Raw genomic sequence first — 57226 nt, forward strand, 5'->3', positions numbered from 1 at the left:
CTTCGAAAGTCAAGCGATTGTTTTCGCTTTTCTTTCGGCGCCCACTTCGCAAGGAAGCTGGCTCATCAGGTTGGCGTATTCTGCCGTGCTGGTAGGGGCGCATTATAGGGAGCCGCGCCGCGATGACAAGGAGAATTTTGCAAAAATTGGCATTTTTTGGCTTTCAGCAGTTCAAACGCCTATTTATCCAACAAAAAGCCCCGCAACCGCGGCGCTCAGGCCATTCAGGACAATGGATTGCTATCTTTTTGACCAGAAATCCCGGGCAAAGCCGCGCACTTTTTCCCAATCAGTGAACTCGAGGTCCTTGCTGGTATCCGTGCTGCCACCGGTGATCTTCATGATCAGCTGGATGATGCGGGTCTGCCACCAGTTGTAGCGGGAGTATTGCAGCGCACCGGCAAACACCCCCAGGGTTTTCGGCTTCCAGGGGGAGAGGCGCAGAAACTTCTTCATATAGGCGTTGGTCTGCGGGGTCTGCCTCTCCGGCTTGCGGGCCGTCAGGTTGACGCAGAAGAAGGCGGCGTTGGCCACTTCCAGCTGTTCGTGATGAGCGTGGATGAAGCTGAACAGACTGGGATGGAAGTTGCCATAACGAATGGAGGCACCGATCAGCACCTTCTTGAACTTGCTGAGATTGCACTTCGGCAGGCTGTGCAGATCCTGCATCACCACCTCACAACCCTCGGTCTCTGCCAGCATGGCATCGACGATCTTTCGTGTTTGCCCGTCACGGGAAGAATAAAGCACCAGAATCTTGTCCATACCAACCTCAACTACGCCAGAATGCAGGGGTAAACAGTACCAGAAGAGTGAAGATTTCCAATCGGCCAAACAGCATGGCGACGACTAGTATCCATTGCGCCGTTGCCGAGATCTTGCCGAAGTTGGCCGACACCTCGCCCAGCCCAGGCCCCACGTTGGTGAACGCGGCCGCTACGGCGGAGAAGGCGGTCACCTCGTTCAAGCCGGTCATCAGCAGCAACAGCATAAAGATGAAGAACAGGATGATGTAGGTGGCAAAGTAGCCCCACACCGCCTCCACGATCCGCTCAGGCACGGCACGACGACCCAGCTTCAGGGTATAGATGGCGCGCGGGTGCACCAGCCGCTTCAGCTCGCGCATCCCCTGCAGGAACAGGATCATGAAGCGCATCACCTTGATGCCGCCCCCGGTACTGCCGGCGCAGCAGCCGATGAAGGCGGAGAACATCAGCAGCATGGGCAGAAAAGAGGGCCACTCCGCATAGCTGGTCGTGCTGTAGCCGGTGGTCGTGCCCAGCGATACCGCCTGGAACAGACCGTGGTTGAGCGCCTCCTGCCAGGTGGCGTAATGGCCGTGAAACAAGAGGGAAACGAAGCAGATCAGCACAAGCACGCACTGGATGCTCAGAAACACCTTCAGCTCGGAGTCGCGCAGATAGTTGCTCAGCCGCACCGGCTTGTGGGCAAACACCATGAAGTGCAGGGCAAAGTTAACGCTCGCCAGCAGCAGAAACACCACAGTAATCAGGTTGATGGCCGGGCTGTTGAAAAAGCCGATGCTGGCGTCGTGGGTCGAGAAGCCGCCCACCGACAGGGTGGAGAAGGAATGGCAGATGGCATCGAACAGGGTCATGCCCGCCATCCAGTACGCCAGGGCACAGAGGGAGGTGAGCAGCAGATAGATGAACCAGAGCGCCTTGGCCGTCTCGGCGATGCGCGGGGTGACCTTGTTGTCCTTGACCGGCCCCGGAATTTCGGCGCGATAGAGCTGCATCCCCCCGATGCCGAGCAGCGGCAGTATGGCCACCGCCAGCACTATGATCCCCATGCCCCCCAGCCACTGCAGCAACTGGCGATAGAACAGAAACGCCTTGGGCAGGTTGTCCAGCCCGGTGAGCACGGTCGCCCCGGTGGTGGTCAGGCCGGAAAACGACTCGAAGAAGGCCTCCGATACCGTCATGCCGGGCACCTCTCCCAGCAGGAACGGCAAGGCCCCCACGCTGCCCAGCACCACCCAGAACAGCACGACGATGAGGAAGCCTTCCTTGGATCTGAGATCTTTCTTCTGATGGCGATTGGGAAACCAGAGCGCGGCACCGAGCAACAGGGCGATGAAGAAGGAGTTGACGAACTCGGCACCACCGCCATCACGATAGCCAAAGGCGACCAGCGCGGGCAGCAACATGGTCGAACTGAACAGCGCGACCAGCAGGCCAACGATACGAATGATGCTCAGAATCTGCATTCCGGCTCCCTCTTCAGACTAAAAGAGCGATGGATTCTAGCCATCTAAGGGACGAAGGGATACCCGACCCTGGGTTCGGTCGGTCAATTCCTGTGCGATTCTGCTCCAAACAGCGGCTTCCCACGCCACCTGCAGGGTGACGCTGGCGCCATAGTCGGCCGCCAGCAACTGACCCTGATGCGCCTGGATCAGCGCCTCCACCGCCCCCATGTCGGTATAGTCGCACTGGATGAGGGAGGCAGTCTGCTGGCGCTTGATACGGGTTTCGAGCTGCTTGAGGGCGGCGCCCACGCCACCGCCATAGGCCTTGACCAGGCCGCCGGTGCCCAGCAGCACCCCACCGTAATAGCGCACCACCACAGCGGCAATCTCCCCGAGACCGGCCCCCATCAGCTGGGCCAGCATGGGCTTGCCGGCGGTGCCCGAGGGCTCGCCGTCATCGCTGAAACCGTACACCTGACTGTCCTGCGGGGCACCGGCGACAAAGGCCCAGCAGTGATGCCGGGCCCCGGGATGTTGCTGTTTTATCTCGCCGATCCAGGCTTTGGCAGCCTCTACGGTCGGCGTGTGGGCAATATAAGTGATGAAGCGGCTCTTCTTGATCTCCTCACTCACCTCCAGCGGTGCGGCCGGTATGGAATAGTCTGCCGCCATCAGAGCCCTGCTTGTCTGGTCAGGTTTTCCACCCCGTTGGCGTACAGCACCACGTTGTCTTCGATGCGGATGCCGCCATAGGGGCGCAGCGCCTCGACCTTGTTCCAGTTGACCCGTTTGCCCTGTTCACCGAGGCGCAGCGGCTCCAACAGGCTGTCAATGAAGTAGAGCCCCGGCTCGATGGTGAACACCTGGCCCACTTCCATCACCCGGGTGCAGCGCAGATAGGGGAACTGTTCGGGGGCCGACAAGTGGGTGCCGCGCTCATCTTGCATGAAGCCGCCGGCATCGTGTACCTGCAGGCCGAGGAAGTGGCCGAGACCGTGGGGGAAGAAGACGTTGGTCACCCCGGTATGGATCATCTCGTCCACCGACATGTCCACCAGCTCGGTGGCTTGCAGCAGGCGCGCCAGTCGGTGGTGCATCTGCAGATGCAGCTCGCTGTAACGGCGACCCGGCTTGATCTCCTCGATGATCTCCTGCTGCTGGGCATCCAGCGCCGCAATCAGATCGGCAAACTCACCGCGGCGCCAGGCCCAGGTCCGGGTGATGTCGGAGGCATAGCCGTGCACATCCACACCGGCATCGATGAGGAAGGAGTAGCGCTCCGCATCGGGCACCCGCTGAGCGGAGAGGTGGGTGTAGTGCAGGATGGCCGCATTGCGGTTGATGGCGACGATATTGCCGTAGGGCGCCTCATTGGTCCCCTGCCCGACCGCCTTCATGTAGGCCAGGTTGATCTCGAACTCGCTCGCCCCCGCCATGAAGGAGTCCTTGGCCGCAATGTGGCCGCGCACCCCGATGCGGTTGGCATCGCGCAGGCATTCCAGCTCGTAGGCCGTCTTGTAGGCGCGATGATAATGCAGATAGTTGAGGACCGCCTCCGGATTGGGCTGGCCCAGCCCCAGCAGCTCGGCCACCTCCAGGTGGCCGCCCAGATAGGCCCACTCCTGCTTGTTGGCCGGCAGGTGATCGGCAACCTGCTCCGGCCTCGTCAGGAAGCGGATATCGAAGAAGTCGACCCAGAAGGCGTTGGGCAGCTCCGCCACCTTGTGCCAAAAATCCACCGGCCGGTAGAACAGCAGCACCGGCTTGTTCACACCGTCCACCAGCAACCAGCAGTGGGGATTGTCCAGCACCGGCAACCAGGCCTTGAACTGGGGGTTCACCTTGAAGGGGTAATCCTGATCATCGAGGAAGATGCGGTGGGTCTGGCCGGAGTGGATGGCCAGACCGCTCAGTCCCTGCTGTTGCAGTATGTCGCGGGTGCGCTGCTGCAAGGTGTCGAGGTGCTGGGCAAAAAGTTGGCTGTAGCTGCTCATGGCGTCCTGCTCCGGGAGAAATGTGGTTTCAGCATAACATCAAGCGAATCAAGGCTCGAACCGTCAAGCAATCGCTTCGTGAGGTAACGCATACGTTACAAGGCTTTTGTTATGAAACAAAAACCAACCATTAACAAATAAAAAACAATTCAATACACTGCCGGTAGATACATGCAGTCAGGGACTACTCATGCACAACCTTTGCCTGTGGCAACCGGATCAGGAGCGGATTCAGCAATCCAACCTCCAGCACTTCATGGCCGAGGTCAACCGCTTCCACGGCCTGCAGCTGCACAGCTACGCCCAGCTCTACCAGTGGTCGGTGGAGAAGACAACCCGTTTCTGGCCGCTGGTGTGGCAGCACTGTGGCGTCAAGGGCGAGCTCGGCAACATAGTGGCGGAGAACCGCCAGGAGATGCAGCGTACCCGCTGGTTCCCCGACAGCCGACTCAACTTCGCCGAAAACCTGTTGCGCCGCCAGGATGACACGCCGGCCATCATCTCCCGCATCGAGGGTAGCCCCAGCCAGACCTTGAGCTGGCGCGCGCTGGCGGATCAGGTCGCCAGGCTGGCCCAGTGGCTGCGTGGCCAGGGCATCGGCCGGGGCGATGTGGTGGCGGCCTACCTGCCCAATATCCCGGAAACCGTGGTGGCCATGCTGGCGACCACCAGCCTGGGGGCGATCTGGACCTCCACCAGCCCCGATTTCGGCGAAGCCAGCGTGGTGGAGCGCTTCGGCCAGACCCGACCGCGAGTGCTGTTTGCGGTGGATGGCTATCGCTACAACGGCAAGCCCATCGACATTCAGGACAAAGTGGCGGGGGTCGTCAGCCAGATCGACAGCATACAGCAGACAGTCATCATCCCCTTGCTGGGCCATCCCCTGCAACTGGGCCACGACTGGCGCCAGATCCTGGCCAGCCAGCCGGACGCCAGCCTGCAGTTCGAGCCCATGGCCTTCAATGACCCGCTCTACATCCTCTATTCGTCCGGCACCACCGGCAAGCCCAAGTGCATCGTGCACGGCATCGGCGGCACCCTGCTGCAACATCTGAAAGAACACCAGCTGCACTGCGACATCAAGCCGGGGGAGCGTATCTTCTACTTCACCACCTGCGGCTGGATGATGTGGAACTGGCTGGTGAGCGCGCTCGCCTCCGGCGCCACCCTGGTGCTCTACGACGGCTCCCCCTTCTACCCGGACGGCAACGTGTTGTGGGATCTCGCCCACGACGAAGAGGTCGCCCTGTTCGGCACCTCGGCCAAATACCTGGATGCGCTGCACAAGCAGGGCTATGCCCCCATCAAGACCCACCAGTTGCCACAGTTGCGGCTGATCTGCAGCACCGGCTCCGTGCTGTCGCCGGAGGGGTTCGACTACGTCTATCAGCAGATCAAGCGGGATGTGCAGCTCAGCTCCATCTCAGGTGGCACCGACATCTGCTCCTGCTTCGTCATCGGCAACCCCATCAGCCCCGTCTACCGCGGCGAGAGCCAGGGACGCGGCCTCGGCCTCGCGGTGCAGGTGTTCAACGAAGCAGGCCAGCCGGTGCAGGGGGAAAAGGGCGAGCTGGTCTGTACCAAACCCTTCCCGGCCCAACCCATCGGTTTCTGGGGGGACGACAGCGGCGACAAGTACCACGCCGCCTATTTCGAACGGTTCGACAACATCTGGTGCCATGGCGACTGGATCGAGCTGACCCCGACCGGCGGCATCCTGTTCTACGGTCGCTCCGACGCCACCCTCAACCCGGGCGGCGTGCGCATCGGCACCAGCGAGATTTACCGCTACGTCGAGCAGTTGGAGGAAGTAGAAGAGAGCATCGTCATCGGCCAGCAGTGGCAACAGGACGAGCGGGTGGTGCTGTTCGTCAAGCTCAAGCCAGGCCTCATGCTGGACGAAGCGCTGCGCGAGCGTATCCGCCAGCAGGTGCGCCTGCACTGCACCGCCCGTCACGTGCCGGCCCGCATCCTGCAGGTGGACGCTATTCCGCGCACTAAGTCCGGCAAAATCGTGGAGCTGGCGGTGCGGGAAGTGGTGCACAACCGGCCCGTCAACAACACCCACGCCCTCGCCGATCCCGAGGTGCTGAGCCAGTATCGCGACCGGCCCGAGTTGGCCAGCTGAGGCCACACAAGGTTAATAAAGGCGTCATCAGACGCCTTTATTTTGGTTGTTAATCTGAGGCGAGCTTTTACTCGAGATCTGTTAAACGAATGTTTTAAATAGGTGTTGAAATTGTCTTCTTTTGGATCAATAGTGAGCCTCGCCCCCTGCTGGGGATAAAGGAGCACCACCCCCCACCATGTGGGAACAAGGAGACACTCTCATGATCTACCAAGGCGAAACCCTGACGGTCAGCTACCTCGAAGACGGCATTGCCGAGCTGAGGTTCGATGCTCCGGGTTCAGTCAACAAGCTGGATCGCGCTACCCTGCTCTCCCTGAGCGAAGCGATCGCCGCATTACAACAAGAACGTGAACTAAAAGGTCTGATCCTCACCTCCGGCAAAGACGCCTTCATCGTCGGCGCCGACATTACCGAATTCCTGGAACTGTTCGATCTGCCGCAGGCTGATCTGCTCGGCTGGCTGAAGAAGGCCAACGACATCTTCAGCGCCATCGAAGATCTGCCGGTGCCCACCCTCTGTGCCATCAAGGGCCACGCCCTGGGCGGCGGCTGCGAGACCATTCTCTCCACCGACTTCCGACTGGCTGACACCAGCGCCAAAATCGGCCTGCCCGAGACCAAACTCGGCATCATGCCCGGCTTTGGTGGCACCGTCCGTCTGCCGCGGGTGATCGGCGCCGACAACGCGCTGGAGTGGATCACCACCGGCAAGGATTACCGTGCCGATGACGCCCTCAAGGTGGGTGCCATCGACGCCGTGGTCGCGCCAGAGGCGCTGCAGAGCGCTGCGGTGCAGATGATCAAGGACGCGATCAAAGGCAAGCTGGACTGGCAGGGCCGCCGTGCCGCCAAGAAGGCCCCGCTGCGCCTCTCCAAACTGGAAGCCATGATGAGCTTCACCACCGCCGCCGGCATGGTTGCCGCCGTGGCGGGCAAACACTATCCGGCGCCGATGACCGCGGTGAAAACCGTCGAGGCCGCCGCAGGCATGAGCCGTGACGAGGCGCTGGCCGTCGAGGCACAAGGCTTCATCAAGCTGGCCAAGACCGATGTCGCCAAGGCGCTGGTCGGGATCTTCCTCAACGATCAACACATCAAGGCGCTGGCCAAGAAGGCGGCCAAGCAGGCAGCCAAGGCCACTAACCACGCCGCCGTACTGGGTGCCGGGATCATGGGGGGCGGCATCGCCTACCAGTCTGCCAGCAAGGGTATCCCGGCAGTGATGAAGGACATCAACGAGAAGGCGCTGGCGCTTGGCATGAATGAGGCCACCAAGCTGCTCAACGGCCAGCTCGAAAAGGGCCGCATCGACGGCATCAAGATGGGCCAGGTGCTCTCCGCCATTACCCCGACCCTCAGCTATGACAACGTCAAAGGCGTGGACGTAGTGGTCGAAGCCGTGGTCGAGAACCCGAAAGTGAAGGCCGCCGTACTGGGCGAAGTGGAAGGGATCATTGGCGAAGACGCCGTGCTCGCCAGCAACACCTCCACCATTCCCATCTCCCTGCTGGCCAAGGGTCTGAAGCGCCCGCAGAACTTCTGCGGCATGCACTTCTTCAACCCGGTGCACCGCATGCCACTGGTAGAGATCATCCGCGGCGAGCAGACCTCCGATGAAACCATCAATCGCGTGGTGGCCTACGCTGCCGCCATGGGCAAGTCGCCGGTGGTGGTCAACGACTGCCCAGGCTTCTTCGTCAACCGGGTGCTGTTCCCCTACTTCTTCGGCTTCAACAAGCTGGTCGCCGATGGCGCCGACTTCGCTGCCGTCGACAAGGTGATGGAGAAAGAGTTTGGCTGGCCCATGGGCCCTGCCTACCTGCTGGACGTGGTCGGCATCGACACCGGCCACCATGCCGGTGACGTGATGGCGCAGGGCTTCCCGGCACGTATGAGCAAGGAAGGCCGTACCGCCATCGACGTGATGTACGAAGTGAACCGCTTCGGTCAAAAGAACGGCAAGGGCTTCTACGCCTACGAGCAGGACAAGAAGGGCAAGCCGAAGAAGGTGGCCGACGCCGCCAGTTACGAGCTGCTGGCCCCCATCGCCAAGCCGAAACAGGATTTCGACAAGGACGCCATCATCGCCCGCATGATGATCCCGATGATCAACGAGGTGGTGCTCTGTCTGGAAGAGGGCATAGTCGCCACGCCAGCCGAAGCCGACATCGCGCTGGTCTACGGCCTGGGCTTCCCTCCCTTCCGCGGCGGCGTGTTCCGCTATCTGGACACTATCGGTCTGGATCGCTACGTGGCCATGGCCGACCAGTATGCCGACTTGGGCCCGCTCTACCGCGTCAGCGACAAGCTGCGTGAGATGGCCGCCCAGGGCAAAACCTTCTACTGATTGCGGAAAGGAGATCCATTCATGAAAGACGTAGTCATTGTCGACTGTATCCGGACCCCGATGGGCCGGTCCAAGGGCGGCGCCTTCCGCAACGTGCGTGCAGAAGACTTGTCCGCGCACCTGATGAAATCCATCCTGCTGCGCAACCCCAACCTCGACCCGAACGAGATCGAGGATATCTACTGGGGCTGCGTGCAGCAGACCCTGGAGCAGGGCTTCAACATCGCCCGCAACGCCGCGCTGCTGGCCGGCATTCCCAAGCAGGTGGGGGCGGTCACCGTCAACCGCCTGTGCGGCTCCAGCATGCAGGCGCTGCACGACGCCTCCCGCGCCATTGCGGTGGGTGATGGGGATATCTTCATCATCGGCGGCGTCGAGCACATGGGCCACGTGCCGATGAGCCACGGAGTGGACTTCCACCCCGGCATGGCCAAGTCGGTGGCGAAAGCCTCCGGCATGATGGGGCTGACCGCCGAGATGCTCGGCAAGCTGCATGGCATCAGTCGTCAGCAGCAGGACGAGTTTGCCGCTCGCTCCCATCGCCGCGCTCACGCCGCCACAGTGGAAGGGCGTTTCGCCAAGGAGATCGTCGGGCTGGAAGGCCATGACGCCAGCGGCGCCCGCTTCTTCTACGACTATGACGAGGTGATCCGCCCGGAGACCACGGTGGAAACCCTGAGCCAGCTGCGCCCGGTGTTCGACCCGGTCAACGGTACCGTCACCGCCGGCACCTCGTCGGCCCTGTCCGATGGCGCCGCCGCCATGCTGGTGATGAGTGCGGATCGCGCCAAGGCGCTCGGCCTCACCCCGCGCGCCAAGATACGTGCCATGGCCGTCGCCGGCTGCGATGCCGCCATCATGGGTTACGGCCCGGTACCGGCCACCCAGAAGGCGCTCAAGCGGGCCGGCCTGACCATCGGCGACATCGACCTGTTCGAGCTGAACGAGGCGTTTGCCGCCCAGTCCCTGCCTTGCGTGAAGGATCTGGGTCTGCAAGACGTGGTGGATGAGAAGGTGAACCTGAACGGCGGCGCCATCGCCCTGGGTCACCCGCTCGGCTGCTCCGGCGCCCGCATCTCCACCACCCTGCTCAACCTGATGGAAGAGAAGGACGCCACCCTGGGGGTTGCCACCATGTGCATCGGCCTGGGTCAGGGCATCGCCACCGTGTTCGAACGAGTGTAAGTATCCCCCTGGCCGGTTCGCCGGTCGGGGCTGGATTGATAGAGAGGAGCCCGTTCCTGCTTCCCGGCGAAGCGGGCTCCTGTCACCGGTTTTGGGGTCGGTCTGCCCGGCCCGTCATCGAGTCTGTGGAGTGCGCCACACGGGGTGCACTTCTGCCGTCGGAATCTGCGTATTGGCCGGCCCGTTTGGGTCGGCCTTTTTTATTTGCACGGCAGGATATGGGAGGATATTGCCCATAACCTCACATTAGATGGGGGGCTTGCTTGCTTTTTGCGCCCCTGACAGGTTCAATCTGCACAAAAAAATGGGTGGATGCACATACATATGTCAACGAGCAAACAACTGCTGATCGTCGACGACGACCAAGAGATCCGCGAGCTGCTCAACGAATACCTGACCAGGGCCGGCTTCGAGGTATTGACCGCAGCGGAGGGCAACGAGATGCGCAAGCAGCTCGCCCAGCACAACCCGGACCTCATCATTCTCGATATCATGATGCCGGGCGACGACGGCTTTACCCTCTGCCAGCAGATCCGTCGCGACTCCCAGGTGCCCATCATCATGCTGACCGCCGCCTCCGACGAAGCGGACCGGGTGATCGGCCTCGAGCTCGGTGCCGATGACTACATCGCCAAGCCGTTCAGCCCGCGCGAGCTGCAGGCCCGCATCAAGGCGCTGCTGCGACGCGCCGAATTCCGCCAGCCGGAGAAAGAGAAAGAGCCGAGTCGCCGGCTGCGCTTCGCCGAGTGGACTCTGGATACCCTGAGCCACCAGCTGACCCACGAGGACGGCAGCCTGCTGGATCTCTCCGGCAGCGATGCCCTGCTGCTCGGCATGTTCCTGCAACAGCCCGGCGTGGTGCTGGACCGGGATACCATCTCGGATGCCACCCGCGGTCGCGAGAGCCTGCCGATGGAACGCGGCATCGACGTGCAGATCAGCCGCTTGCGCCAGAAGCTGGGTGACAACGGCAAGAGTCCGCGCATCATCAAGACCATTCGCGGCAGTGGCTACATGCTGATCGCCGAGGTGCACGAGATCCCATGAAAGCCAGCAAGGTAGCGACGGCATGCTGATCGACACAAGGCGAGAGATCCCATGAATACCAGATGGTTCTGGCGGGCGCTGGTGCCCCGTTCCCTGCTGTCGCGGATGCTGCTGCTGTTGCTGCTGGCGATCCTGCTCTCCCAGACCATTCTCACCGGCATCTGGATGCAGCAGATCCAGAAGCGGGAGCTGGAAGGCATGCTCAGCACCACCCGCAACCTGGCGCTGTCGGCCGCCTCCACCGTCAACTTCTTCAAGTCCTTGCCGCTGCAGTATCGCCACATCGCACTGGACCAGCTGCGCAACATGGGCGGCAGCCGCTTCTTCGTGTCGCTGAACGAAGAGGAGATCCACATCAGCGCCATCCCCGACAGCGAGCGCAAGACGCTGGTGCTCAAAGAGGTACAGGGGGTGCTGACCCGCAAGCTCTCCGACGCCATGGCGATCAAGGTGGATTTCTCGCGGCCCGAAGAGCTTCACGTCTTCAACAACGACACCCTGCTGGCGGATCTGCCCTCCTCCTGGGCCCGCTACACCCTGTCGCTGGAGCCGATCAATCCACCTGTGCTGGTGACCCAGATCGAGATAGAACCGGGCGAGTGGCTCTATCTGGCGGCCCTGCTGCCGGCCCCCTACATGACCCTCGACGATACCGTCATGCCCAGCAACCAGGTGCGCTTCATCGCCCTGATGACGGTGTTCCTCTGCTTCTTCACCTTCCTGCTGGTGCGCTGGCAGACCCGGCCGCTACGCCGGCTGGCCAAGGCGGCGGTCAACCTCGGCAAAGACATCGACCAACCCTCCCTGAAAGAGGAGGGGGCTTCCGAGATCGTGGCGGCCACCCGCGCCTTCAACATCATGCAGCACCGCATCCGCCGCTATATCGACGATAGAGAGCGGCTGTTCAGCTCGATCTCCCACGACCTCAAGACCCCCATCACCCGGCTGCGGCTGCGGGTCGAACTGCTCGATGACGAGCAGCAGATCGCCAAGTTCAACAAGGACCTGGACGAGCTGGAGCTGATGGTGAAGGGGGCGCTGCAGACGGTGAAAGACACCGACATCCACGAGAACATCGAGCAGCTCGACATCGACGCCATGCTGGAGCAGATGGCGGAGGCCATGAACCTGCACGACGAGCGGCTGACCATCGAGGGCCACTGCAAGCAGCCCTACCGCGGCAAGCCGCTGGCCCTCAAGCGCTGCATCGGCAACCTGGTGGACAACGGCATCAAGTACGGCCAACGGGTGCGCATCATCATCATGGACGACGAGGAGATGCTGATCCTGTTCATCATGGACGAGGGGCCCGGCCTGCCGGAGGATCAGTTCGAACGCATCTTCGAGCCCTACTACCGGCTCAGCACGGATCTGGCCGGCACCGGTCTGGGTCTGGGCATTGCCCGCAACATAGCCCACGCCCACGGCGGCGATCTGGTGCTGGAAAATCGTCCGCAGGGCGGCCTGCAGGCTACCCTCTCCCTACCAAGGCAGTAACCTTATGAAGTGGTTGTCTTTTTCTGTCATCGCCCTGCTCTCCCTGCCTGTAGGCGCCTCCCAGGTGGAGGTACTGCACTGGTGGACGTCCGGCGGCGAGGCCAGGGCGGTGGAAGTGCTCAAGTCCGAGTGGACCGAGCAAGGCAACCAGTGGAACGACTTCGCGGTGCAGGGGGGCGGCGGCAAGAGCGCCATGACGGTGCTGAAAAGTCGGGCATTGGCGGCCAATCCGCCGGAGGCGGCCCACCTCAAGGGGTTCGAGTTGCGGGAGTGGGCCGGACTCGGCTTCCTGCGCGATCTCACCCCCATTGCCGAACACCTCGGCTGGTATCCCCAGCTGCCGCCCATGGTGCGGGAGACCCTCAGCCAGAACGGCGCCCTGATGGCGGTGCCGACCGGCATCCACCGGGTCAACTGGCTGTGGCTCAACCGCAAGATCTTCGAGCGCAACAAGCTGACGCCGCCCACCAGCTGGGCCCAGTTCGTGACCGTGGCCGAGCGGCTCAAGCAGCAAGGGATCACCCCGCTCGCCATCGGCAACGAGCCCTGGCAGCTGGCGGTACTGTTCGAAACGGTGGCACTCGGCGAAGGGGGCAAGGCGTTCTACCGCAAAGCCTTCGTGGAACAGGACAGCGCCACCCTGACCGGCCCCGACATGGTGCGGGTGCTGACCCGCTTTCAGCAGCTGCGCGGCTATGTACCGGAAAAATACGCCGGCCTGAAGTGGCACCAGGCCACCAACCTGCTGGAAAGCGGCGGCGCCGCCATGCAGATCATGGGAGACTGGGTGAAGGGCGAATTGAGCGCCGGCAACTACCGGCCCGGCGAAGATATCGAGTGCCTGCCGAGCCCTGGCAGTGCCAACCTGTTCAGCTACAACCTCGACTCCATCGCCATGTTCAAGCAGCGGGATCCCGCCCAGCTGCAGGCGCAGGGCGAGCTGGCCCAGCTGCTGATGACGCCGCGCTTCCAGCAAGAGTTCAACCGGGTGAAAGGCTCGATCCCGGCACTGACCAAGCCGGACATGAGCAAGTTCGACCGCTGCGCCATCCGCTCCTATCAGGATTTTCTGCTGGCGGAGCGGGAGGGCAACCTGCTGCCCAGCATGGCGGAGGGGATGGCGACGCCGACCAACATGCGCCAGGCGATCATGGATGTGCTGAGCAACTTCTTCAACGACCCCAGAGCCAACCCGCAGCAGACAGCGCTGCATCTGGAGCGGGCCATGCGCTCGACCCGCTGACGCTTTTCGCGGAGGCCAGAAACGACAAAGGCGGATGAAATATCCGCCTTTGTCGTTGTGAAAGTATTGGGGTCAGGATTGATCGTTTTCGTCCTCATCCTCGTCGTAGTAATCGCTGAGCTCGATCCAGAGCCCCAGTCCGATCATCACCATGGAACCGAACCAGGTACCGGTGTTACCGATCGGGCTGCCCATCACTATCATGGCGAAAGACAAGAACCCCATGCCTGCGTAGGCTTGTAATCTGCCGTAGGAGACCTGCATATTCACACCTCCTTGTTGAATATGGTTCAATTTTTATATTACTCATACGGCGGGGAGTGGGTAGGCCCAGATAACACTTTGGTTACATATGCTGCCAGTTGCCGGAGTGGTTTGATTATTTTTTCGCCGTGAGTATCATTGGCAGCTGATTTGGTTGAAGGTTGATTATTGATGAGTGCTTTATTCTGCGACGCAACTCACGAGTTGGACGCAATCGGGCTTCGTTGCCCCGAGCCAGTGATGATGGTTCGTAAAAAAGTGCGGTTGATGGCTGATGGGGAGACCCTGCTGGTCAGTGCCGACGACCCCTCAACCACCCGCGACATCCCCAGTTTCTGCCGCTTCATGGATCACACCCTGGTCGCCAGCGAGACAGAGCAGGCCCCTTACCGCTATCTGATCCGCAAGGGTCAGTGAGCCCCAACACCGGAGCAATCCATGCCAGCCATTACCCGAATCGGCACCACCCAGCGTTGGTCTGACGTGGTCATTCACAACGGCACCCTCTACGTGGTGGAAGTACCTGCCACCGATACCGCCGATATTCACCAGCAGACCCGCGAAGTGCTGGAAAGCCTGCAGCGTCTGCTGGAAGCCAACGGCTCCGGCGTCGACAAGATCCTGATGGCCAACATCTATCTCAAGGACATTGCGGACATCGCGGCCTTCAACGAGCAGTGGGATGCCTGGATCCCGGCGGGCACAGCGCCGGTCAGAGCCTGCGTACAAGCCCGCCTGGCCCACGAAGGCTACAAGGTCGAAGTGCAGCTGACCGCGGCAGTCTAAGAGGCAGTTATCCCCCTCATCCCCGGCCCTTCTCCCACAAGGGGAGAAGGGCGCAAAGAACAAGACGCCACTGCCCGCAACGCCGAATAACAAAAGGCCCCGCCATCGCTGGCGGGGCCTTTTTCATGGCTGCGAACCAGACCGCTTAGGCGGTCGGGGTCAGGGTGATGGTCACCCGACGGTTCTGGGCCTTGCCTTCGGCGGTGCTGTTGGTGGCAACCGGCTGATCCGGGCCCACGCCGCTGGTGGAGATACGGCTGCCGGTCACACCCTGGCCGATCAACTGGGCGGCGACGGCATCGGCGCGCTGGGCGGAGAGCTTCATGTTCAGCTCGCGGGAACCAGTGCTGTCGGTGTGACCGACCACGTTCAGGCGGGTCTTGTCGAACTCACCGACCACCATGGCCACGCCGGACAGGGTGTTGGCACCGGCCGCTTTCAGCTGGGCGCTGGAGCTGTCGAAGGTGACGTTGTTCGGCATGTTGAGGATCAGCTGGTCACCGTTGCGGGTCACGCTGACACCGGTGCCCTGCAGCTTCTCGCGCAGCTTGGCTTCCTGCACGTCCATGTAGTAGCCGATACCGCCACCCAGGGCGGCGCCGGCGGCCACGCCGGTCAGGATCCCTTTCTTGCGGTCACCCTTGCTGGAAGAGAGCGCACCCACGGCAGCGCCAGTGGCCGCGCCAGCCAGCGCGCCCCAGGCGCCCTTGGAGGTCTGGGATTCACCGGTATAGGGATTGGTGGTACAGCCGGTCAGGGCTACGAGCAGGGCAACGGCGGGAACAAGTGTCTTGAAATGCATGAAAAACCTCTAAAAAAACCGACTCAAATCCAAAGAGGGCGCATTCTACCCCAGAGGTGTGCCAAGGTGTGACATTATCAATATCACGCTCCTCTCCGCCCGCCCCCCCAGTATCCGCAGGCCGGCTGGATGCCACCTGAACCGGTAGCCGGATCAAGCTCACAACTGTGACCTATCTCCTTGTTCAACGGACCAAAATGCGCCCCTTTTGGCTACTATTGAATGCACTATCAACAGGAGTTCGAGGTCTCTCATGTCCGCACTGCTTCGCAACGTCTCGATCCGGCACCTGCTGCTGAGTGCCAGCCTCATCATTCTGATCACCATGGCGCTGGGCGGGCTCTGGCGCAGCAGCCTGACCGCCCGCCTCGGCGAGCTGCCCAACCAGCTCATCATCAGCGCCAACGAGCAGATCGCCCTGCAGGAGCTGCGTTATCACACCACCCAGGTCCAGCAGTTCCTGACCGATGCCGCCGTCTCCGGCGAAATGGACTCCATCGGCGAGGCCGAACAGCACGCCCAGGCGGCCCGCCAGTTGCTGGAGCGGCTGCCGCAGCTGAAAGCGCCGCTCACCCCGCTGCTGGCCCGCCAGCTGGAGATCGGCAAGCGGATGGTGGACATCTATCTCAAGGAGGGGCGCGAGGCCGGCAACCAGCTGATGAAGCAGCCGACCGAAGGGTTTGACGCCCTCACCGACAACATCGCCAGCCAGGTCGAAGCGGTGCTGGAACAGCAGCAACACCAGTTCCAGCAGCGGGAGCAGGATATCCGCGGCCAGAGCGAGGCCCTGCAGCATCAGGACATGCTGCAGCTGGCCGTCAGCCTGGCCATCATCCTGTTGATGCTGCTGCTCATCTACTTCAAGACCGTCGGCCCGCTGCAACATCTGATGGGTCAGCTGGTCGAACTGGCCAACCACAGCCACAACCTCACCTTCCGGCTGCACAGCCAGGGCAAGGACGAGTTCGCCTATCTGGCGGAGGTGTTCAACCGCTTCCTCGGCAATATCGACAGCCTGATCGGTACGGTGCAGCAGGTTTCGCGCAAAACCCACGACAAGATGGCACTGCTGATGTCGCACTCCGGCAGCACCCTCAGCAGCATGCAGCAGGCCCAGCAGAACACCGACATGCTGGCGACCGCCATCAACGAGATGACTGCCACCGTTCACAACATCGAGCACAACACCGAGCAGGCCAGCCAGGATACCCTGCTCACCCAGCAGCAGGCCCACGATGGCCAGCGGCAGGTGAGCCAGACCATCTCCCTGATCCGGCAGGTGGCCGATCACATCGAGCAATCCGCCGGGGAAGTGACCCAGCTGGATCAGGAGAGCACCCAGATCGGCAACATCCTGCAGGTGATCCGCACTATCTCGGAACAGACCAACCTGCTGGCGCTCAACGCCGCCATCGAGGCGGCCCGCGCCGGTGAGCAGGGCCGCGGCTTCGCGGTGGTGGCCGACGAGGTACGCCAGCTGGCGACCCGCACTCAGGCCGCCACCGTCGACATCCAGCAGCGTATCGAGGCGCTGCAGCACAACACCCGCCACGCGGTGACCACCATGCACACCACCCGCAACGTGAGCGAACAGGCGGTCAACCAGGCGGCGGGCACCGGCGAGACCCTGACCGCCATCGTCGAAGCCATCACCCGGGTCAACGACATGAACGGCCACATCGCCACCGCCGCCGGCCAGCAGGCCCAGGTCACCGAAGAGACCAACCGCAATGTGATGGAGGTCGCCAGCATCGCCCGCGAATGCCTGGAGCTGGCGCGCCAGAGCCGCAGCCACACCCGGGACATGAACCAGGCCAACGAGGAGATCGGCCTCATCAGCGATCAGTTCGACGTCAGCAAAGCTGGCTCTGCCGGCCAGGATCAGGAGCTGCTGCACTGGAACGAGGCCTTCATGGTGCAGGTGCCCAGCATGGACAGCCAGCATCTGGGTTTGTTCGAGGCGATGAACCGGCTCTACCAGGCGGTGCTCGACAAGAGCCCGGCCCAGCTGCGCAAACAGCGGCTCGACGAGCTGCTCAAGCTCGCCACCCAGCACTTCGCCGACGAGGAGCGCGTGATGGAGCAGGCGGGCTACCCCGAGCTGCGCCGCCACAAGCAGGAACACGCCCGGCTGCTGACCGAGCTCGACACCCTGATGCAGCGCAACGGCACGGACGACGAGGAGTTCAACATGGAGCTGCTGGTGTTTCTCAAGAACTGGCTGCTCAACCATATCTCCAAGGTCGACAAACAGTACTCAGGCACGCTGCGTCAGGCCGGGATCGCCTGACGGCCCCATGGCTGACGCCATGCTGATATGCAAAAGGGAGGCATCTGCCTCCCTTCTCTTTTATCTTGCGCCCGGTTTATTGGCGCGCAGGGCCCTGCTGGCACTCGGCGTGGCAGGGGCAGGTCACCAGATGATCGTTCACCATCCCCACCGCCTGCATGAAGGCGTAGCAGATGGTGCTGCCGACGAAGGTGAAGCCGCGCTTCTTGAGCGCCTTGGACATGGCATCCGACTCCGCTGAGGTCGCCGGAATGTCACCGTTGCCCTGGCGCTGGTTGACGATGGGGGCGCCGCCCACGAAGCCCCACAGATAATCGACAAAGTCGATGCCTTCCACCTCCAGCGCCAGATAGGCGCGGGCATTTTTGATGATCGACTGCACCTTGAGCCGGTTGCGGATGATGCCGGTGTCCTGCATCAGCCGCTCCACATCCTGCTCGTCGAACTGCGCGATGCGCACCGGATCAAAATCCGCATAGGCGCGATGGTAGCTCTCGGTGCGTTTCAAGATGGTGATCCACGACAGCCCCGCCTGCTGGCCGTCGAGGCAGAGCTTGGCAAACAGCTCGCGGGGGTCATAGACCGGCCTTCCCCACTGTTTGTCATGGTATTCGATGTATTCCGGGTCCTTGGTCACCCAGGCGCAACGCAACTCCATTCCCTCTCTCCTGTCATTTCATCCAATCCCCGGGGTCGATGCCAACCCGGGCGTGGGAGTGCCGACAACCCCTCCCGCCCAGGCCCGGCGCAGCGCCATCACATTAATCCGCTGTAATTTCGCCTATTATCCGACCATGCCAGACGGTATACTCCTTCGGTTCACATTCAGCAAATCTTGCTCTGATTTCATTTCGCGCGAAAAAAATTATGCAAAAATTCGATGTCAAAACCTTTCAGGGCCTGATCCTGCAGCTGCAGGACTATTGGTCCCGCCAGGGCTGTACCATCATTCAGCCGCTGGATATGGAAGTGGGTGCCGGTACTTCTCACCCCATGACCTGCCTGCGCGCCCTGGGCCCCGAGCCCATCGCCTGCGCCTACGTGCAACCGTCCCGCCGTCCGACTGACGGCCGCTACGGTGAAAACCCGAACCGCCTGCAGCACTATTACCAGTTCCAGGTGATCATCAAGCCTTCCCCCGACAACATTCAGGAACTCTATCTGGGCTCCCTGAAAGAGCTGGGCATGGATCCTGAAATCCACGACATCCGCTTCGTGGAAGACAACTGGGAAAACCCGACGCTGGGTGCCTGGGGTCTGGGTTGGGAAGTGTGGCTGAACGGCATGGAAGTGACCCAGTTCACCTACTTCCAGCAGGTTGGCGGCCTCGAGTGCAAGCCGGTCACCGGCGAGATCACCTACGGTCTCGAGCGTCTGGCCATGTACATTCAGGGCGTGGACAGCGTCTACGATCTGGTCTGGTCTGACGGCCCGCTGGGCAAGACCACCTATGGCGACGTGTTCCACCAGAACGAAGTGGAGCAATCCACCTACAACTTCGAACACGCCGATGTGGAGTTCCTGTTCCACTGCTTCGAGCAGTACGAGAAGGAAGCCCAGCACCTGCTGGCACTGGAAAAACCGCTGCCGCTGCCTGCCTACGAGCGCATCCTCAAGGCCGCTCACTCCTTCAACCTGCTGGATGCCCGCAAGGCCATCTCGGTCACCGAGCGTCAGCGCTACATCCTGCGCATTCGCACCCTGACCAAGGCCGTGGCCGAGGCATACTATGCCTCCCGCGAAGCGCTGGGCTTCCCGATGTGTCAGCGCAGTGAGAACAAGCAAGGTTAAGGAACGGACATGGCACAACATACATTTCTGGTAGAGATCGGTACTGCTGAGCTGCCGCCCAAAGCCCTGCGCTCCCTGGCCGAAGCCTTTGCCGACAACTTCAAAGCCGAACTGACCAAGGCCGATCTGGCCTTTGGCGACGTCGAGTGGTTTGCTTCACCGCGCCGTCTGGCGCTGAAGGTAAGCGAGCTGGCTGGCGAACAGCCAAGCAAGAGCGTCGAGAAGCGCGGCCCGGCCGTGGCTCAAGCGTTCGATGCCGAGGGCAAGCCGACCAAGGCTGCCGAAGGCTGGGCCCGTGGCAACGGCATCACCGTTGAGCAGGCCGAGCGTCTGGTCACCGACAAGGGCGAGTGGCTGGTTCACACCGCCAAGGTCGAAGGTCGTCCGGCCAAAGAATTGCTGGGCGAACTGGTTAGCCAAGCGCTGGCCAAGCTGCCGATCCCGAAAATGATGCGCTGGGGCGACAAGACCATCCAGTTCGTGCGTCCGGTCTTCACCGTGACCCTGCTGCTGGATGGCGAGCTGGTGCCCGCCCACATTCTGGGTATCGACTCTGCCCGCACCATCCGCGGTCACCGCTTTATGGGTGAGAGCGAGTTCACCATCGACAACGCCAGCCAGTACCCGCAGATCCTGCAGGAGCGCGGCATAGTGATTGCCGACTTCATGGCGCGCAAGGCCAAGATCAAGGCTGACGTCGAAGCGGCCGCTGCCGCCTTCGGTGGCGTAGCCGATCTGGACGACGCCCTGCTGGAAGAAGTGACTGCACTGGTCGAGTGGCCTGTGGTGCTGACCGCCAACTTCGAAGAGAAGTTCCTGGCCGTGCCGGCTGAAGCGCTGGTACACACCATGAAGGGTGACCAGAAGTACTTCCCGGTCTACGACAAGAACGGCAAGCTGCTGCCGAAGTTCATCTTCGTCACCAACATCGAGTCCAAAGACCCGAGCCAGATCATCAGCGGCAACGAGAAGGTGGTTCGCCCCCGTCTCTCTGACGCCGAGTTCTTCTTCAAGACCGACCTCAAGCAGACTCTGGCCTCCCGCCTGCCGCGCCTTGAAACCGTGCTGTTCCAGCAACAGCTGGGCACCGTCAAGGCCAAGGTCGAGCGTATCGAGACTGTCGCCGGCTTTATCGCCGAGCGTATCGGCGCCGACGTGGCTCAGGCCAAGCGTGCCGGCCTGCTCTCCAAGTGTGACCTGATGACCAACATGGTCGGCGAGTTCACCGACACCCAGGGTGTCATGGGGATGCACTACGCCCGTCACGATGGCGAAGACGAAGCGGTAGCCGTGGCCCTCAACGAGCAGTACATGCCGCGCTTTGCCGGTGATGCCCTGCCGTCCGGTCTGGTTGCCTGCGCCGTCGCGCTGGCCGACAAGTTCGACACCCTGGCCGGTATCTTCGGCATCGGCATGCTACCGAAGGGTGACAAGGACCCGTTCGCCCTGCGTCGCGCCGCCATCGGTGCCCTGCGCATCATGACCGAGAAGCAGCTGGATCTGGATCTGGTTGAACTGGTTGAAGAAGCGGTACGCGTCTACGGCGACAAGCTGACCAACAAAACCGTCGTCACCGACGTGGTCGACTTTATGCTGGGCCGCTTCCGCGCCGCCTATCAGGACGAAGGCATCGGTGCCGACGTGGTGCTGGCCGTACTGGCCCGCCGCCCGACCCGTCCGCTCGACTTCGATCGTCGCGTCAAGGCCGTCAGCCACTTCCGCACGCTGGATGCCGCACTGGCACTGGCTGCCGCCAACAAGCGCGTGAGCAACATTCTGGCCAAGGTCGAAGGCGAACTGCCGACTGCCGTCAAACCGGAACTGCTGGTCGATGCCGCCGAGAAGGCGCTGGCCACCCAGGTTGCTGAACTGCAAGCCGAACTGGCCCCGCTGTTCGCTGCCGGTGACTATCAGGCTGCCCTCACCCGTCTGGCCGCCCTGCGCGAGCCGGTCGACACCTTCTTCAACGAAGTGATGGTGATGGCCGACGACGAGGCCCTCAAGGCCAACCGTCTGGCGCTGCTGAACAACCTGCGCAACCTGTTCCTGCAAGTGGCGGATATCTCCCTGCTGCAGTGATCCTGGTTGGGTAAGTGAACGGTACGGCAACATTTGTTGCTTAACCAATTTTGAGCACACTAAATAAATGAGGGAGGCATAATGCCTCCCTCATTATTTTTTGTATCAATCAAAATTATTGAACAAAGAAAATAGGTATTTACTTAGTAACATCATTCAGTTTAATGAATACAAAATCAAAAACAACTTTAACTGATTGACTTTACCTTTACTAGCAAACTAATTATAATTTTTAGGTTTTTCTTATATGAAAAATACCGTAGTTAATTTAAATGCACAGGTGAATTAAAATGCCAAAAATAATTAAATTTGGAATTATCATTTTAGGTTTATTTCAGATAACCGCATGTGATTCAGTTCAGAAAATATCAAAATCGGCAGAAATTATCGACTCTCAGCAAACAACAATAAATGAACTTAAAAGTGAAGTTAATACGTTAAAAAAAGAGATTGATGATGTAAAACAAAAGCAAGCAAAACTAGAGTTAGCAAACTTTATTAAAGACTTTGAAAAAATAGCTTTTCTTAACCCTGGTGACGATGGTTACTCACCAATAAAATTTGATCTTGGCACACTAACGATCCAGCTTTCTGATGTGAAAGCATACGCAAATGGTTCTAAAATTAATTTGAAATTTGGAAACCCACTTTCATCATCAATAAATGGTCTAAAGACAACTGTCCAATGGGGTCAAGTCGATGAGAAAGGCATTGCTATAAATGAGACAGCAAAATCAAAAGAATTCACTTTCACCACAACATTGCGCCCCGGTGCTTGGACTACGATACCAGTAGTACTCGAAGGTGTTCCCCCAGAAAAACTAGGTTTTGTGAGGGTTCGTGATGTAACACATACTGGAATTGAGCTCAGCAGATGATTTGGATGTGAAAAGTTTAACTCCTTTCGTTAAAAGGCAGGGGTTTAGCATATTAGACACCCTGCTTTATCTATTTATATCACTACCTAAATATCTCATATGTTAGGGTTAAATTAGCCGATAGGTGTAATCGGACGTTCGCGTAAATGGATTCCCCCGCCATAACAGCCAGCCGAATATCCTCCTCCCTCTGGCGGCACCTGACTCACGGCAACAAAGCCCCTCGTTCGTCCGATTAGGCTGAGCTAATCGAACCTACAACGGCTTTGCCAACGCGGCGACAATCGCTTCCACGCTCTGGGTGACCGACAGGGTGGCGCTATCCAATACCAGACGCTCACTGTCCCAGGGTTGATAGTCGCGATTGATCACCGCCTGCCAATCCGGCAATGCCAGCCCCTCGATATCCACCGTCCGGTTCTCGACCCGCTCGCGGTGCAGCTTCGGATTGGAGCAGATCACCTCAACATCGAGACAGGGCACCCCGACCGAGCGGGCGATGTCGTGGTAAGCATCCCGAGTGAGCTGGATGGGGTTAACGGAATCCGTGATGACGATCGAGCCAAGAGCCAGGTTCTCTCTGGCCAGCTCATAGGCGACGAAATAACCGGCGGGCCCCATCTCGTTATCCGCATGTTCCGCAGCACGAATGGCCTGCTCTATGGTATCAATGCGCAGGTAGACGGCGCCCAGCCGCTGGGCCAGGGCTCGTGCGATGGTGCTTTTTCCACTGCCCGGCAAACCACTGAAGATGATCAGCATGTTCCATTCCCGTGATGAAAGAATAGCCGAGCCATAGGGTATCGGATTGTCATCGCGCCCACAGCATCTTGTTCAGGGCTGCACGGGATATGCCCGCCAGTGGCTTCTCTTGCTCGACAGTCGTCATCGAATATGCGCGAATATAAGCCTGTCTCTCTACCGATCATCCAAATTAATATGCAGGCTGGCTGATGGATAGCAATAACCACAAAAGATATTTTGTACGTCCATTTTTCTTGTTGTGCCTCATCAATGAAGCTGTTGTTTATGCCAAGACATACCTAAAAATAAACAACGCAGCATTAAAGTGGCGTTGTTTTATATATCCAACCATCTTTCATATCACCGTGATGATGAAAAATGGTGACATCCACATTCAAAAACAAACCTTTTAAAATCAATATCTTATTTTCAGTTAAAGATAGGAGGCCCAAACAATGCACTTGCAAAGCAATATATAAAATCAATATCAGACTTATCAGAATTAAATAGGCATGGCCTTTTCCACCTCTCCATTTTAATTTCCGCCATTCACCCAAAACACACAAATGGAGATGTGTAGAATGATAATGAAACAGAAGTTCGTTATGTTGGCCGCCTTGTCCACCCTGATGTTATCTACCAGTGCTTTGGCCACTTACCGGGTAGACGTGCAGTGTCTTGATCGGGTCATGTTGACCGATGTGCATGCCGGTTATATCAAATCGGCCAGTGGCGGCCCCGACGCGGGCAATGCGGTGGTCATTTCATGGGAAAAGAATTATGAGCAGGGCAGCACGAGCTTCCATGTCTTCAAGAACCTGAATGATTACCCCGGCAGGGGCATGTTCGAGATGGCCTTGCTGGCGCTGGAACGCGGCCTGCCGGTCAGTGCCTGGGGCAATGACTCCCAATGCTCCGGCGGTATTCATCAGTTGAAGATTACCCGTAGCTTCAACCCCTAATCCTGCCGGCGTACAGGCTGGCGCGATAAATTGAGTGAACACCAAGCCGGGCCAGTCAGCTGCGCCCGGCTTTTATCATTCTCCTGCCAGTCGCCCATGTATCCCGCCCACTGGTCCACCGACTGGCTGGCCACCGCCGCTTATATGCCCGATGACGCTGCGCAGATCGAACCTGCATGAAATACTGGCATGTGATGAATACCGCGCCGGCGTTATGGAAGCGACCGATGGGCCAGCAGGTAGTCGATCAGGGCGCGAACCCGGCCGGTCTTGGCGCTTTCCCGTCGGTAGTAGAGGTACAGGCCGGGATGGGTCACCCACCAGGGCTCCAGCACAGGTATCAGGGTGCCGGCGGCAAGATGGGGAGCGGCCACCGGTTCGATCATCTTGCCGATACCCAGCCCCTGTTTGGCGGCATCGATCATGGCGTCGGTGTCGTTGACGATAAGCGCCGTGCCCATCTCCGGGGCCGGCATATTGTCATCGAGAGCCAGCCGCAGTGCGGACAGGCGGTTGGAGGTGGTGAAGCGGTAGCGGATCAGCCGATGTTCACTGAGCTGCATCGGCGTCGTCGGCATACCGTGCCGGGCCAGATAGTCGGGCGAGGCGAACAGAGCCTCGCGCAGGGAGCCGCTCAATGGGCGCGCCACCATGCCCTCGTCGACCCGATCACCAGAACGAATGCCGAGGTCGATCCCCTCCCGCTGTATGTCGACCGTGGCATCAGAGAGGTGCAACTCCAGCTCTATCTCCGGGTATTGGTGGCAAAAACCGGCATAAAGCGGCTGCAAAAAGCTCTGGAACACGTAGCGAGGCAGGGTCATGCGCACCTTGCCGGCAGGGGCGCGACCATGTTGACCCACCAGCTCCAGTGCACCATCGAGGGTCGCCATGGCGTGACCGGTCTGGTCGTGCAGCTGTTGCCCCGCCTCGGTCAGCTCCATGCTTCGGGTGGTACGCCGAAACAGCGCTAGCCCCACGGTCTGCTCCAGCTGTTTGAGCGCCAGACTCACGGTCGGGGCCGACATCTCGAGCCGACGAGCAGCACCTCGGATCGACCCTTCCTGCACTATGCAGTGGAAGATCATCAGGCAGTGGAAGGTGGATCCTTTCATGGTGATGGCCACTTTTGTTAGTTAATAGCTAACAATCATTTTGCCCAATCCCGTCTAAAAATAAACAGTCCTCCCCCTTATAGTGGCGCCAATCCATCCAATACGGCTTTCACAGGAGAACATGCCATGAACAAGGTGCTGGTCATTTCCGGTCATCCCGACCTATCCCACTCTTTTACCAACCGGGTCATCCTCGGCGAGCTGGAGGAAGCCATCGACGGCATCCGGGTGCGGCGCCTCGATCAGCGCTACCCCGATGCCCGCATCGACGTGGCTGCCGAGCAGCAGGCCCTGCTGGAGGCCGACATTCTGGTACTGCAGTTCCCCTTTTACTGGTATTCGGTGCCGGCGCTGCTGAAAAAGTGGATCGACGAAGTGCTGACCTTCAACTTCGCCTACGGGCCGGAGGGGGACAAGCTCAAGGGCAAGCCACTGCTGATCTCCCTGACCGTGGGAGGACCGCAGGAGTCCTATCGCCCACTCGGTTACAACCACTTCACCATTCCCGAGCTGCTCAAACCCCTCGAGCAGCTGGCCTACCTGACCGGCATGTCCTATGAGCCGCCGATCTGGAGCCACGGCATGGTCTATATCCCCGAGGTCTACAACACCAGGGAGCTGGTCGAGGCTCGCGCTCGCGACCATGCCAGCCGACTGATCGCCGTCATCCGGGAGTTGCAGCAGGTAAACTGAACAGGGCAACGATCGCCCCTCACTGCGGTGGAAAAACGGCCCGGATAGGCAACCCGCCGATTTGGGCATATCTTGTCGGGGCGGCTCTGCCAGGGTGACAGGGCCCCTTCACGAGGTACAGCGATGAAACGAGCAATCCAGGCCGCCCTGCTGGCCGTCACCATGGCCGCCGGTGCGCAGGCCGCCGACAAGGTCACCACGGTTCCGGTGCAGTTTGCCAAGGGGGCCCACAGCGCCCAGCTCAAGGGTAGCTTCACCGGCTATGACACCATCCATTACACCCTGGTGGCCAAGGCGGGCCAGACCATGACGGTCAAGATCGGCGGCAGCAGCAACGCCAACTTCAATGTCTTCGCCCCCGGCGCCCAACCCGGCCAGGCCGAGGCGATCGGTCGCAACGATGGCGATGGTCAGTGGCAAGGCGCCCTGCCCACCTCCGGCAAGTACCTGATCCAGGTCTATCAGATGCGTGCCTCCGCCCGCCGCGGCGAGCAGGTGCCCCACACCCTGGCGGTCAGCATCCAGTAAACCACGCCTGCGCGATGCCCGTGCAACCACCGTCATGCCCCATTCCGGGGTGGGCATGACGGCGGCCTGCTGGTAGGGTGGTGCCATCAATTAATCAACGACCGAGACCGCCATGCAACGCAAAACCCTGGCCCTGCTGCTGGCCAGCCATCTGCTGGTGGGCGCCGCCGGCTTTGCGGCCGGCATCTATGCCCTGCCGATCCTGATCGCCCCACCCGCCCCCGCCAACGAGCAGGTTGCCGCCCGGCAGGCTCAGGCCAGCTTTCACGGCACCTTTCGCCGAGATCTGCAAGACAGCGACCGGCTGCACTGGGGCGAAGGGCTGGTCAGCATCGGGCCCGATGCCATCAGCCTGATGGGCAAGCTGGCGCCGGGGCCCGACTACCAGCTCTACCTGTCCCCCACCTTCATCGAGACCGAGGCCGACTTTGCCAGTCTGAAGGAGAAGATGGTGAAAATCGGGCCGGTGAAGACCTTCGACAACTTCATCGTCCCCCTCCCTGCCGATGTGAACCCGGCCGACTACGACAGCGTGATCATCTGGTGCGAGACCTTCGGCCAGTTCATCACCGCCGCCCGCTACCGGCAGTAGCACCACAGGTGACCGTCAGTGCTGCATCATAAAAAACGCCGCCATCAGGCGCCGCTTTTTGTCGCAGTCTGCCGGGGCAGGCCGGGGTGTCAGCCGGTGTAGACGGGCAGCATGCCCGCCATGTTGAGCAGGTGGAACGCTGCGGTCAGTACCCCGAACAGGAAGACGCCGGCGATCATCGGCATGCCGCCCGGTGCCCGGAAGCCATCCTGCTTGTCCCTTTGCTTGCCCTTGCCGGTGCGCACCTTCCAGGCCAGCAGAGCCGGGATGATGCAAGTCCACAGGGTGGCCACGGCGCCCGCGTAGCCGATGGCCATCAGGAAGCCGAACGGGAACAGCAGGGAGAGCAGCAGCGGCGGCAGGAAGGTGGCCGCCCACGACTTGGCGCGGCCGCCGCGGCCGTTGTCGAACTTGAACAGATCCGCCAGATAGTCGAACACCCCCAGCCCCACCCCGATGAAGGAGGAGAGGATGGCGGCCATGGAGAAGAGGTTGAGGGCGCTGGAGACGGCCTCGGATTCGATCACCGAGGCCAGCGCCTTGAGCAACACGTCGACGTTGCCGCCCTGGGCCACCACGGGCCCGAACTCGCTGCGCGGCAGGTTGCCGAACACGCTCACCAGCCAGATGAGGTAGAACAGCAGGGCGATGGCGGTGCCGCCGAGGATGGCGTAACGGGCGCGGCGCTCCTCACCGTAGTAGGCGCGCATGGACGACACCGAATGGTGATAGCCGAACGAGGTGAGCGCCACCGGCAGCATGGCCAGCGCATAGGGGGCATAGCTGGCGTGCTCGCTCAGGGTATCGAACAGCAGGGTCGGCTTGATGTTGAGCGACAGGCCCGAGATGCCGAACACAAAGCTCAGCCCCATGGCGATGACCAGCACCACGGAGATGCGATCCACCGCCCTAGTGGAGTGCCACACCAGACCGGAGAAGCCCAGGGTAAACAGGATGGATCCCCAGTGGCTGCCGATGCCGGTCATGCCGTCGATGATGAGGCCGGCCGAGGTGATGTAGGCGTAGAGCAGTATGCCGCCGACAAAGTAGACGGTGAGGTTGTTGAGGGCGTTGAGCTTCTCCCCCAGTAGTTCGCGGGTAACGGTATCGAACGACACGCGCAGCGGATAGCCCTGATACGACTCCAGCAGCATCCAGCCGGAGAGCGTCATCACGATCATGGTCAGGGTGATGGCCAGCACCGACCAGATGGTCCAGGCGCCCGCCCCCGCACTCGGCAAGCCCAGCATGCCGGCCCCTACACAGACGCCGGCAATGATGCATGCCCCGCCCACCAACGATGGTTTCTGTCCCATTTACTTCTCCAAAGACGATTGTGGATCTGATCGCGACCGCGGACCGTTGCATGTGCTACGCCGGTTGTCATGGTAGATCGCGCTCATCTAGGTGCCGGCGCCCGGCGCTGGCTGCTTCGCAAGGGAAGCAAGGTGCGCTCAAGGCGGGCTGCCGGCTCGACACGGCAGCAGGGCCGCCAGGTCGGGGAAGGGACTTTACCCTGCTACCCCTCAGGTATCAAATGCGGGTGCATGCTCAGGCTGCCCAACGGGCCCTTCGCAGACAGCCTGCAACTGGCTCCTTGTCACTCAATGAGTGAGTTGCGGCAGTAGTTGCAGCAGGTGGGCGCGATCCGCCAGCGGCGTCTGGCTGACCCAGATACCCAGCAGGCCGTAAGCGAGCAGCGGCAGCACCAGCAGCAACAGGCAGAGCAGACCCAGCAGCCAACGGGGCTCAAGCCTGCGCGTCTTGCTTCCAAGGTGCAGTGCATCGGCCCGCTTGGGGCAGGCGGCCACGCAGCTCAGACAGCTGGTGCACTCGAGACTGCGCACCGCGATGAGCTGGTGTACCTGGATGCGCGACGGGCAGGCCCGGCTGCACTTGTCGCAGTCGTGGCCCGCGCTGCGCAGGCAACGGGCCGGGTCACGGCGAATGCGCAATGGGGTCAGCAGGCCGAGCAGGGCCAGCCAGGCGCCATAGGGACAGAGGTAGCGGCAGAACCCTTGCCGGAAGGTGGCAGTGAGCAGCAGCACCCAGCCAAGGCACAGACCCGAGATCAGGGTCAGGTTGAAGAAGAAGGCCCCCATCTTCATGTCCGCCGCCTGATGGTAGGGGCTGGTGAAGTAGCCGGGCAGGGCGGTGCTTGGCACCGCGATCAGCACGATAAACAGCAGAAAGGCGAGCACCAGAAACTTCTGGCCACGCAACACGACATCGAGCCAGCGCGGCGGCGTCCACTCCCCCGCCAGCCATCGGCTGCGCAAACCGTGCAACCATTCACCCACCAGCCCGAGCGGGCAGAACCAGGCACAGAACGCCCGTCCCAGCAGCAGGGCCGACAGCGAGAGCACCAGCACGGTGACGGTGGCCGCCGGATGGTGCGGATCCACCAGCCCCTGTCCGAGCCAGGCCCGCAACCCGAGCCCACCGGCGATGGGCAGGAAGCCGTCCACCACGTCCGGACGCACCAGCCAGGGGCTCATCCCCTGCCCCAGCTGCCAGACATGCAGGCCGTACTGCAGCGTCACCAGCCCCCAGCAGAGCAACAGCAGCTGGCGCGTACGCGCCCGCAGCCACTGGCTGTCGAGCACCTCGAGGGCGGGCAGCGGCCGCCGTTGGTGCCAGAGGGCAAGCGCGCCGGCCACCAGCCCGACGCCGAGCCAGAGCAGGCTGTCCGCCGCCAGCAACCAGAGCATGAGCAGCAGGCCGAGGGCAAGACGCCACCGCCAGCCCGATCGCGCCTGCCACGCCAGCAGCACCAGATAGGCCAGGCCGGCGGCCATGGTCACGGCTTCGATCACGCTCATGTTTCCCTCACTACCTCATCCACCACTGGCGGCAAGGATAACGGACATCTGAATTGATTATTTTGATCTGCATGGGCAGAGGGGGACATTTGCGCCCAATGCCCCTCCCCATGATTGCACCTTATGCCTTGCGGCTGTTGAACAGCGGCTGGTCGGATTCGGCCTGCTCGGCCCAGAAGTGGATGTTGAAGCGGGCATCCTCCGACAGCTCGACCCTGTGCCAGTACTGGGGCGGGCTGGTGGCAAACTCCCCGGCCCGGATCACCAGGCTAACCTCGGGCTCCTCGGCCTGCTCGTCGGCAAAGCCGTGATAGGTGACGGTCCCCTCCATCACGCAGAGCTGGCCGAACACTCCGGCCGCAGTGTTGTGGTGGGTAAGCAGGGCCTGGGGCACATTCTGGCGGGTGAAGAAGGGGGTGGAGCGGCGCACCACCCAGTGAGACGGAATCAGTTGCATGGCCATATCGGTTCTCCTCGAGTGGCCGGGTCGACCCGGCCGGTGCAATGAGAGGGGTTAACGGGGCAGCTGACGCAGCAGCGGGAAGGCGGCGCTCATCTGGTCGCCTCCCACCACGAAGCCGCACAGCTCGCCGGCTTGATCGCGCGCCTCGGCCACCATGCCGTGGCTGTTCCAGCGGCACTGCCAGGCGAGATCCTCGCCCTTGGTGCGGCCGGCCAGTTGCAAGGGATAACGCGGCGTCTTCACCTTCACCAGCATGGGCGGCAGGGTCAGCGGGGTCGGCGTGCCGAGCAGGGTGCGCGCCAGCGCATTGGCCCCCAGCACTATGGGTTGCAGGAAGGGGAGCAGCTGACCCTGCCACTGCACGCAATCCCCCAGCGCGAAGATGTGGGGATCGCTGGTCTGCAGCCGATCGTCGACTAGGATGCCGCGCTCCACTGCCAGCCCGGCCCCGCGGGCCAGGGCCAGATTCGGCCGCAGGCCGATCGCGGCGATCACCAGATCCTGCTCGCTGGTGCGGCCATCGGTCAGAGTCACCCGCCAGCCATCGCCCGGCTGGGCATCTATCCTGGCGAGACCTGTCCCGCACTGCAGGCTGACCCCCTGGCTGCGCAGCGCCTGTTGCAGCGGCTGGGTCAGAGTGGCGGGCAGCAGGGCGCTGAGCGGGCTATCGGCCAGATCCAGCAGGGTAACCTCGCGGCCATCGCTCGCCATGTCCATCGCCAGCTCGCAGCCGATGAGGCCGGCCCCCAGCACCAGAATGCGGCGGGCCTGCTGGATTGTCCCCTCGGCGGCAGCATACTCCTGCTGGCTGTTGAGGGTGACCAGATGCTCGCTGCCCGGTAGCTCGGGGCGTACCGCACTGGCACCGGTGGCCAGCACCAGCTGGCCGTAGGGGAAGCTGCCCTGCTCGGTCAGCACCAACCGCCGGGCAGGGTCGATACCGAGCACCGGGCAGTGGGGCAGCAGTGCGATGCGCTGCTGCTCGGCAAAGTCGCTGCCACTCTGCCGGGTCATGGCCGCGGCGGCGCAGCCCCGGCTCACCACATGGCTCAAGTCCGGCTTGTTGTACTCGTCGCCGCTGTCGGCGGTGATGAGGCGGATGGGCTGCTCGGCGTCCAGCTTGCGCAGGCTCTTGACCAGTTGCTGGGCGGCGAAACCGCTGCCGATCACCACTATCTCGCGGCTGATACCGGCGTCACTCTGCATTGTTGCGCTCATACACAGGCCTCCACGGCGCAGGGTTCGAATACCTCCTTGCCGATGCCGCAGCCCGGGCAGAGGAAACTGTCAGGTACCTGGGCCCAGGGGGTGCCCGGCGCCACCAGCTGATCCGGCTCGCCCTGGGCTGGGTCGTAAACCCACTGGCAGACGGTGCAGAGCATGGCCTGGTCGTCATCCCATTCAGCGGCAGCCGCTGCGGCTTGCGGCTCAACAGCAGGCATCGCGGGGACGGGTGCCACCGCCGCCTGAGTGGCGGTGATCGGGCGAGGCGCGTCCAGCGGATGCAGCGCCCACTGGCGGGCCAGCTGACGGCCATGCTCGCGGCACTCGGCCAGCGCCGAGCCATCCGGCCGCCACTTGGCCTTGAGGGAGATGCTGATATCAAAGCCCGCGTCCATCAGCCGGGTCTGGATCCGGTCCACCGCGCCGCCGGTCCAGCCATAGCTGCCGAAGGCCGAGGCACGCTTGTTGCGAAAACGCAGGCCGGTGATCTCCTCGAGCATGCCCGCCACCTTGGGCATCATGACGTTGTTCATGGTGGAGGAGCCCACCAGTATCCCCTTGGAACGGAACACCTGGGTCAGGATCTCGTTCTTGTCGTGGCGGGCCACGTTGTAAATCTTCACCGCCACGCCGGGGTCCACCTCGTGGATGCCCTGGGCGATGGCGTCGGCCATCATGCGGGTGTTGTTAGACATGGAGTCGTAGAACAAGGTGATGCGGTCTTCCTGATAGTGGTCGGCCCACTCCAGGTATTTCAGGATGATCTGGGTGGGGTCCTCGCGCCAGACGATGCCGTGGGAGGTGGCCACCATGCTCACCGGCAGGTTGAAGCCGAGCACTTCCTTGATCTTGGCGGTCACCAGCGGGCTGAAGGGGGTGAGGATGTTGGCGTAGTAACGCTGGCACTGCTCCATCAGCTCGGTCTGATCCACCTCGTCGTTGAACAGGTGCTCGTCGCAGTAGTGCTGGCCGAAGGCGTCGTTGGAGAACAGCACCGCGTCCTCGGTCATGTAGGTCATCATGCTGTCGGGCCAGTGCAGCATGGGGGTCTCGATGAATACGAGCTGCTTGCCGTTGCCGATGTCCAGGCTGTCACCTGTCTTGACCGGGTGGAAGTTCCACTCCGGGTGGTGATGATGGCCGGTGATGGAGTCGATGGCGTTATGGGTGCAGTAGATGGGGGTGCCCGGGATGCGGGCCATCAGCTCGGTCAGGGCGCCGGCGTGATCCTCCTCGGCGTGGTTGATCACCACATAGTCGATGGAAGCGAGATCGATCTCGGCCGCCAGGTTCTGCACGAACTCGCGGCTGAACTTGTGATCGACGGTATCGATCAGCACGTTCTTCCCTTCGCGGATAAGGTAGCTGTTGTAGCTGGTGCCCTTGTGGGTCTTGTATTCGGTACCGTGGAAGTCGCGTACCTCCCAGTCCCGTTGGCCGACCCAGTGGATGTTGTTCTTGACGTGAATGCTCATCAGGCAGTTCCTCGAATGCAATAGTGTATGTTCGACTGAACCAGCTATTGCAGCGGACGTGCCAATATGTAACTTGTTGTTTTTAATGGACACACATATCCATCATTGTCATTTAGACAGCCTCTCTTTATAGTCAAAATCACAAACACACTGTCATTTGGACAATCATCGTGATCTCGACCGACAGCCTGGCGCGCATCGCCCTCGACCTGCAACTCGGCATCTCCCATCAGGACCGCTTCCACCGCCTGATCCAGAGCGTGCGCAGCCTGCTGAACTCGGATGCCTCGGCCCTGCTGCGTTACGAGGGGGGCCAGTTCATCCCGCTGGCCATCGACGGCCTGATGCAGGACGTGCTGGGGCGCCGCTTCGCCCTCAAGGATCACCCGCGCATGGAGGCCATCGCCCGCGCTGGCGACGTGGTGCGCTTCCCTGCCGACAGCAGCCTACCCGACCCCTATGACGGCCTGCTGCCGGATCACGACGACTTCAAGGTGCACGCCTGTGTCGGTCTGCCGCTGTTCTCGGATCAGGCGCTGATAGGCGCGCTGACCATAGACGGCATGAATCCGACCCAGTTCGATGCCATCAGCGACGAGGAGCTGCGGCTGGTAGGCGCCCTGGCCGCCGCCGCCCTCAACAATGCTCTGCTGCTGGAGCGACTCGCCCGCCAGAGCAGCGAACCGCTGGTTCCCGGTACCCGGCCCGGCCCTGAGCAGCCGGAGATGATCGGCCAGTCCCCCGCCATGGCCCGGCTGCGCCACGAGATCGAGGTGGTCGCCAACTCGGAGCTGAACGTGCTGATCCTGGGGGAGACCGGGGTCGGCAAGGAGCTGATCGCCAAGGCGGTGCATCGCGGCTCCCAGCGCGCCAAGGCACCGCTGGTCTACCTCAACTGCGCCGCCCTGCCGGAGTCGGTGGCCGAAAGCGAGCTGTTCGGCCACGTGAAGGGGGCCTTCACCGGCGCCATCCACAACCGGGCGGGCAAGTTCGAGCTGGCGGATCAGGGCACCCTGTTTCTCGACGAGATCGGCGAGCTCTCCCTGCCCCTGCAGGCCAAGCTGCTGCGGGTGCTGCAATACGGCGATCTGCAGCGGATCGGCGACGACACCCCGCTCAAGGTGAACGTGCGCATCCTGGCGGCCACCAACCGGGATCTGAAGCAGGCGGTGGTCGAGGGGCAGTTCCGGGCCGACCTCTACCACCGGCTCAGCGTGTTCCCGATCCACGCCCCGGCGCTGCGCGAGCGCCCCGGCGACATCCCCCTGCTGGCCGGTTACTTTTGTGAGCGCTGCCGGCTCAGCCTGGGGCTGGAGCGGCTGCGCATCCAGCCACAAGCACTGCAACTGCTCGAGCGCCACGACTGGCCCGGCAACGTGCGGGAGCTGGAGCACGCCATCCACCGCGCCGCCGTGCTGGCGCGGGCCGAACAGGGCAGCCAGGCCCCGACCCTCGCCAGCCATCACTTCAACCTGGCAGCCGGCCCCCTGCCCCCCTCCACCAGCCCCGCCATGGCGCCGGTTGCCCCCTTGCCCGGCGGCCTCGGCCTGCGGGCCGCCACCGACGCCTTCCAGCTCGCGCTGATCGAGCAGACGCTGGCCGCCCATGACGGCAACTGGGCCGCCACCGCCCGCGCACTGGAGCTGGACGGCGGCAACCTGCACCGGCTCGCCAAGCGGCTCGGCCTCAAGGCCTGAGGCGTCCATTCAGGGCCATCAAACAAAACCCCCTCGCTGGCGAGGGGGCTGGTATACGCAACAAGATGGGGGGTAGGTTAGCCGCGGGCGCGGCGCAGGTGATAGTCGACGTGATAGTCGTTGGCATTGCGGAACATGATGGAGTAGTTGAGAAACTCGCCGTTCTCGCCGTATGAGAGCGAAGTGAGCCGCAGGATGGGCGCCCCCTGCTCGATGTGCAGCAGTTCGGCCATGCGCCGGTCGGCCAGCACGGCGCTGAAACTCTCGTAGTTGCCGGCGATGGGGAGCTGGCACTCGTTCTCGATGTAGGCGAACTTGGATCCCTCCAGATGGGCCACCGAGAGGGTGCGAAACAGCCGCACCGGCATGTAGCTCTCCTCCACCAGCAGGGCCCGGCCGTCCACCGAGCGCACCCGGTTGGAGAAGTAGACCGGCTCGTTCACCTTGATCCTGAGCTGGCTGGCGATGGCGGGCGGGGCCGGCATGGTGCGAAACTCCAGCACCTCGCTGGTCAGGCTGCGGCCCTGTTCACGCATCAGCTCGGTGAAACCGCTCAGCCCCTTGGTCTCGTGCTGCACGTCCTTCTTGGTCACGTAGGTGCCGCTGCCATGGCGCCGCTCCACCAGCCCCCACTCGATCAGCATGTCCACCGCCTTGCGCACCGTCATCCGCGATACCCCGAACTGACTCGCCAGGGTTTTCTCGCTCGGCAGGACATCCCCCACCCGGCAATCCGCCCCGTTGACCCGGATACGCAACCGATCCGCCACCGATTTGTAGATCACTGCTAGACCTCTCTTCACCCCACCGGGGTGGCGCTCCATTCGCTCGTCTTTATTTCAACCATCTGAAAATAAACAATTTTAAATTCAAATAACCCGATAAAAACGTCACAAAAACAAGACGTACAACAATATCGCAAAATTTAGATCTCTTTGTCTAAATAAGTGCATGCGCCGGATCACATAACCACCACATATTTCATGAGGGCCTGATCGCTTGTTGTTAGGTTCAATTCAGCAATACGACAACAGCAGTCAGACAATTCTCTAATAAAAAGGGACGCTATATGCTCAGTCAAATTCAACGTTTTGGCGGGGCAATGTTTACGCCTGTATTACTGTTTCCATTCGCAGGTATGGTGGTAGGCATTGCAATCATGCTGAAAAATCCCATGTTCGTGGGAGAGACGCTGGCCAATCCTCAGGGACTGTTTTTTCAAATAGTTCATATTATTGAAGAGGGTGGCTGGACGGTATTTCGAAATATGCCGCTGATATTTGCCATCGGCCTGCCGATCGGGCTGGCAAATAAGGCCCAGGCCCGCGCCTGCCTCTCCGTGCTGGTCAGCTTCATGACCTGGAACTACTTCATCAATGCCATGGGGATGACCTGGGGCGACTATTTCGGGGTCGACTTCAACCAGGCGGTGGGTGGCGAGAGCGGGCTGGCCATGGTGGCCGGCATCAAGACCCTGGACACCAGCATCATAGGTGCCATCGCCATCTCCGGCATCGTCACCGCCCTGCACAACCGGCTGTTCGACCGGCAGCTGCCGGTCTTTCTCGGCATCTTCCAGGGCAGCTCGTTCGTCACCATCGTCGCCTTCTTCGTGATGATCCCCTGCGCCTGGCTGACCCTGCTGGGCTGGCCCAGGGTACAGATGGGCATCGCCTCCCTGCAGGAGTTCATGCTGGTCTCCGGCCCGCTCGGCGTCTGGGTCTACACCTTTCTCGAGCGAATTCTGATCCCGACCGGCCTGCACCACTTCATCTACGGCCCCTTCATCTTCGGCCCGGCCGCGGTGGAAGGCGGCATCCAGCTCTACTGGGCCCAGCACATGCTGGAGTTCAGCCAGAGCACCCGACCGCTGATCGAGCTGTTCCCCCAGGGCGGCTTCGCCCTGCACGGCAACTCCAAGATCTTCGGGGCCATGGGGATTGCGCTCGCCATCTACGCCACCGCCGCCAGAGAGAACAAGGCCAAGGTGGCCGGCCTGCTGATCCCGGCCACCCTGACCGCCATGCTGGTGGGGATCACCGAGCCACTCGAGTTCACCTTCCTCTTCATCTCGCCCCTGCTGTTCGCCATCCATGCCCTGCTGGCGGCCACCATGGCGACCGTGATGTACCTGTTTGGGGTCGTCGGCAACATGGGCGGCGGTCTGCTCGACCAGTTCCTGCCGCAGAACTGGATCCCCATGTTCCACAATCACGCCGGCATGATGTTTACCCAGATTGCCATCGGGCTGACCTTTACCGGGATCTGGTTCCTGATATTCCGCACGCTCATTCTGAAATTCAATTTGAAAACCCCGGGGCGGGATGAGAGCGAAATAAAACTGTATTCCAAGGCTGATTATCAGGCCGCCAAAAAACAGCGCGGCCATGATATTGCCGGCCATATTCTGGCGGCGCTCGGTGGTGCGGAAAATATCAACAGTCTGAACAACTGCGCCACCCGGCTGCGCATATCGCTACGCGATGCGGAGCTGGCGGCACCGGATGATGCTTTCAAACAATTGGGTGCCCACGGCGTGGTCCGCCACGGTGACAGCATCCAGATCATTATCGGTCTGCATGTCCCCCAGCTAAGGGAAAACATGGAGAGCCTGATGAACAACCCCTCCTCCTCTTCTTTCGTAACGGAGTCATGATCATGAAAAAATTCTCTGTCGTCATTGCCGGCGGTGGCAGCACCTTTACCCCGGGTATCGTTCTCATGCTGCTGGAGAACCAGCACCGCTTCCCGCTGCGGGAGATCAAGTTCTACGACAACGATGGCGCCCGCCAGGAGGTGATCGCCGAAGCCTGCCGCGTCCTGCTGCGGGAGCAGGCCCCTGACATCGCCTTCAGCTATGGCACCGACCCCAAGGCGGCCTTCAGCGGGGTGGACTTCGTGATGGCCCATATCCGGGTCGGCAAGTACCCCATGCGCGAGCTGGACGAGAAGATCCCCCTGCGCCATGGCGTGGTCGGCCAGGAGACCTGCGGCCCGGGCGGCATCGCCTACGGCATGCGCTCCATCGGCGGCGTGCTGGAGCTGGTCGACTACATGGAGCAGTACTCGCCGGATGCCTGGATGCTGAACTACTCCAACCCGGCCGCCATCGTGGCCGAGGCGACCCGTCGCCTGCGCCCCCACGCCAGGATCCTCAACATCTGCGACATGCCCATCGGTATCGAGGGACGGATGGCCCAGATCGCCGGCCTGCCGTCACGCAAGGAGATGCGGGTTCGCTACTACGGCCTCAACCACTTCGGCTGGTGGACCCGCATCGAGGATCTGGCGGGCAACGACCTGATGCCGGCCATCAAGGCCCACGTGGCCAAACACGGCTATGTGCCCAAGCAGGCCGGCCACGCCGAGGCCAGCTGGAACGACACCTTCGCCAAGGCCAAAGATGTGTGGGCCCTTGATCCGGACACCCTGCCAAACACCTATCTGAAGTACTACCTCTACCCGGACTATGTGGTGGCCCACTCCAATCCGGAGCACACCCGCGCCAACGAGGTGATGGAGCACCGCGAAAAGCACGTGTTCAGCGCCTGCCGCGCCATCGTGGCAGCCGGCAACGCCGCAGCCGGCGAGCTGGAGATCGACGAGCACGCCTCCTACATAGTGGATCTGGCCACCGCCATCGCCTTCAACACCCAGGAGCGGATGCTGCTGATCGTGCCGAACCGGGGTGCCATCCCCAACTTCGACCCGGAGGCCATGGTCGAGATCCCCTGCCTGGTGGGCAGCAGCGGCCCCGAGCCACTACAGGTGGGCAACATCCCGCTGTTCCAGCAGGGCATGATGGGTCAGCAGGTGGCCGTCGAGAAGCTGGTGGTGGAGGCGTGGATTGAGCGCTCCTATCAGAAACTGTGGCAGGCAATCACCCTCTCCAAGACGGTGCCGAGCGCCTCGGTGGCCAAAGCCATCCTGGACGACCTGATCGCCGCCAACAAAGAGTACTGGCCGCCGCTGCAATAAACGCGGGCCAAACAAAAACCCCCTCGCTGGCGAGGGGGTTTTCTTGTTGATGGCTCTGCCGTGGCGCGATCAGCGCAGGGACTTGACCGAACGGCGGACGATCAGCTCCGGCTGGACCGTCATCGACTCGACCTCCAGCTCCTTGTTGCGGATCCGGCTCACCAGCTGCTGCACCGCCAGCAGGCCGAGCTCGGCCTTGGGGTGGCGGATGGTGGTCAGCGGCGGGCTGGAGAAGCGCGCCATCTCCACGTCGTCATAACCGATCATGGAGATGTCATCCGGCACCTTGACCCCGGCTTCCCAAGCGGCGCAGATGGCGCCGATCGCCATGGGATCGTCGAAGGCGAATACCGCAGTCGGCCGCGGCTTGAGGGCCAGGATCCGTTGCATGGCATCGAATCCGCTCTGGCTCTCGTAATCCCCTTCGAAGATCTGCTCGTCTTTCAGGGTCAGCCCTTGTTCGGCCAAGGCATCGCGCACCCCGTCCAGCCGTTGCTGGGTAGTCGGCTTGGCGAGATGGCCGGTGATGCAGACGATATCGCGGTGACCCTGCTCCAGCAGATGGCGCACCGCCAGACGCGCGCCGATGCGGGCGTTGTCGTTGATCACGTTGGCGAAATCGCACTCATTGCCCCAGTCCAGCACCACCTGCGGCACATTTTTGTGGATACGCAGCATGTCCCTGAACTGGGTGTCGATATCGGTTCCCAACACCAACAGGCCGTCGACCCGCTTCTCCATCAGCATGCGCAGGTAGTGCTGCTGACGGGGCGGCTGGTTCTCGGTGTTGCAGAGGATCAGGCTGTAGCCCTGCTCGAAGCAGTACGCCTCCACCCCTTGCACCACTTCCGCAAAGAAGGGGTTGGCACTGGTGGTCACCAGCATGCCGATGGTCTTGGTCGAGTTTATCTTGAGGCTGCGCGCTACCGAGTTGGGCGCGTAGTTGAGTTCTGCCACCGCCTCAAGCACTTTTTGGGTTGCGTCTTCGCTGACCCGACGGGTGTGATTGAGTACATGTGAGACGGTGGAGATGGATACGCCTGCGCGGGAGGCGACATCCTTGATAGTGGCCATCTCTGTCTCCTGAAGATCAAAGGCGGAACATTAGCAGATTTCCCGAATAAAGGCTTGGTTTTAACGAGCACTGCCAATGAATTGTCAATGCTGGCTAATCTAGGCGCTCATTTCTATTTGCGCAAACGGATTTTGGTCAAAATGGGAGCAGTGTCAGGGTAAAATATCGTCAGTTTTTTCATCTATCATTTATCGAAAGAACACCTTGTTGAGAAGATGTTAATCAACACATTTAGCATCAATATCTAAATCATATTTCAATATTGGTTATTTGTTTCAAAAAAGCACTATTCCACCCTCTCTGGTTAGTATCTTTAACAGCTTGTTATTGCCCAGCGAGGAATGATAGAACCATACCTATTGCCGGACTGGCGGGATCACGGTTCGGAATGGCACACGGAAAATGAAACAATCCACTGATTAAGGGACGAATCGATGAATAAGTTGAGCAAAATGGCAGTCAGGACAGCGGTTTCTATGGCCCTGTTCGGATCGGTATCACTGGTCCACGCGGCGGACACCATCAAGATCGGCATCGCCGGTCCGGTCACCGGCCCGGTCGCCCAGTACGGCGACATGCAGTTCACCGGCGGCAAGATGGCAGTCGAGCAGATCAACAAGGCCGGTGGCATCAAGGGCAAGCAGATCGAAGCCGTCATCTATGACGACGCCTGCGATCCCAAGCAGGCCGTGGCGGTCGCCAACAAGGTGATCAACGACGGCGTCAAGTTCGTGGTCGGCCACCTTTGCTCCGACAACACCCTGCCCGCTTCCGACATCTATGAAGATGAAGGCGTGCTGATGGTCACTCCGGCCTCCACCAACCCCAAGATCACCGAGCGCGGCTATCAGCTGGTGCTGCGTACCATCGGCCTGGACAGCGACCAGGGTCCGACCGCCGCCAAGTACATCATCGAGCAGGTCAAGCCCAAGCGCGTGGCCGTCATCCACGACAAGAAACAGTACGGCGAAGGCATCGCCTCCAGCGTGAAAGCGGCGCTGGACAAGGCCGGCGTCAAGGTAGTGGCGTTTGAAGGCATCACCGCCGGCGACAAGGACTTCTCCGCCCTGATCGCCAAGCTGCAGAAAGAGAACGTCGACTTCGTCTACTACGGCGGCTATCACCCCGAGCTGGGTCTGATCCTGCGTCAGGCTGGCGAGAAGGGCCTCAAGGCCAAGTTCATGGGCCCGGAAGGGGTCGGCAACAAGGATATCTCCGCCATCGGCGGTCCGGCCTCCGAAGGCCTGCTGGTGACCCTGCCGAACAAATATGACCTGGTGCCGGCCAACGCCCCGCTGGTGGCCGCGTTCAAGGCCAAGGGTCAGGACTCCTCCGGTCCGTTCGTGTGGACCACCTATGCCGCGGTGCAAACCCTGGCTGCCGGTATCGCCAAGGCGGGTGAGGATGACCCGGCTGCCGTTGCTGCCGCCATCAAGGCCGCACCGATCGATACCGTCATGGGCACCCTGAGCTGGGCTCCGAGTGGCGACCTGAAAGGCTTTGAATTCGGTGTGTTCCAGTGGCACGCCGACGGTACCTCCACTCAAGTCAAATAATCTGCCGGTCGGGGTGACATGAGTCACCCCTCCTTTCTTTGCGGGCAAGTACAGGGAACGCAGTATGTCCGAACACTTCCTTTACCTGGTTCAGCAGTTGCTGAACGGGTTAACCATAGGCAGCACCTATGCGTTGATCGCCATCGGCTACACCATGGTCTATGGCATCATCGGCATGATCAACTTCGCCCACGGCGAGGTCTACATGATCGGCTCCTATGTCGCTTTCATGGTGATGGCGGGGCTCATGATGATGGGCATCGACAGCACCTTCCTGCTGCTGGGGGGCGCCTTCCTGGTCAGCATCGTCATCACCGGCACCTATGGCTGGACCATAGAGCGGGTCGCCTACCGCCCGCTGCGGGGCGGCAACCGGCTGATCCCCCTCATCTCCGCCATCGGCATGTCGATCTTCCTGCAGAACATGATGCGGATGGCCCAGGGCTCGCGCGACATCGCCATGCCTACCCTGATCTCCGGCGGCTGGACCCTGGGTGAAGCCGACGGCTTCCAGGCCAGCCTCTCCTGGATGCAGCTCATCATCTTCGTGGTGACCTTCATCACCATGCTGGCGCTGACCCAGTTCATCGGTCGCTCCCGCATGGGCCGCGCCTGCCGCGCCTGTTCGGAAGACATCAAGATGGCCAACCTGCTGGGGATAGACACCCACGTAGTCATCTCCATCACCTTCGTGCTGGGGGCTACCCTGGCCGCCGTCGCCGGCGTGCTGCTCGGCATGTATTACGGCGTCATCAACCCCTACCTCGGCTTCATGGCCGGGCTGAAAGCCTTCACTGCGGCAGTCCTCGGCGGTATCGGCAGCATTCCCGGCGCCGTGCTGGGCGGCCTGCTGCTCGGCGTGGTCGAGGCGCTCACCGCCGGCTACCTCAGCACCGAGTACAAGGACGTGATGGCCTTTGCCCTGCTGATCGGCGTGCTGCTGTTTATGCCCACCGGCATTCTGGGTCGCCCGGAGGTCGAAAAGGTATGAAAAAACAATTCATTCATGCCTGCATCGCCAGCCTGGTGCTGCTGGTGCTCTCCTTCTGGCTCCTCGGCTTCAAGCTCGAGACCGACGGTACCCGCCTGCTGGTGACCAGCCGCCTCGACGTGTCGCTGGCCTGGCTGCTGGGCGGCGCCACCCTGGTGTTCTGGTTCCAGATGCTGCGCGGCCAGATAAGCTGGCTGTTTCAGGCCTCCATCAGCGGCTTCTCGGTCGGCTTCACCAAGCTGGTGCTGCCAAGCCCAGAAGAGGCGCCCAAACTCTATAACCTGACCGCCGTGCTGGTGCTGCTGTTTGCGGTAAGCTGGCCCTTCATGGCCTCGCGCGGTGCCATCGATCTGGCCACCCTGGCCCTCATCTACATCATGCTGGGCCTCGGCCTGAACGTGGTGGTCGGCCTCGCCGGCCTGCTGGATCTCGGCTATGTCGGCTTCTACGCGGTCGGCGCCTACAGCTATGCCCTGCTCAACACCTACTTCGGGCTCAGCTTCTGGGAGTGCCTGCCCATCGCCGGGCTGACGGCGGCCACCTTCGGCTTTTTGCTCGGCTTCCCGGTGCTGCGGCTGCGGGGGGATTATCTGGCCATCGTCACTCTGGGCTTTGGCGAGATCATCCGCATCCTGCTCAACAACATGACCAGCCTGACCGGCGGCCCGAACGGCATCTCCGGCATTCCCAAGCCGACCCTGGGCGGCCTGGAGTTCAACCGCACCGTCAAGGATGGCGGCTTCGAGACCTTCCACGAGTTCTTCGGCATCGCCTACAACGCCAACCACAAGGTGATCTTCCTCTACCTGATGGCGCTGGTGCTGGTGATCGTCACCCTGTTCGTCATCAACCGCCTGCTGCGCATGCCACTGGGCCGCGCCTGGGAGGCCTTGCGGGAAGACGAGATCGCCTGCAAGTCGCTGGGGCTCAACCCCACCATCATCAAGCTGACCGCCTTCACCATTGGCGCCTGCTTCGCGGGCTTCGCCGGCAGCTTCTTCGCCTCGCGCCAAGGCTTCATCAGCCCGGAGTCCTTCGTCTTCATCGAGTCGGCCATCGTGCTCGCCATCGTGGTGCTGGGCGGCATGGGCTCCCAGATCGGGGTGGTGCTGGCCGCCATCGTGATGACGGTGCTGCCTGAGCTGGCGCGCGAGTTCAACGAGTACCGGATGCTGATGTTCGGCCTCTTGATGGTGTTCATGATGATCTGGCGGCCACAGGGATTGCTGCCGATGACCCGTCCGCATCTGGAGTTAAAGAAATGAGTGCAAATCAGAAGTTAATGGAAGTCTCTGATCTGTCGATGCGCTTCGGAGGGTTACTGGCCGTCAACGGCGTCAAGCTGGACGTGGACAAGGGGGAGGTGATCTCCATCATAGGTCCCAACGGGGCGGGCAAGACCACCGTCTTCAACTGCCTGACCGGCTTCTACCGCCCGAGCGGCGGCATCATCCGCTACAAGGGTGAGGAGATCCAGGGGCTGCCCGGCCACCTCATCGCTCGCAAGGGGATAGTGCGCACCTTTCAGCACGTGCGACTGTTCAAGGACATGACAGCGGTGGAAAACCTGCTGGTAGCCCAGCACAGGCACCTCAACACCGGCTTTCTGGCCGGGCTGTTCAAGACCCCGGCCTTTCGCCGCGCCGAGCGGGAGGGGCTGGAGCAGTCCGCCTTCTGGCTGGAGAAGGTGGGGCTCAAGGATCTCGCCAACCGCGCCGCCGGCAACCTGGCCTATGGCCAGCAGCGTCGGCTCGAGATTGCCCGCTGCATGGCGACCCGGCCCGAGCTGCTGATGCTGGACGAGCCGGCCGCCGGCCTCAACCCCCACGAGACCGACGAGCTGAACGAGCTCATCTCCAACCTGCGGGACGAGTTCGGGGTCTCGGTGCTGCTGATCGAGCACGACATGAAGCTGGTGATGGAGATCTCCAACCGCATCTTCGTGGTCAACCAGGGCACCCCGCTGGCCCACGGCAAACCGGACGAGATCCGCAGCAATCCGGCAGTGATCAAGGCCTATCTGGGCGAGTCGTAAGGACAAAAAGATGTTAGAACTTCGCAACGTATCGACCCACTACGGCAAAATTCAGGCGCTGCACGACGTCAGCGTCCAGGTAAAAGAAGGGGAAATCGTCACCCTGATCGGCGCCAACGGCGCCGGCAAGACCACCTTGCTGATGACCCTGTGCGGCGAGCCCAAGCCCAGCAGCGGCTCCATCTGGTTTGAGGGAGAGCAGATAGACTCGCTCTCCACCGCCCGCATCATGCGCAAAGACATCGCCGTGGTGCCGGAGGGGCGCCGCATCTTCGCTCGCCTGACGGTGGAGGAGAACCTGCTGATGGGGGCCTTCTTCGTCGACAAGGCCGAGCAGCGCGGCCTGCTGGATCAGATTTTCACCCTGTTCCCCCGCCTGCACGAACGCCTGGAGCAGCGCGCCGGCACCATGTCCGGCGGCGAGCAGCAGATGCTGGCCATCGGCCGCGCCCTGATGAGCAAGCCGCGCCTGTTGCTGCTGGATGAACCCTCGCTGGGGCTGGCCCCCATCGTCATCCAGCAGATCTTCGACACCATAGAGCAGCTGCGCCGCGACGGCATGACCATCTTCCTGGTGGAGCAGAACGCCAACCAGGCGCTCAAGCTGGCCGATCGCGGCTATGTGCTGGAGAACGGCCACGTGGTATTGCAGGACACGGGGGCGGCCCTGTTGGCCAACCCGGCCGTCCGCCAGGCCTATCTCGGCGGCTGACCCATGAGCAGGGCCGACACGGCGCCGGATCACCACAGTTTCTGGCACGATCCGGCCCTGCCTTTCATCGAGGCGCGGGCGGTGCAGGATGGCCGCCGCGTCTGCTATGACAAGCACAGCCACCCCCACTTCTCCATCGGCGCCATCACCGGTGGCCACAGCCACTATCTCAACCAGCGCAGCCGGCAGGAGGTCGGCCGCGGCCACCTGGTGCTGATGAACCCGGAAGAGGTGCACGCCTGCAACCCGATTGCGGATGAGCCCTGGTCCTATCTGATGTTCTACCTCGACACCGGCTGGCTGCAACGCCAGCAGGAAGAGGCGGGGCTGGGCGATGCCTTTCGTCCCTTCGACATGACCGCAAGCCGGGACCCCTTGCTCTATCAGGGGCTGTGCCGACTCCACCGGCAGCTGTGGCAGGAGCCGGAGCCGCTCGCACGCGAGGTGGCCTGCCACCAGTTCAGTCGCCAGCTGCTGGCCAGGCTCACCCCGGCCAGCTGGGACGATCGGCCGCCGCAGCACCTGCAGCGGGCCGCCGAGCTGATGCAGGACGACTGCAGCAGCGCCCTCACGCTCGCACAGCTGAGCGCGGTGGCCGGGCTCACCTCCTCCCACTTCGTGCGCAGCTTCAGCTGCCATTACGGCATGACGCCCCACGCCTACCTGCTCGATCAGCGCATCCGCCATGCCCGCACCCTGCTCAGGCGGGGAGAGCCGCTGGCGGAGGTGGCGCTGGCCAGCGGTTTTGCCGATCAGGCCCACTTCCAGCGCCAGTTCAAGCGGCGGGTGGCCGCCACCCCGGGTCACTACCGCAATCAGCTGACCCGGCTGGGCTAGCGCACCAGATAGGCGGCGCAAAGCAGCAGCAACAGCGCCATCGCCCGGTTGAACCAGCGCAGCCGCTGCGGCGCGAGCAGCAACCCCTGCAATCGGCTGCCGGCATAGGCCCAGCAAGCGATGGAGCCGAGGCAGATGACCAGGTAGAGGCCGCTGAACAGGGCCACCTGCCCCACCCCGCCCGCACTGCCATAGGCCCCCATCCCCATGCTGGCGGCGAGCCAGGCCTTGGGATTGAGCCATTGCATCAGTGCCCCGTACCAGAAGGAGGGCGCCACCCCGTCGACCCCTTCCACCCGGCCGCTGTCCACCAGCAGCTGCCAGACCATCCAGCCGAGAAAGATCACCCCGGCCCAGCGCAGTGCCTCCGCCGCCAGCGGCCACTGCAGCAGGGTGGCGCCCAGCCCCAGTCCCATCAACAGCAGCAACAAAATGAAGCCCAGGGTGGCCCCGACCACGTGGCGCAAGCTAGCCGCAAAGCCGTGCCTGGCACCGCTACCGAGGGCGACCAGATTGACCGGCCCCGGGGTGATGGACATGGCCAGGGCAAACCCGGCCATGGATAACAGCAGATTCGTCTCCATGAATAACGCTCGTATCGGCAAAAGGAGCCCCCAGCCTAGCCGGCACCCCGCCCCCGGTATTGAAGGAAATTGCGATCGGTCACGGCAATAACCGGACACATTGCGGGCTTAGCGCCGGCCCCTGCTTGCGGTAAACTGACCCTCAATCACCTATTCGCAGGACATGTTAATGGACCAGTTTGCCCATATCAGTGCCCATGATGCCCACCAGAAGCTTGCCGCCGGTGCAGCCCGCCTCGTGGATATTCGCGACCCCCAGTCGTTCGAGACGGCCCACGCGGTCGGCGCCTTCCACCTCACCAACGGCACCCTGGTGCGTTTCATGAACGAGGTGGACTTCGATACCCCGGTGATCGTGATGTGCTATCACGGCAACAGCAGCCAGGGCGCCGCCCAGTACCTGCTGCAACAGGGGTACGATGAGGTCTACAGCCTGGATGGCGGCTTCGAGGCGTGGCGCAGGGAGTTCCCGATCCAGGCGGGCGACGCATGATCCAGCTGCTGGTGCTCGACAATGCCCGCATGGCCCAGGCGCTGGTGGACTATCTCTCCACCCTCGGCATCTTGTGCGAGCTGACCCAGTCCGAGCTTGGCGTCTCGGTCTGGCTGGCGGACGAACAGCGCCTCGCCCAGGCCCAGCTGGAGGTGAAACGCTTCCTGGCCGAGCCGACCCACCCCCGCTACATGGAAGCCTCCTGGCAATCCGGCCGGGCCGATGCCCGCATCGACTACAGCAAGGGGATGACCGACCCGGTCACCGACTTCCTGCATCAGGCCGGGCCGCTGACCCTGGTGGTGATCATCACCTGTCTGGCCATCTACGGGCTCGATGCCATCGGCCTGCCGATCTTCGATGAGCTGGCCTTCCACCCGACCCTGGCCCAGTTCACCGACTGGCAGGCATGGCGCTACTTCACTCCGGCCTTCATCCACTTCTCGGTGCTACATCTGGTGTTCAACCTGCTGTGGTGGTGGTATCTGGGGGGCCAGATCGAACAACGGCTCGGCAGCGGCAAGCTGCTGATCCTGCTGCTGGTAGGCGCCGCCCTGCCCAACCTGGCCGAGTTCTTCGCCAGCGGCCCGCTGTTTGGCGGCCTCTCCGGGGTGGTCTATGCCCTGCTCGGCTACTGCTGGCTGCGCAGCAAGTTGCAGCCGGCCTGCGGCCTCACCCTGCCACCGGCGCTGATGGGCTTCATGCTGTTCTGGCTGGCACTCGGCTTCTTCGATCTGCTCGGCACCCGCACCGCCAACATGGCCCACCTGGCCGGTCTGCTGGTCGGGCTGCTGCAGGGCTGGCTGGACAGACACCACCAGCCCGCCTGAGCGCTAGTGGTCATCGAGGCGTAGCAAGCTGCTCAGCTACCGACAAGGCCAGCCTGAACCGGCGACAAGCACCATGCCGGAAAACAAAACGCCGCCCCGAAGGGCGGCGTTTTTATTGGCCGACTGGCTTACTGCTTGAGCAGGCTGCCGTTGGTCACCTTGACCGCAGTACCGCCGCTCATGAAGAAGCTGGCGAACTGGGACTGCATCTCGGTGGTCACATCGCCGCTCGGGTCGAAGTTCTCGTCCGGTGCCAGCAGCGAGCTGTGGCCACCGGCCACGAAACGGGCCGCGTTGTGGCTGGCCGCACCGGTGGCGGTCAGTGGCTGCAGTGCCAGTACCTTGAACAGCGGCTCGGTACCACCCAGCGGGGCGGAGGCGATGCTGTTCGGGATCACCTGGTCAGACAGGCTCAGCGCGCCATCGCCGACGATCTCGGTGGCGAACAGCGGGAAGCTGCTCTGGATGCCGCGGCCGAGGTTGATCGGGTCAGCCGAATCCAGCACCGACTGGGCCGCGAAGCTGTAGCTCTGCAACGTGCTGGCCGCCGCCGCCTGCTGGGTAGTGCTCAGGCTTGGCAGGAACTCGTTGACGAAGCAGGTCGGCACCGCGGTCTTGCAGTTGGGCGCGTAGGCGGTGAAGCCCGCTTTCAGCTCGGCACTGCCGCTGGTCAGCACGCCCATCTTGATAGTCGGACCGAAGGTCGGCGAGTTCAGCAGCAGCGGCGCGATGCCGCCACCCGGCATGGCCAGGCCGCCGGTGTCGAACTTGAACAGGGCATCCGCCTGCGCATTGCCGATGGGCTGGTTGGCAACCGCCAGCAGGTTGGTACCGGAGATGGCACCCAGGGAGTGGCCCAGGAAGTGTACCTTGAGGCTGCCGGCGGTGCCGATGGCACCCTTGGCATTGGCCAGACCGACCGCCAGACGCAGGCCCAGCAGATCCGCCACGCTCTGTTTCAGGTTGTCACGGGCCACGGTCAGGTAGCTCAGGTTCAGATACGGGGTCGGGTTGTCGGAGGTGGTCACGGTCGCCATGCTGCCGCTCAGGGCGAAGCCGCGCTCACCGTGCAGCGGGTGATCGATCACCACCAGCGCCACCTTCTTGCCTGCTTGCATGCCGGCATAGATCTGGCCCAGCGCCAGCGCATAGGCATTCTCTTTCACCGAGGTGACGCCGTGCTGATAGATGATCACGTCGGTGATGGTGTTGAGAGCATCCTTGGCGAAGACCCGCATCGGCACCGACTGCACCTCTTCCAGCATGGGCAGCGGGTTGAAGCGGCCGATATTCTGCTCGGCATCCAGCGGCTTGCCACCGGAGGTGAGAGTCACCCCGATCAGCTTGCTCGCCTCGGCCAGCAGCTCGGCCTGACGGGTCGGATCGGCAATCAGCGTCGCCAGCAGGGCCGGGTCCACACCCGCGCCCACCAGCCCGGCGATCACTTCGCTGTCAGAGGCTTTCAGGGCATTGGCGATGGCGTACAGGCTGGGGATGGCGCCGTGCCAGGACTGGGTCTTGGCCTTGTCCCAGGAACCGGCGGTGGCTGGCGAGGCGAGGAAGTAAGGCAGCTTGACGGTGCCGGTATAGACCTTGGTCGCTTGAGCGATCGGGTTGAGCGGTGCACCGGGGCCGAAGGCGGTGGCGATCGCATCTTTCTGCTCCTGCGGCAGGAACTGCTCGGCATCCAGCTGGGTCAGGAAGGCATTGCTGCCGGTCACGCTCAGGGTATAGGTGCCCGGCAGACTGGTGTTGCCCTTGGCATCCTGCTTCCACAGGGCGGCCGCATCCAGGGTCGGGCTCTTCAGCACAGACGCCGCAGCCCCTTTCACCGCCACCAGCACGTCGGCACCGGACTGGGTACCGAACCAGTCGGAGAAGATGACGTGATCGGTGGAGACGCCGGTGGCAGCCTTGAACAGGCCTTCCTGCAGGGCGATCAGACCATTGATGGTCTGCTCCTGGGCATTGCTGCCGACGTTGTTCTTGTAGTTGCCGTAGTCGTTGCCGGCCTTGACCGCGTTGCCGCTGCTGTCCTTGAGGGAGTCGGTGGCCACGATCATGTAGTAGGAGGAGGGATTCAGCGGCTTGAGCGGCACCAGGTTCAGCTTGCCGGCCGAAGCGGCCACCACGAAGTCCACCCCGTAGGTCAGCACCTTCTTCACGCCGTTCGGACGCAGGGCGGCGCTGTCAAAGCTCAGCTCCAGCAGGTAGAGCGGCGCGACCGAGGCGGCAAACTCCGCCGCAGCCGGGGCCTGTACCTGAATGCCTGATGACGTCACGGGCACGATCTGGATAGCCTGGGTCGTGGACCAGCCATCCAGGGTCGACATGGCCGAGACCGGGTTGGAGAGATCTGCCGTTTCGGTGGAGAATTTCAGGGTGCCATCGCTGGCCCGGGCAGCCAGAGCACTGGGGCGCACGGCGTTGGAACCGGTCAACAGATAGTCGAGATAGCTGGAGGTGTCGCCTTTGTTATCGTCACTGCCACCACAGCCAGCCAGCATAGCACTGACAACCGCGGCGTAAATTAGCTTCTTTTTCATATCCTTATCTCTTTTTAGTTGTTATCCATGAAATGCTGACTGAGTTGGGTGAGAACCCGACCGGTACATCTTAACAGCAACGCAACAATTATTAAGCCTCTGGTCGGTCATCTGATCTGCTTTTTTTGTGTACAGCATCAAGGAATTGGAATAGAAACGGGACTCGATAGGTTAACAGCTTCATCCCGAATACCAGACCCGACCAGCGACTACCCCTATGGCAGCTGGCAAAAAGCGACCCTCGATCTCGGCAAAGCGGATCAATTGCCGGTAGAATGGCGCATTGCTTAAGGAGAACCACATGATCGACCCGAAGAAACTGGAAGAGATCGCCAAACAGGTGCACAACTCCCTGCCGCCCGGCATTCGCAGCATGGGTGAAGAGGTGGAGAAGAAGATCCGTCAGGTGCTGCAGTCCCAGCTGGGCAAGCTGGACCTGGTCAGTCGCGAAGAGTTTGACGTGCAGACCAAGGTGCTGCTGCGCACCCGCGAGAAGCTGACCGCGCTCGAGGCCAAGCTGGCCCAGCTCGAGCAGCAGCTCGGCCCCAAAGGCGAATAACGCAGGTCGCCCATAAAGCAAACCCCAGCCAGGCTGGGGTTTGTTGTTTCTGGCCTGCCGCAAGGCAAGCAGCAGGCTGATTCAGCGAAGCCGCCTCGGTCACGCTATGTGGCCGGCCTCATGCCGAACTCAGATGAATTCGTAGGCGTCGCCGAAGATGCGCTCTGGCTCGGCGCCCAGGATCTTGAACTCCTCCCGCGCCGCGCCCGCCATCTCGAAGCGACCGGCGACATAGATGTCGTAGTCGTGCAGGCTGACGAAGTCATCCATGATGGCCTTGTGCACCAGCCCGGTCTTGCCGGTCCAGTCCGCTTCCGGCTCCTGTACCACCGGGATGAAGGTGAGCGGGGCGTAGTCGCGCTCCCACTGCTGCATCTGCTCCTGCTCGTAGAGCCAGTGCGCCTGGCGCACGCCCCAGTAGAAGAACACCGGGCGCTTGCTGCCGGTATCGATCAGGTATTCCAGAATGGAGCGGGCATAGGAAAAACCGGTGCCACCCGCCATCAGGATCAGCGGCCGGGGTGACTCTTCCCGCAGGAAGGCCTTGCCTGCCGCCAGTTCAATCTCGATCTCCCCCTGCTCGCGCATGCGGGCCAGCACCTGACCGGCATAGGCGTTTTCCGGGGTGGCGCCGATCTGCAGCTCCAGCATGCCCGGACGGGTCGGCGAGTTGGCGATGGAGAAGGGACGCTTGTCCGAATCGCTCATCACCACCAGCAGATACTGGCCCGGCTTGAAGCTGACCTCTTGCAGCGGCGTCAGGGCCACGTGCCAGATGGTGTCGACATATTCGCGCAGTTCCTCTACGCGGCACTTGATACGTTGCATTCTTATCCTTGTGACGGGCTCGCTCGGCCCGCTTTCGCTCTTGATTCACTGTGGACTGGCGACCAGCAAAGTGGTCAGGTCAGTCGAGCATACCCAATTCAGCTCAAATGGCATCAATCTTTTGCATCCCGGCCAGGCGGCACGGCCCGTCGGGCCTGCCGCCGCTCATCAGCCGAGAATGTTCAGCTCGTCCCAGAGGGCATCGATCTTCTGCTTCACCGCCTCGTCCTGGACGATGGGCTGGCCCCACTCGCGATTGGTCTCCCCCGGCCACTTGTTGGTGGCATCCAGCCCCATCTTGGAGCCGAGCCCGGAGACCGGCGAGGCGAAGTCCAGGTAGTCGATCGGGGTGTGCTCGATCAGGGTGGTGTCGCGGGCCGGGTCCATCCGGGTAGTGATGGCCCAGATCACGTCCTTCCAGTCGCGGGCGTTGATGTCGTCGTCGCAGACGATCACGAACTTGGTGTACATGAACTGACGCAGGAAGGACCAGACCCCCAGCATCACCCGCTTGGCATGGCCAGGGTAGCGCTTCTTGATGGTCACCACCGCCATCCGGTAGGAGCACCCCTCCGGCGGCAGGTAGAAGTCCACGATCTCAGGGAACTGCTTCTGCAACAGCGGCACGAACACCTCGTTGAGCGCCACCCCGAGCACCGCCGGCTCATCGGGCGGACGGCCGGTGTAGGTGCTGTGGTAGATGGCATCCTTGCGCATCGTCATGTGGGTGATGGTAAAGACCGGGAACTCGTCCACCTCGTTGTAGTAGCCGGTGTGATCGCCATAAGGCCCTTCAGGGGCCATCTCGCCCGGCTCCAGATAGCCTTCCAGCACGATCTCGGCGCTGGCGGGCACCTCCAGATCGCAGCTGATGGCTTTTACTACCTCGGTGCGGCTGCCGCGCAGCAGACCGGCAAAGGCGTATTCGGAGAGGGTATCCGGCACCGGCGTCACCGCGCCGAGGATAGTCGCCGGATCGGCACCGAGCGCCACCACCACCGGGAAGCGCTCACCCGGGTGGGCCTCCTGCCACTCGCGAAAATCGATGGCACCGCCGCGGTGATCCAGCCAGCGCATGATCAGCTTGTTCTTGCCGATCTTCTGCTGGCGATAGATGCCGAGGTTCTGCCGCTTCTTGTAGGGGCCGCGGGTGATGGTCAGACCCCAGGTCACCAGCGGGGCCACGTCGCCGGGCCAGCAGTGTTGGATCGGGATCTGGTCCAGATCGACCGCCTCTCCCTCCAGCACCCGCTGCTGACAGGGGGCAGAGGAGAGCCGTTTGGTCGGCATGTTGAGCACCTGCTTGAAGATCGGCAGCTTCTCCATCAGCTCCTTGAAGCCGCGGGGCGGCTCCGGCTCCTTCAGGTAGGAGAGCCAGATCCCCACCTGGCGCAGGGCGGCCACGTTGGGCTGGCCCATGCCCATGGCGACCCGATCCGGGGTGCCGAACAGATTGGTCAGCACCGGCATGGCGTAACCCTTTGGATTTTCAAACAGCAGGGCAGGCCCGCCCGCCCGCAGGGTGCGGTCGCTGATCTCGGTCATCTCCAGATAGGGGTCTATCTCGCGGCTGATGCGCTTGAGTTGTCCGCTTTGTTCCAGCTGCGCGATGAAATCACGCAAATCCTTGTATTTCATGCAGGTACCCTGTGTTCAGGCGATGCCGCATTATAACCCTGGGCGGGCGGCGGGTGTACCCGAATCGGGCAGCATCACCGGACTTGCATGGCGCTTTTCCTGCCGGGTCAGTCTATCAGCAAGCTGGGCCAGCAGCCTGGGTTCGTCCATCTGCAGCAGCAGGCTGGCCACCTGACCGCTGTATTGGCGATTACCCAGCTCCGCCAGCAGGAACTGCTGGGCCGTGTCTGGCAGCGGCGAAAGTTGACTGAGTTGCTGCAGAGCGGGCAGCTTGAGACGGGCATTGCGACTGGCGGCAATCAGCAGATCGCTGGCCGCCTGGCCCTGGTGAAAACGGCCCACGCTGGCGAGCGCGGCCACGCTGTCGTGATCCACCGGTTGATGCCACAGCTTCTGATAGAGGGCGCTGTCACCGGTACGCTCGGCCAGCAGCCGCAGCAGCCGGTTGTCGGGCAGGAAGATGCTCATGGCGGCCAGCGTGTGCGCCTCCCGTTGCAGGAGCGGAAGCGGCTGCCGATCGAGTACGGTCAGCAGCGCCTGCTGCTGCTGGGCCAGATCGGGATTGCGGCTGTTGTAGATCTGCTTGAACTCGAACGTGCCCTCTTCCAGCTGCTGGCGATAGTTGTCCTGCCAGGCCTGCTGCTGCCAGCGGCTCAACACCTGCCGTGCGGCGGCGGCAAAGTCGTAGGCGGGTTGCTGCACCAGAAAGCCGTCCACCTCTTTTTCCACCAACCAGCTGGGGGCCTTGAACGACTGGGCGCGCACCCAGGCCAGCAATTGTGGGCTGGTGGCTCTGGGCTGGCTATTGAGGGTGGCCAGCAGCTGGCACAACAGATACTCCCGCTGCCCCACCGCCAGGGAGTCCAGCAGGGTGTCGATGGCGGCAAACTGCCCCAGCAGCAGCCGGCCGGTCAGATAGTCGAGGTGACCCTGCAGCCCCTCGTCGGCCACCAGTGCCGTCCGGGGCGGCTGCGTCTCGGCAGCCCCGACCGGCAGCACCAGCAGCCAGCTCAGCAATATCAGGAGTACATGCTTCATGACGTCCCTATCCTTGTGACATCGAGGTTTCATACTACTCAGGCGACCGTAAAATAGATAAACAAAAACCGCGACCTGGGCCGCGGTTTGATGATTTTCGAGTCGGTTACTTCTGCTGGCGCCGCATGGCGTCGAAGAACTCGTCGTTGGTCTTGGTCATGGCCAACTTGTCGATCAGGAACTCGATGCCGTCGATCTCGCCCATCGGGTGCACAATCTTGCGCAGGATCCACATCTTCTGCAGCTCGTCGCCGGTGGTCAGCAGCTCTTCCTTGCGGGTGCCGGAGCGAGTGATGTCGATGGCCGGGTAGACACGCTTCTCGGCAATCTTGCGCGAGAGGTGCAGTTCCATGTTGCCGGTACCCTTGAACTCTTCGTAGATGACTTCATCCATCTTGGAGCCGGTATCGATCAGCGCGGTGGCGATGATGGTCAGGCTGCCGCCCTCTTCAACATTGCGCGCGGCACCGAAGAAGCGCTTCGGACGGTGCAGGGCGTTGGCGTCCACACCACCGGTCAGTACCTTGCCGGATGACGGGATGACGGTGTTGTAGGCACGGGCCAGACGGGTGATGGAGTCCAGCAGGATCACCACGTCCTTCTTGTGCTCGACCAGGCGCTTGGCCTTCTCGATCACCATCTCGGCGACCTGGACGTGACGGGAAGCCGGCTCGTCGAAGGTGGAGGCGATCACTTCACCCTTCACCATGCGCTGCATCTCGGTCACTTCTTCCGGACGCTCGTCGATCAGCAGGACGATCAGTTCGCAGTCAGGGTGGTTGTAGGCGATGCTCTGGGCGATGTTCTGCAGCAGCATGGTCTTACCGGCCTTGGGCGGTGCGACGATGAGGCCGCGCTGGCCTTTACCGATCGGGGAAGCCAGATCCAGTACGCGGGCGGTGATGTCTTCGGTAGAGCCGTTGCCACGCTCCATGCGCAGACGCTCGTTGGCGTGCAGCGGGGTGAGGTTTTCAAACAGGATCTTGTTGCGGGAGTTTTCCGGACGGTCGTAGTTGACCTCGTTGACCTTGAGCAGCGCGAAGTAGCGTTCGCCCTCTTTCGGCGGCCGGATCTTGCCGGAGATGGTATCGCCGGTACGCAGGTTGAAACGGCGGATCTGGCTCGGGGAGACATAGATGTCGTCCGGGCCGGCCAGGTAGGAGCCGTCTGCACTACGCAGGAAGCCGAAACCATCGGTCAGGATTTCCAGCACACCGTCGCCAAAGATATCCTCGCCACCCTTGGCGTGCGCCTTGAGGATCGCGAAAATAATGTCTTTCTTGTGCGCCCGAGCCAGATTTTCCAACCCCATGGATTCGCCAAGCTGTACCAGCTCGGACACAGGAGTGTTCTTTAATTCAGTCAGATTCATAGTGGTGAAAGTCTGTAAGCAAGGATTGAAATGAGGAGACAGTCTGCTGGATTGATGCTGATCGGATTTGATTTGCCAGGCTGATGTGTGAGCAAAGAGTCAGGCAAAAAGGTTAGCAAACGAGCGATAAATTAGCACCAATCGGGGTGAGCGTCTAGGTGATAAAACAGAAGGAGCGCATTATTGCAATGCGCTCCTCTTTGATTATTACAGGTTACCGTCCAGGAACTCTTTCAGCTGAGTCTTGGACAGGGCACCGACCTTGGTCGCTGCCACTTCGCCATTCTTGAACAGCAAGAGGGTCGGAATACCACGAATGCCATACTTGGGCGGAGTGTCGGCGTTATGGTCGATGTTCAATTTCGCCACGGTCACGCGACCGGCATACTCTTGGGCGACTTCGTTCAGGATCGGGGCAATCATCTTGCACGGACCACACCATTCGGCCCAGAAGTCGACCAGAACGGCGCCATCGGCTTTGATTACATCTGCCTCGAAGCTGGCATCGCTCAGCTGAACAATCTTGTCACTCATCTCCAACTCCAGTCAGTAATTAAGGCTTTATTGACGTATCAACAAAGGCAATAGTTGCCCTATTTGAAATGATCCTGTTTATTATTGCAAGCCTAACCTGATAACCTACCGCCATGAGCAAAACACATTTAACGACCGACAAATTCGCCCAAATGGGCCTCGAACCCGAAGTTCTGGCTGGTCTGGAATCAAAGGGATTTCACTATTGCACCCCCATCCAGGCACTGTCTCTGCCACTGCTGGTAGAAGGTCATGACCTCGCCGGTCAGGCCCAGACAGGGACCGGCAAAACCCTTGCCTTCCTGGCCGCCACCTTCAACTATTTGTTGACCCATCCGCTGACCAAGCCGCGCCTCATCAACCAGCCGCGCGCCATCATCATGGCCCCGACCCGGGAGCTGGCGGTCCAGATCTACAATGACGCGGAAAGCATGTCCGCCTCGACCGGCCTCAAGCTCGGCCTCGCCTACGGTGGTGAAGGGTACGACAAGCAGCTGGCCGTGCTGGAGCAAGGGGTCGACATCCTGATCGGCACCACCGGCCGCATCATCGACTACTTCAAGTCCAAGGTCATCGACCTGAGCAACATCCAGGTCGTGGTACTGGACGAAGCGGATCGCATGTTCGATCTCGGCTTCATCAAGGACATCCGTTTCCTGTTCCGCCGCATGCCGCCCGCCACCGAGCGTCTGAGCATGCTGTTCTCCGCCACCCTCTCCCTGCGGGTACAGGAGCTGGCCTACGAACACATGAACCACC

Annotated in this window: 52 protein-coding genes (1 of these 52 cut by a window edge); 29 read left to right on the forward strand and 23 right to left on the reverse strand. The window is 61.7% G+C overall.

What is annotated here, in order from left to right:
• Positions 1 to 240: 240 nt before the first annotated feature.
• The 4 genes from hemG to pepQ are packed head-to-tail and all read right to left on the reverse strand — an operon-like array spanning position 241 to position 4206.
• Entirely contained in the window at positions 241 to 765 is a 525-nt protein-coding gene (gene hemG / locus OKC29_RS17980) for a menaquinone-dependent protoporphyrinogen IX dehydrogenase (RefSeq protein ID WP_162275560.1), read from the reverse strand.
• Between the two features lie 7 nt (positions 766 to 772).
• A complete protein-coding gene (locus OKC29_RS17985) occupies positions 773 to 2230 on the reverse strand; it encodes a TrkH family potassium uptake protein (RefSeq protein WP_011704169.1) in 1458 nt (485 codons plus the stop codon).
• A gap of 36 nt (positions 2231 to 2266) precedes the next feature.
• On the reverse strand, positions 2267 to 2884 hold the full coding sequence (locus OKC29_RS17990; protein WP_024945461.1) for a YigZ family protein: 618 nt from the start codon (positions 2882 to 2884) through the stop codon (positions 2267 to 2269).
• A complete protein-coding gene (gene pepQ / locus OKC29_RS17995) occupies positions 2884 to 4206 on the reverse strand; it encodes a Xaa-Pro dipeptidase (RefSeq protein WP_073348593.1) in 1323 nt (440 codons plus the stop codon). Before pepQ ends, OKC29_RS17990 begins: the two co-directional genes overlap by 1 nt.
• Before the next feature lie 190 nt (positions 4207 to 4396).
• Between pepQ and OKC29_RS18000 the strand changes: the two genes are divergently transcribed.
• The 6 genes from OKC29_RS18000 (at position 4397) to OKC29_RS18025 (ending at position 13656) form a co-directional block, all read left to right on the forward strand.
• Positions 4397 to 6334, forward strand: a complete 1938-nt coding sequence (locus OKC29_RS18000; protein WP_073348592.1) for an acetoacetate--CoA ligase — start codon at positions 4397 to 4399, stop codon at positions 6332 to 6334.
• A gap of 202 nt (positions 6335 to 6536) precedes the next feature.
• On the forward strand, positions 6537 to 8684 hold the full coding sequence (gene fadB, locus OKC29_RS18005; protein WP_073348591.1) for a fatty acid oxidation complex subunit alpha FadB: 2148 nt from the start codon (positions 6537 to 6539) through the stop codon (positions 8682 to 8684).
• 21 nt (positions 8685 to 8705) lie between these two features.
• Positions 8706 to 9869: an acetyl-CoA C-acyltransferase FadA gene (gene fadA, locus OKC29_RS18010; RefSeq protein ID WP_029305233.1), complete on the forward strand. Its 1164-nt coding sequence runs from the start codon at positions 8706 to 8708 to the stop codon at positions 9867 to 9869.
• A 324-nt stretch (positions 9870 to 10193) separates the two neighbouring features.
• On the forward strand, positions 10194 to 10916 hold the full coding sequence (locus tag OKC29_RS18015; RefSeq protein WP_016348992.1) for a response regulator: 723 nt from the start codon (positions 10194 to 10196) through the stop codon (positions 10914 to 10916).
• Between the two features lie 51 nt (positions 10917 to 10967).
• Positions 10968 to 12413, forward strand: a complete 1446-nt coding sequence (locus OKC29_RS18020; protein WP_016348991.1) for an ATP-binding protein — start codon at positions 10968 to 10970, stop codon at positions 12411 to 12413.
• 4 nt (positions 12414 to 12417) lie between these two features.
• On the forward strand, positions 12418 to 13656 hold the full coding sequence (locus OKC29_RS18025) for an ABC transporter substrate-binding protein (protein WP_270669472.1): 1239 nt from the start codon (positions 12418 to 12420) through the stop codon (positions 13654 to 13656).
• Between the two features lie 72 nt (positions 13657 to 13728).
• On the opposite strand, the gene OKC29_RS18030 is transcribed toward OKC29_RS18025, so the two are convergent.
• Positions 13729 to 13920, reverse strand: a complete 192-nt coding sequence (locus OKC29_RS18030; RefSeq protein WP_005307420.1) for a hypothetical protein — start codon at positions 13918 to 13920, stop codon at positions 13729 to 13731.
• 171 nt (positions 13921 to 14091) lie between these two features.
• Between OKC29_RS18030 and tusA the strand changes: the two genes are divergently transcribed.
• Together tusA and OKC29_RS18040 are read left to right on the forward strand one after the other, a co-directional pair.
• Entirely contained in the window at positions 14092 to 14337 is a 246-nt protein-coding gene (gene tusA / locus OKC29_RS18035) for a sulfurtransferase TusA (protein WP_005307416.1), read from the forward strand.
• Between the two features lie 21 nt (positions 14338 to 14358).
• Positions 14359 to 14706, forward strand: a complete 348-nt coding sequence (locus OKC29_RS18040; protein WP_016348988.1) for a RidA family protein — start codon at positions 14359 to 14361, stop codon at positions 14704 to 14706.
• Positions 14707 to 14851: 145 nt separating this feature from the next.
• Here the strand turns inward: OKC29_RS18040 and OKC29_RS18045 are convergent, their stop codons facing one another.
• Positions 14852 to 15508 (reverse strand): OmpA family lipoprotein, encoded by a 657-nt coding sequence (locus OKC29_RS18045; RefSeq protein WP_011704158.1) that lies wholly within the window; start codon positions 15506 to 15508, stop codon positions 14852 to 14854.
• Positions 15509 to 15761: 253 nt separating this feature from the next.
• On the opposite strand from OKC29_RS18045, the gene OKC29_RS18050 reads away from it, so the two are divergent.
• The gene (locus OKC29_RS18050) at positions 15762 to 17798 is read left to right on the forward strand and encodes a bacteriohemerythrin (RefSeq protein WP_073348589.1); all 2037 of its coding nucleotides are present in this window, start codon (positions 15762 to 15764) and stop codon (positions 17796 to 17798) included.
• A 76-nt stretch (positions 17799 to 17874) separates the two neighbouring features.
• On the opposite strand, the gene OKC29_RS18055 is transcribed toward OKC29_RS18050, so the two are convergent.
• Complete coding sequence (locus tag OKC29_RS18055) at positions 17875 to 18456, reverse strand: DNA-3-methyladenine glycosylase I (RefSeq protein WP_073348588.1); 582 nt, start codon at positions 18454 to 18456, stop codon at positions 17875 to 17877.
• Positions 18457 to 18665: 209 nt separating this feature from the next.
• On the opposite strand from OKC29_RS18055, the gene glyQ reads away from it, so the two are divergent.
• The 3 genes from glyQ to OKC29_RS18070 all read left to right on the forward strand — a co-directional run bounded on the left by glyQ (position 18666) and on the right by OKC29_RS18070 (position 22546).
• Entirely contained in the window at positions 18666 to 19589 is a 924-nt protein-coding gene (glyQ, locus tag OKC29_RS18060) for a glycine--tRNA ligase subunit alpha (protein WP_016348984.1), read from the forward strand.
• 9 nt (positions 19590 to 19598) lie between these two features.
• Complete coding sequence (gene glyS, locus OKC29_RS18065) at positions 19599 to 21668, forward strand: glycine--tRNA ligase subunit beta (protein ID WP_073348587.1); 2070 nt, start codon at positions 19599 to 19601, stop codon at positions 21666 to 21668.
• A 290-nt stretch (positions 21669 to 21958) separates the two neighbouring features.
• Positions 21959 to 22546 carry a DUF3251 domain-containing protein gene (locus OKC29_RS18070; RefSeq protein WP_073348586.1) on the forward strand — a complete coding sequence of 196 codons (588 nt, stop codon included), beginning with the start codon at positions 21959 to 21961 and terminating at the stop codon, positions 22544 to 22546.
• 255 nt (positions 22547 to 22801) lie between these two features.
• Here OKC29_RS18070 and OKC29_RS18075 read toward each other — a convergent pair whose 3' ends face one another.
• Positions 22802 to 23308, reverse strand: coding sequence for an AAA family ATPase (locus OKC29_RS18075; protein ID WP_073348585.1), 507 nt, complete (start codon positions 23306 to 23308; stop codon positions 22802 to 22804).
• Between the two features lie 563 nt (positions 23309 to 23871).
• Between OKC29_RS18075 and OKC29_RS18080 the strand changes: the two genes are divergently transcribed.
• Complete coding sequence (locus tag OKC29_RS18080; RefSeq protein WP_073348584.1) at positions 23872 to 24252, forward strand: hypothetical protein; 381 nt, start codon at positions 23872 to 23874, stop codon at positions 24250 to 24252.
• Positions 24253 to 24464: 212 nt separating this feature from the next.
• Here OKC29_RS18080 and OKC29_RS18085 read toward each other — a convergent pair whose 3' ends face one another.
• Positions 24465 to 25367 carry a LysR family transcriptional regulator gene (locus OKC29_RS18085; protein ID WP_073352282.1) on the reverse strand — a complete coding sequence of 301 codons (903 nt, stop codon included), beginning with the start codon at positions 25365 to 25367 and terminating at the stop codon, positions 24465 to 24467.
• Positions 25368 to 25493: 126 nt separating this feature from the next.
• Between OKC29_RS18085 and OKC29_RS18090 the strand changes: the two genes are divergently transcribed.
• The 3 genes from OKC29_RS18090 (at position 25494) to OKC29_RS18100 (ending at position 27180) form a co-directional block, all read left to right on the forward strand.
• On the forward strand, positions 25494 to 26060 hold the full coding sequence (locus OKC29_RS18090) for an NAD(P)H-dependent oxidoreductase (RefSeq protein WP_073348583.1): 567 nt from the start codon (positions 25494 to 25496) through the stop codon (positions 26058 to 26060).
• A 123-nt stretch (positions 26061 to 26183) separates the two neighbouring features.
• Positions 26184 to 26588 carry a g-type lysozyme inhibitor gene (locus tag OKC29_RS18095; RefSeq protein ID WP_073348582.1) on the forward strand — a complete coding sequence of 135 codons (405 nt, stop codon included), beginning with the start codon at positions 26184 to 26186 and terminating at the stop codon, positions 26586 to 26588.
• A gap of 112 nt (positions 26589 to 26700) precedes the next feature.
• Positions 26701 to 27180: a DM13 domain-containing protein gene (locus OKC29_RS18100; RefSeq protein WP_073348581.1), complete on the forward strand. Its 480-nt coding sequence runs from the start codon at positions 26701 to 26703 to the stop codon at positions 27178 to 27180.
• Between the two features lie 89 nt (positions 27181 to 27269).
• Here the strand turns inward: OKC29_RS18100 and OKC29_RS18105 are convergent, their stop codons facing one another.
• The 5 genes from OKC29_RS18105 to norV form a co-directional block, all read right to left on the reverse strand.
• On the reverse strand, positions 27270 to 28496 hold the full coding sequence (locus OKC29_RS18105; RefSeq protein ID WP_073348580.1) for an aromatic amino acid transporter: 1227 nt from the start codon (positions 28494 to 28496) through the stop codon (positions 27270 to 27272).
• Positions 28497 to 28784: 288 nt separating this feature from the next.
• Complete coding sequence (locus OKC29_RS18110; protein ID WP_073348579.1) at positions 28785 to 30002, reverse strand: 4Fe-4S binding protein; 1218 nt, start codon at positions 30000 to 30002, stop codon at positions 28785 to 28787.
• Between the two features lie 121 nt (positions 30003 to 30123).
• Entirely contained in the window at positions 30124 to 30465 is a 342-nt protein-coding gene (locus OKC29_RS18115; RefSeq protein WP_019840749.1) for a DUF1971 domain-containing protein, read from the reverse strand.
• A gap of 51 nt (positions 30466 to 30516) precedes the next feature.
• Entirely contained in the window at positions 30517 to 31683 is a 1167-nt protein-coding gene (norW, locus tag OKC29_RS18120; protein ID WP_073348578.1) for an NADH:flavorubredoxin reductase NorW, read from the reverse strand.
• On the reverse strand, positions 31680 to 33164 hold the full coding sequence (norV, locus tag OKC29_RS18125) for an anaerobic nitric oxide reductase flavorubredoxin (protein WP_073348577.1): 1485 nt from the start codon (positions 33162 to 33164) through the stop codon (positions 31680 to 31682). Before norV ends, norW begins: the two co-directional genes overlap by 4 nt.
• Before the next feature lie 170 nt (positions 33165 to 33334).
• On the opposite strand from norV, the gene norR reads away from it, so the two are divergent.
• Complete coding sequence (gene norR / locus OKC29_RS18130) at positions 33335 to 34861, forward strand: nitric oxide reductase transcriptional regulator NorR (protein ID WP_073348576.1); 1527 nt, start codon at positions 33335 to 33337, stop codon at positions 34859 to 34861.
• 77 nt (positions 34862 to 34938) lie between these two features.
• Here the strand turns inward: norR and OKC29_RS18135 are convergent, their stop codons facing one another.
• Positions 34939 to 35646 (reverse strand): GntR family transcriptional regulator, encoded by a 708-nt coding sequence (locus OKC29_RS18135; protein ID WP_010635556.1) that lies wholly within the window; start codon positions 35644 to 35646, stop codon positions 34939 to 34941.
• Between the two features lie 284 nt (positions 35647 to 35930).
• Here OKC29_RS18135 and OKC29_RS18140 point away from each other — a divergent pair, with 284 nt between their 5' ends.
• Positions 35931 to 37517 carry an alpha-glucoside-specific PTS transporter subunit IIBC gene (locus tag OKC29_RS18140; protein ID WP_073348575.1) on the forward strand — a complete coding sequence of 529 codons (1587 nt, stop codon included), beginning with the start codon at positions 35931 to 35933 and terminating at the stop codon, positions 37515 to 37517.
• 2 nt (positions 37518 to 37519) lie between these two features.
• Entirely contained in the window at positions 37520 to 38839 is a 1320-nt protein-coding gene (locus tag OKC29_RS18145) for a 6-phospho-alpha-glucosidase (protein ID WP_041217760.1), read from the forward strand.
• 69 nt (positions 38840 to 38908) lie between these two features.
• Here the strand turns inward: OKC29_RS18145 and OKC29_RS18150 are convergent, their stop codons facing one another.
• On the reverse strand, positions 38909 to 39913 hold the full coding sequence (locus tag OKC29_RS18150) for a substrate-binding domain-containing protein (RefSeq protein ID WP_073348574.1): 1005 nt from the start codon (positions 39911 to 39913) through the stop codon (positions 38909 to 38911).
• A gap of 435 nt (positions 39914 to 40348) precedes the next feature.
• Here OKC29_RS18150 and OKC29_RS18155 point away from each other — a divergent pair, with 435 nt between their 5' ends.
• The 6 genes from OKC29_RS18155 to OKC29_RS18180 all read left to right on the forward strand — a co-directional run bounded on the left by OKC29_RS18155 (position 40349) and on the right by OKC29_RS18180 (position 46045).
• Complete coding sequence (locus OKC29_RS18155; RefSeq protein ID WP_016348967.1) at positions 40349 to 41470, forward strand: branched-chain amino acid ABC transporter substrate-binding protein; 1122 nt, start codon at positions 40349 to 40351, stop codon at positions 41468 to 41470.
• Between the two features lie 64 nt (positions 41471 to 41534).
• On the forward strand, positions 41535 to 42461 hold the full coding sequence (gene livH, locus OKC29_RS18160; protein ID WP_011704141.1) for a high-affinity branched-chain amino acid ABC transporter permease LivH: 927 nt from the start codon (positions 41535 to 41537) through the stop codon (positions 42459 to 42461).
• On the forward strand, positions 42458 to 43726 hold the full coding sequence (locus tag OKC29_RS18165; RefSeq protein WP_073348573.1) for a high-affinity branched-chain amino acid ABC transporter permease LivM: 1269 nt from the start codon (positions 42458 to 42460) through the stop codon (positions 43724 to 43726). Before livH ends, OKC29_RS18165 begins: the two co-directional genes overlap by 4 nt.
• Positions 43723 to 44496, forward strand: coding sequence for a high-affinity branched-chain amino acid ABC transporter ATP-binding protein LivG (gene livG / locus OKC29_RS18170; protein WP_011704139.1), 774 nt, complete (start codon positions 43723 to 43725; stop codon positions 44494 to 44496). The genes OKC29_RS18165 and livG overlap by 4 nt, the downstream gene beginning before the upstream one ends.
• A 10-nt stretch (positions 44497 to 44506) precedes the next feature.
• Positions 44507 to 45208 carry an ABC transporter ATP-binding protein gene (locus OKC29_RS18175; RefSeq protein ID WP_011704138.1) on the forward strand — a complete coding sequence of 234 codons (702 nt, stop codon included), beginning with the start codon at positions 44507 to 44509 and terminating at the stop codon, positions 45206 to 45208.
• Between the two features lie 3 nt (positions 45209 to 45211).
• Entirely contained in the window at positions 45212 to 46045 is an 834-nt protein-coding gene (locus tag OKC29_RS18180; RefSeq protein ID WP_073348572.1) for an AraC family transcriptional regulator, read from the forward strand.
• Here the strand turns inward: OKC29_RS18180 and OKC29_RS18185 are convergent.
• A complete protein-coding gene (locus OKC29_RS18185) occupies positions 46042 to 46728 on the reverse strand; it encodes a LysE family translocator (protein ID WP_073348571.1) in 687 nt (228 codons plus the stop codon). The two genes, OKC29_RS18180 and OKC29_RS18185, sit on opposite strands and share 4 nt — an antisense overlap.
• 70 nt (positions 46729 to 46798) lie before the next feature.
• Here OKC29_RS18185 and glpE point away from each other — a divergent pair, with 70 nt between their 5' ends.
• Complete coding sequence (gene glpE, locus OKC29_RS18190; protein WP_011704135.1) at positions 46799 to 47122, forward strand: thiosulfate sulfurtransferase GlpE; 324 nt, start codon at positions 46799 to 46801, stop codon at positions 47120 to 47122.
• Positions 47119 to 47952: a rhomboid family intramembrane serine protease GlpG gene (glpG, locus tag OKC29_RS18195; protein ID WP_270669480.1), complete on the forward strand. Its 834-nt coding sequence runs from the start codon at positions 47119 to 47121 to the stop codon at positions 47950 to 47952. The genes glpE and glpG overlap by 4 nt, the downstream gene beginning before the upstream one ends.
• 128 nt (positions 47953 to 48080) lie before the next feature.
• On the opposite strand, the gene OKC29_RS18200 is transcribed toward glpG, so the two are convergent.
• The gene (locus tag OKC29_RS18200) at positions 48081 to 50498 is read right to left on the reverse strand and encodes a VolA/Pla-1 family phospholipase (RefSeq protein WP_073348570.1); all 2418 of its coding nucleotides are present in this window, start codon (positions 50496 to 50498) and stop codon (positions 48081 to 48083) included.
• A gap of 301 nt (positions 50499 to 50799) precedes the next feature.
• On the opposite strand from OKC29_RS18200, the gene ubiK reads away from it, so the two are divergent.
• On the forward strand, positions 50800 to 51057 hold the full coding sequence (gene ubiK / locus OKC29_RS18205) for a ubiquinone biosynthesis accessory factor UbiK (RefSeq protein ID WP_073348569.1): 258 nt from the start codon (positions 50800 to 50802) through the stop codon (positions 51055 to 51057).
• Positions 51058 to 51186: 129 nt separating this feature from the next.
• Here ubiK and fre read toward each other — a convergent pair whose 3' ends face one another.
• The 5 genes from fre to trxA all read right to left on the reverse strand — a co-directional run bounded on the left by fre (position 51187) and on the right by trxA (position 56467).
• Positions 51187 to 51885 (reverse strand): NAD(P)H-flavin reductase, encoded by a 699-nt coding sequence (gene fre, locus OKC29_RS18210; RefSeq protein WP_016348960.1) that lies wholly within the window; start codon positions 51883 to 51885, stop codon positions 51187 to 51189.
• 168 nt (positions 51886 to 52053) lie between these two features.
• Complete coding sequence (gene ubiD / locus OKC29_RS18215) at positions 52054 to 53523, reverse strand: 4-hydroxy-3-polyprenylbenzoate decarboxylase (protein ID WP_017410827.1); 1470 nt, start codon at positions 53521 to 53523, stop codon at positions 52054 to 52056.
• Positions 53524 to 53553: 30 nt separating this feature from the next.
• Positions 53554 to 54561, reverse strand: a complete 1008-nt coding sequence (locus OKC29_RS18220; RefSeq protein WP_123784994.1) for a hypothetical protein — start codon at positions 54559 to 54561, stop codon at positions 53554 to 53556.
• A gap of 106 nt (positions 54562 to 54667) precedes the next feature.
• Positions 54668 to 55933, reverse strand: coding sequence for a transcription termination factor Rho (rho, locus tag OKC29_RS18225; protein ID WP_005307308.1), 1266 nt, complete (start codon positions 55931 to 55933; stop codon positions 54668 to 54670).
• A 207-nt stretch (positions 55934 to 56140) separates the two neighbouring features.
• The gene (trxA, locus tag OKC29_RS18230) at positions 56141 to 56467 is read right to left on the reverse strand and encodes a thioredoxin TrxA (RefSeq protein WP_005307306.1); all 327 of its coding nucleotides are present in this window, start codon (positions 56465 to 56467) and stop codon (positions 56141 to 56143) included.
• Positions 56468 to 56580: 113 nt separating this feature from the next.
• Between trxA and rhlB the strand changes: the two genes are divergently transcribed.
• Positions 56581 to 57226, forward strand: the 5' portion of a protein-coding gene (rhlB, locus tag OKC29_RS18235; RefSeq protein ID WP_043165727.1) for an ATP-dependent RNA helicase RhlB. Its footprint extends 644 nt past the window's final position; 646 of the gene's 1290 nt are visible here — the first part of the coding sequence; its start codon is at positions 56581 to 56583; its stop codon lies beyond the right edge, outside the window.

It is taken from the genome of Aeromonas sp. QDB34 (assembly GCF_027705405.1).
Classification (GTDB): domain Bacteria; phylum Pseudomonadota; class Gammaproteobacteria; order Enterobacterales; family Aeromonadaceae; genus Aeromonas; species Aeromonas hydrophila.

Bases quoted from the DNA above. Each gene is read 5' to 3' on its own strand.
- hemG (WP_162275560.1), bottom strand. From the start codon at position 765: ATGGACAAGATTCTGGTGCTTTATTCTTCCCGTGACGGGCAAACACGA.
- OKC29_RS17985 (WP_011704169.1), bottom strand. From the start codon at position 2,230: ATGCAGATTCTGAGCATCATTCGTATCGTTGGCCTGCTGGTCGCGCTG.
- OKC29_RS17990 (WP_024945461.1), bottom strand. From the start codon at position 2,884: ATGGCGGCAGACTATTCCATACCGGCCGCACCGCTGGAGGTGAGTGAG.
- pepQ (WP_073348593.1), bottom strand. From the start codon at position 4,206: ATGAGCAGCTACAGCCAACTTTTTGCCCAGCACCTCGACACCTTGCAG.
- OKC29_RS18000 (WP_073348592.1), top strand. From the start codon at position 4,397: ATGCACAACCTTTGCCTGTGGCAACCGGATCAGGAGCGGATTCAGCAA.
- fadB (WP_073348591.1), top strand. From the start codon at position 6,537: ATGATCTACCAAGGCGAAACCCTGACGGTCAGCTACCTCGAAGACGGC.
- fadA (WP_029305233.1), top strand. From the start codon at position 8,706: ATGAAAGACGTAGTCATTGTCGACTGTATCCGGACCCCGATGGGCCGG.
- OKC29_RS18015 (WP_016348992.1), top strand. From the start codon at position 10,194: ATGTCAACGAGCAAACAACTGCTGATCGTCGACGACGACCAAGAGATC.
- OKC29_RS18020 (WP_016348991.1), top strand. From the start codon at position 10,968: ATGAATACCAGATGGTTCTGGCGGGCGCTGGTGCCCCGTTCCCTGCTG.
- OKC29_RS18025 (WP_270669472.1), top strand. From the start codon at position 12,418: ATGAAGTGGTTGTCTTTTTCTGTCATCGCCCTGCTCTCCCTGCCTGTA.
- OKC29_RS18030 (WP_005307420.1), bottom strand. From the start codon at position 13,920: ATGCAGGTCTCCTACGGCAGATTACAAGCCTACGCAGGCATGGGGTTC.
- tusA (WP_005307416.1), top strand. From the start codon at position 14,092: ATGAGTGCTTTATTCTGCGACGCAACTCACGAGTTGGACGCAATCGGG.
- OKC29_RS18040 (WP_016348988.1), top strand. From the start codon at position 14,359: ATGCCAGCCATTACCCGAATCGGCACCACCCAGCGTTGGTCTGACGTG.
- OKC29_RS18045 (WP_011704158.1), bottom strand. From the start codon at position 15,508: ATGCATTTCAAGACACTTGTTCCCGCCGTTGCCCTGCTCGTAGCCCTG.
- OKC29_RS18050 (WP_073348589.1), top strand. From the start codon at position 15,762: ATGTCCGCACTGCTTCGCAACGTCTCGATCCGGCACCTGCTGCTGAGT.
- OKC29_RS18055 (WP_073348588.1), bottom strand. From the start codon at position 18,456: ATGGAGTTGCGTTGCGCCTGGGTGACCAAGGACCCGGAATACATCGAA.
- glyQ (WP_016348984.1), top strand. From the start codon at position 18,666: ATGCAAAAATTCGATGTCAAAACCTTTCAGGGCCTGATCCTGCAGCTG.
- glyS (WP_073348587.1), top strand. From the start codon at position 19,599: ATGGCACAACATACATTTCTGGTAGAGATCGGTACTGCTGAGCTGCCG.
- OKC29_RS18070 (WP_073348586.1), top strand. From the start codon at position 21,959: ATGCCAAAAATAATTAAATTTGGAATTATCATTTTAGGTTTATTTCAG.
- OKC29_RS18075 (WP_073348585.1), bottom strand. From the start codon at position 23,308: ATGCTGATCATCTTCAGTGGTTTGCCGGGCAGTGGAAAAAGCACCATC.
- OKC29_RS18080 (WP_073348584.1), top strand. From the start codon at position 23,872: ATGATAATGAAACAGAAGTTCGTTATGTTGGCCGCCTTGTCCACCCTG.
- OKC29_RS18085 (WP_073352282.1), bottom strand. From the start codon at position 25,367: ATGAAAGGATCCACCTTCCACTGCCTGATGATCTTCCACTGCATAGTG.
- OKC29_RS18090 (WP_073348583.1), top strand. From the start codon at position 25,494: ATGAACAAGGTGCTGGTCATTTCCGGTCATCCCGACCTATCCCACTCT.
- OKC29_RS18095 (WP_073348582.1), top strand. From the start codon at position 26,184: ATGAAACGAGCAATCCAGGCCGCCCTGCTGGCCGTCACCATGGCCGCC.
- OKC29_RS18100 (WP_073348581.1), top strand. From the start codon at position 26,701: ATGCAACGCAAAACCCTGGCCCTGCTGCTGGCCAGCCATCTGCTGGTG.
- OKC29_RS18105 (WP_073348580.1), bottom strand. From the start codon at position 28,496: ATGGGACAGAAACCATCGTTGGTGGGCGGGGCATGCATCATTGCCGGC.
- OKC29_RS18110 (WP_073348579.1), bottom strand. From the start codon at position 30,002: ATGAGCGTGATCGAAGCCGTGACCATGGCCGCCGGCCTGGCCTATCTG.
- OKC29_RS18115 (WP_019840749.1), bottom strand. From the start codon at position 30,465: ATGGCCATGCAACTGATTCCGTCTCACTGGGTGGTGCGCCGCTCCACC.
- norW (WP_073348578.1), bottom strand. From the start codon at position 31,683: ATGAGCGCAACAATGCAGAGTGACGCCGGTATCAGCCGCGAGATAGTG.
- norV (WP_073348577.1), bottom strand. From the start codon at position 33,164: ATGAGCATTCACGTCAAGAACAACATCCACTGGGTCGGCCAACGGGAC.
- OKC29_RS18140 (WP_073348575.1), top strand. From the start codon at position 35,931: ATGCTCAGTCAAATTCAACGTTTTGGCGGGGCAATGTTTACGCCTGTA.
- OKC29_RS18145 (WP_041217760.1), top strand. From the start codon at position 37,520: ATGAAAAAATTCTCTGTCGTCATTGCCGGCGGTGGCAGCACCTTTACC.
- OKC29_RS18150 (WP_073348574.1), bottom strand. From the start codon at position 39,913: ATGGCCACTATCAAGGATGTCGCCTCCCGCGCAGGCGTATCCATCTCC.
- OKC29_RS18155 (WP_016348967.1), top strand. From the start codon at position 40,349: ATGAATAAGTTGAGCAAAATGGCAGTCAGGACAGCGGTTTCTATGGCC.
- livH (WP_011704141.1), top strand. From the start codon at position 41,535: ATGTCCGAACACTTCCTTTACCTGGTTCAGCAGTTGCTGAACGGGTTA.
- OKC29_RS18165 (WP_073348573.1), top strand. From the start codon at position 42,458: ATGAAAAAACAATTCATTCATGCCTGCATCGCCAGCCTGGTGCTGCTG.
- livG (WP_011704139.1), top strand. From the start codon at position 43,723: ATGAGTGCAAATCAGAAGTTAATGGAAGTCTCTGATCTGTCGATGCGC.
- OKC29_RS18175 (WP_011704138.1), top strand. From the start codon at position 44,507: ATGTTAGAACTTCGCAACGTATCGACCCACTACGGCAAAATTCAGGCG.
- OKC29_RS18180 (WP_073348572.1), top strand. From the start codon at position 45,212: ATGAGCAGGGCCGACACGGCGCCGGATCACCACAGTTTCTGGCACGAT.
- glpE (WP_011704135.1), top strand. From the start codon at position 46,799: ATGGACCAGTTTGCCCATATCAGTGCCCATGATGCCCACCAGAAGCTT.
- glpG (WP_270669480.1), top strand. From the start codon at position 47,119: ATGATCCAGCTGCTGGTGCTCGACAATGCCCGCATGGCCCAGGCGCTG.
- OKC29_RS18200 (WP_073348570.1), bottom strand. From the start codon at position 50,498: ATGAAAAAGAAGCTAATTTACGCCGCGGTTGTCAGTGCTATGCTGGCT.
- ubiK (WP_073348569.1), top strand. From the start codon at position 50,800: ATGATCGACCCGAAGAAACTGGAAGAGATCGCCAAACAGGTGCACAAC.
- fre (WP_016348960.1), bottom strand. From the start codon at position 51,885: ATGCAACGTATCAAGTGCCGCGTAGAGGAACTGCGCGAATATGTCGAC.
- ubiD (WP_017410827.1), bottom strand. From the start codon at position 53,523: ATGAAATACAAGGATTTGCGTGATTTCATCGCGCAGCTGGAACAAAGC.
- OKC29_RS18220 (WP_123784994.1), bottom strand. From the start codon at position 54,561: ATGAAGCATGTACTCCTGATATTGCTGAGCTGGCTGCTGGTGCTGCCG.
- rho (WP_005307308.1), bottom strand. From the start codon at position 55,933: ATGAATCTGACTGAATTAAAGAACACTCCTGTGTCCGAGCTGGTACAG.
- trxA (WP_005307306.1), bottom strand. From the start codon at position 56,467: ATGAGTGACAAGATTGTTCAGCTGAGCGATGCCAGCTTCGAGGCAGAT.